General features: G+C 66.7%; 36 protein-coding genes, 1 tRNA gene and 1 pseudogene. 21 read left to right on the plus strand and 17 right to left on the minus strand.

Annotation, left to right across the window (positions count from 1 at the left end; translation table 11 throughout):
- The coding region (locus B3446_RS15635) for an Ldh family oxidoreductase (protein WP_291383178.1) at positions 1–964 on the plus strand (964 nt) is incomplete at its 5' end.
- Positions 965–1,034: 70 nt separating this feature from the next.
- Here B3446_RS15635 and B3446_RS15640 read toward each other — a convergent pair.
- Positions 1,035–1,931: an AEC family transporter gene (locus B3446_RS15640; protein ID WP_291383180.1), complete on the minus strand. Its 897-nt coding sequence runs from the start codon at positions 1,929–1,931 to the stop codon at positions 1,035–1,037.
- Positions 1,932–2,066: 135 nt separating this feature from the next.
- Here B3446_RS15640 and B3446_RS28510 point away from each other — a divergent pair, with 135 nt between their 5' ends.
- The gene (locus B3446_RS28510; RefSeq protein WP_409558271.1) at positions 2,067–2,360 is read left to right on the plus strand and encodes a helix-turn-helix domain-containing protein; all 294 of its coding nucleotides are present in this window, start codon (positions 2,067–2,069) and stop codon (positions 2,358–2,360) included.
- Here B3446_RS28510 and B3446_RS15650 read toward each other — a convergent pair.
- Entirely contained in the window at positions 2,350–2,889 is a 540-nt protein-coding gene (locus tag B3446_RS15650) for a hypothetical protein (protein ID WP_191579239.1), read from the minus strand. The two genes, B3446_RS28510 and B3446_RS15650, sit on opposite strands and share 11 nt — an antisense overlap.
- Before the next feature lie 59 nt (positions 2,890–2,948).
- On the opposite strand from B3446_RS15650, the gene B3446_RS15655 reads away from it, so the two are divergent.
- From B3446_RS15655 to B3446_RS15665, 3 genes are all read left to right on the plus strand, one after another.
- Entirely contained in the window at positions 2,949–3,944 is a 996-nt protein-coding gene (locus B3446_RS15655; RefSeq protein ID WP_291383184.1) for an alpha/beta hydrolase, read from the plus strand.
- Positions 3,945–3,976: 32 nt separating this feature from the next.
- Positions 3,977–5,548: a glutamate--cysteine ligase gene (gshA, locus tag B3446_RS15660; protein WP_191579238.1), complete on the plus strand. Its 1,572-nt coding sequence runs from the start codon at positions 3,977–3,979 to the stop codon at positions 5,546–5,548.
- 82 nt (positions 5,549–5,630) lie between these two features.
- Complete coding sequence (locus tag B3446_RS15665) at positions 5,631–6,152, plus strand: lipocalin family protein (RefSeq protein ID WP_175125135.1); 522 nt, start codon at positions 5,631–5,633, stop codon at positions 6,150–6,152.
- A 54-nt stretch (positions 6,153–6,206) separates the two neighbouring features.
- On the opposite strand, the gene B3446_RS15670 is transcribed toward B3446_RS15665, so the two are convergent.
- The 6 genes and pseudogenes from B3446_RS15670 to B3446_RS15695 all read right to left on the minus strand — a co-directional run bounded on the left by B3446_RS15670 (position 6,207) and on the right by B3446_RS15695 (position 12,168).
- Entirely contained in the window at positions 6,207–7,154 is a 948-nt protein-coding gene (locus B3446_RS15670) for a succinylglutamate desuccinylase/aspartoacylase domain-containing protein (RefSeq protein ID WP_291383187.1), read from the minus strand.
- Between the two features lie 55 nt (positions 7,155–7,209).
- Positions 7,210–8,202, minus strand: coding sequence for a Bug family tripartite tricarboxylate transporter substrate binding protein (locus tag B3446_RS15675; RefSeq protein ID WP_291383189.1), 993 nt, complete (start codon positions 8,200–8,202; stop codon positions 7,210–7,212).
- A gap of 218 nt (positions 8,203–8,420) precedes the next feature.
- Positions 8,421–9,270 (minus strand): annotated as a pseudogene (locus B3446_RS15680) (LysR family transcriptional regulator).
- A gap of 28 nt (positions 9,271–9,298) precedes the next feature.
- Positions 9,299–10,054 carry a GntR family transcriptional regulator gene (locus tag B3446_RS15685; RefSeq protein ID WP_291383191.1) on the minus strand — a complete coding sequence of 252 codons (756 nt, stop codon included), beginning with the start codon at positions 10,052–10,054 and terminating at the stop codon, positions 9,299–9,301.
- A gap of 11 nt (positions 10,055–10,065) precedes the next feature.
- A complete protein-coding gene (locus tag B3446_RS15690) occupies positions 10,066–10,977 on the minus strand; it encodes a fumarylacetoacetate hydrolase family protein (protein ID WP_175125130.1) in 912 nt (303 codons plus the stop codon).
- Positions 10,978–11,043: 66 nt separating this feature from the next.
- Complete coding sequence (locus tag B3446_RS15695) at positions 11,044–12,168, minus strand: cupin domain-containing protein (RefSeq protein ID WP_105237147.1); 1,125 nt, start codon at positions 12,166–12,168, stop codon at positions 11,044–11,046.
- A 217-nt stretch (positions 12,169–12,385) separates the two neighbouring features.
- On the opposite strand from B3446_RS15695, the gene B3446_RS15700 reads away from it, so the two are divergent.
- Positions 12,386–12,631 (plus strand): hypothetical protein, encoded by a 246-nt coding sequence (locus B3446_RS15700; protein WP_056327580.1) that lies wholly within the window; start codon positions 12,386–12,388, stop codon positions 12,629–12,631.
- Positions 12,632–12,755: 124 nt separating this feature from the next.
- On the opposite strand, the gene B3446_RS15705 is transcribed toward B3446_RS15700, so the two are convergent.
- The gene (locus tag B3446_RS15705) at positions 12,756–15,149 is read right to left on the minus strand and encodes an autotransporter outer membrane beta-barrel domain-containing protein (RefSeq protein WP_291383196.1); all 2,394 of its coding nucleotides are present in this window, start codon (positions 15,147–15,149) and stop codon (positions 12,756–12,758) included.
- A 249-nt stretch (positions 15,150–15,398) separates the two neighbouring features.
- Here B3446_RS15705 and B3446_RS15710 point away from each other — a divergent pair, with 249 nt between their 5' ends.
- Positions 15,399–16,226, plus strand: coding sequence for a hypothetical protein (locus B3446_RS15710; protein ID WP_291383198.1), 828 nt, complete (start codon positions 15,399–15,401; stop codon positions 16,224–16,226).
- Positions 16,227–16,493: 267 nt separating this feature from the next.
- On the opposite strand, the gene B3446_RS15715 is transcribed toward B3446_RS15710, so the two are convergent.
- On the minus strand, positions 16,494–19,592 hold the full coding sequence (locus tag B3446_RS15715; protein WP_291383200.1) for an autotransporter outer membrane beta-barrel domain-containing protein: 3,099 nt from the start codon (positions 19,590–19,592) through the stop codon (positions 16,494–16,496).
- A 423-nt stretch (positions 19,593–20,015) separates the two neighbouring features.
- On the opposite strand from B3446_RS15715, the gene B3446_RS15720 reads away from it, so the two are divergent.
- A complete protein-coding gene (locus B3446_RS15720) occupies positions 20,016–20,483 on the plus strand; it encodes a Rid family hydrolase (RefSeq protein WP_291383202.1) in 468 nt (155 codons plus the stop codon).
- Positions 20,484–20,513: 30 nt separating this feature from the next.
- Here the strand turns inward: B3446_RS15720 and B3446_RS15725 are convergent, their stop codons facing one another.
- Complete coding sequence (locus B3446_RS15725) at positions 20,514–21,425, minus strand: LysR family transcriptional regulator (protein ID WP_291383204.1); 912 nt, start codon at positions 21,423–21,425, stop codon at positions 20,514–20,516.
- 291 nt (positions 21,426–21,716) lie between these two features.
- Positions 21,717–21,791 (minus strand) — tRNA-Arg (locus B3446_RS15730).
- Positions 21,792–22,022: 231 nt separating this feature from the next.
- Here B3446_RS15730 and B3446_RS15735 point away from each other — a divergent pair.
- Positions 22,023–22,931, plus strand: a complete 909-nt coding sequence (locus B3446_RS15735) for a c-type cytochrome (RefSeq protein WP_291383206.1) — start codon at positions 22,023–22,025, stop codon at positions 22,929–22,931.
- A gap of 113 nt (positions 22,932–23,044) precedes the next feature.
- Here the strand turns inward: B3446_RS15735 and B3446_RS15740 are convergent, their stop codons facing one another.
- The 4 genes from B3446_RS15740 to B3446_RS15755 form a co-directional block, all read right to left on the minus strand.
- Positions 23,045–24,571, minus strand: a complete 1,527-nt coding sequence (locus tag B3446_RS15740; RefSeq protein WP_291383208.1) for a 3-hydroxyacyl-CoA dehydrogenase — start codon at positions 24,569–24,571, stop codon at positions 23,045–23,047.
- An 89-nt stretch (positions 24,572–24,660) separates the two neighbouring features.
- Positions 24,661–25,890 (minus strand): CaiB/BaiF CoA transferase family protein, encoded by a 1,230-nt coding sequence (locus tag B3446_RS15745; RefSeq protein ID WP_105237142.1) that lies wholly within the window; start codon positions 25,888–25,890, stop codon positions 24,661–24,663.
- Between the two features lie 177 nt (positions 25,891–26,067).
- Positions 26,068–27,216 carry an acyl-CoA dehydrogenase family protein gene (locus B3446_RS15750; protein WP_191579570.1) on the minus strand — a complete coding sequence of 383 codons (1,149 nt, stop codon included), beginning with the start codon at positions 27,214–27,216 and terminating at the stop codon, positions 26,068–26,070.
- Positions 27,217–27,268: 52 nt separating this feature from the next.
- The gene (locus B3446_RS15755; RefSeq protein WP_291383212.1) at positions 27,269–27,892 is read right to left on the minus strand and encodes a TetR/AcrR family transcriptional regulator; all 624 of its coding nucleotides are present in this window, start codon (positions 27,890–27,892) and stop codon (positions 27,269–27,271) included.
- Between the two features lie 155 nt (positions 27,893–28,047).
- Here B3446_RS15755 and B3446_RS15760 point away from each other — a divergent pair, with 155 nt between their 5' ends.
- Together B3446_RS15760 and B3446_RS15765 are read left to right on the plus strand one after the other, a co-directional pair.
- Positions 28,048–29,019, plus strand: coding sequence for an NAD(P)H-dependent flavin oxidoreductase (locus B3446_RS15760; protein WP_291383214.1), 972 nt, complete (start codon positions 28,048–28,050; stop codon positions 29,017–29,019).
- Complete coding sequence (locus B3446_RS15765) at positions 29,016–29,753, plus strand: enoyl-CoA hydratase-related protein (protein ID WP_105237138.1); 738 nt, start codon at positions 29,016–29,018, stop codon at positions 29,751–29,753. Before B3446_RS15760 ends, B3446_RS15765 begins: the two co-directional genes overlap by 4 nt.
- Positions 29,754–29,757: 4 nt before the next feature.
- Here B3446_RS15765 and B3446_RS15770 read toward each other — a convergent pair whose 3' ends face one another.
- Entirely contained in the window at positions 29,758–30,591 is an 834-nt protein-coding gene (locus B3446_RS15770; RefSeq protein ID WP_105237137.1) for an enoyl-CoA hydratase/isomerase family protein, read from the minus strand.
- A gap of 119 nt (positions 30,592–30,710) precedes the next feature.
- Here B3446_RS15770 and B3446_RS15775 point away from each other — a divergent pair, with 119 nt between their 5' ends.
- From B3446_RS15775 to B3446_RS15820, 10 genes are all read left to right on the plus strand, one after another.
- A complete protein-coding gene (locus B3446_RS15775) occupies positions 30,711–31,559 on the plus strand; it encodes an NAD(P)H-hydrate dehydratase (protein ID WP_291383217.1) in 849 nt (282 codons plus the stop codon).
- Between the two features lie 121 nt (positions 31,560–31,680).
- Positions 31,681–31,914 carry a hypothetical protein gene (locus B3446_RS15780; protein WP_008161006.1) on the plus strand — a complete coding sequence of 78 codons (234 nt, stop codon included), beginning with the start codon at positions 31,681–31,683 and terminating at the stop codon, positions 31,912–31,914.
- A 375-nt stretch (positions 31,915–32,289) separates the two neighbouring features.
- Positions 32,290–33,903, plus strand: a complete 1,614-nt coding sequence (locus B3446_RS15785) for an ABC transporter substrate-binding protein (protein WP_175125113.1) — start codon at positions 32,290–32,292, stop codon at positions 33,901–33,903.
- A 133-nt stretch (positions 33,904–34,036) separates the two neighbouring features.
- The gene (locus tag B3446_RS15790; RefSeq protein ID WP_291383221.1) at positions 34,037–35,020 is read left to right on the plus strand and encodes a succinylglutamate desuccinylase/aspartoacylase domain-containing protein; all 984 of its coding nucleotides are present in this window, start codon (positions 34,037–34,039) and stop codon (positions 35,018–35,020) included.
- Positions 35,021–35,080: 60 nt separating this feature from the next.
- Positions 35,081–36,058 carry an ABC transporter permease gene (locus B3446_RS15795; protein WP_175139461.1) on the plus strand — a complete coding sequence of 326 codons (978 nt, stop codon included), beginning with the start codon at positions 35,081–35,083 and terminating at the stop codon, positions 36,056–36,058.
- 6 nt (positions 36,059–36,064) lie between these two features.
- Positions 36,065–36,985: an ABC transporter permease gene (locus tag B3446_RS15800; protein WP_191576470.1), complete on the plus strand. Its 921-nt coding sequence runs from the start codon at positions 36,065–36,067 to the stop codon at positions 36,983–36,985.
- Positions 36,982–37,959: an ABC transporter ATP-binding protein gene (locus B3446_RS15805; protein ID WP_191576469.1), complete on the plus strand. Its 978-nt coding sequence runs from the start codon at positions 36,982–36,984 to the stop codon at positions 37,957–37,959. Before B3446_RS15800 ends, B3446_RS15805 begins: the two co-directional genes overlap by 4 nt.
- A gap of 3 nt (positions 37,960–37,962) precedes the next feature.
- Complete coding sequence (locus B3446_RS15810) at positions 37,963–38,973, plus strand: ABC transporter ATP-binding protein (protein ID WP_175125109.1); 1,011 nt, start codon at positions 37,963–37,965, stop codon at positions 38,971–38,973.
- Positions 38,973–39,878, plus strand: a complete 906-nt coding sequence (locus tag B3446_RS15815) for an alpha/beta hydrolase (protein WP_291383226.1) — start codon at positions 38,973–38,975, stop codon at positions 39,876–39,878. Before B3446_RS15810 ends, B3446_RS15815 begins: the two co-directional genes overlap by 1 nt.
- 34 nt (positions 39,879–39,912) lie before the next feature.
- Positions 39,913–41,043 carry a M20 family metallopeptidase gene (locus B3446_RS15820; RefSeq protein ID WP_291383228.1) on the plus strand — a complete coding sequence of 377 codons (1,131 nt, stop codon included), beginning with the start codon at positions 39,913–39,915 and terminating at the stop codon, positions 41,041–41,043.
- The last annotated feature ends 100 nt before the right edge of the window (positions 41,044–41,143 follow it).

Genomic DNA, 41,143 nt, shown 5'->3' on the forward strand with positions numbered 1-41,143 from the left:
CGGTCTTGCCGCGGCCGGCGCCAACCCGGTCATGGCCGACAGCACCGCCCGCGCGCTGGTCTTCGCGGAAAGCCAGGGACTCAGCTCTCACGGCCTGTCGCGCGTGCCGTTCTACGCCGGCCATCTGCGTACCGGCCGCGCCATCGGTTCGGCCGTGCCGCGCCTTGTGAACGAACGCGGCGGCGCGGCGCTGATCGACGCGGGTTCGGGCCTGGCGTTTCCCGCGTGCGCCATGGCGGTCGAACAGGCCACGGCCCGCGCCCGCGAGCATGGCGTCGCGTTCGTCGGCGTGGCCAACAGCCATCACTTTGGCGAAGCGGCCTACCACCTGGAAGCCCTGGCCGACGCCGGCATGGTGGGGCTGGCGCTTAGCAACTCGCCTGCCGCCATGCCCGCCTGGGGCGGCAAGCGCCCGCTGTTCGGCACCAACCCCATCGCGGCGATCTTCCCCCGCCGTGGCGGCGCACGCCTGGTCATCGACCTGTCGCTGTCGCAGGTGGCGCGCGGCAAGCTCATGATCGCCGCGCGCGACAACCAGCCCATTCCGCTGGGCTGGGCGCTGGACGCCGAGGGCCAGCCCACGACCGATCCCAAGGCGGGACTGGCGGGCAGCATGCTGCCCGCGGGCGGCGTCAAGGGCGCCATGCTGGCGCTCATCGTCGAACTCATGGCCTGCGCGCTGACCGGCGCGCGCTTCGGCTACGAGAACGAGTCGTTCTTTGTGGATGAAGGCGGCCCGGCGCGGCTGGGGCAGGCCTTCATGGCGATCGATCCCAACGCGCTGGCGGGTAACGATGTCTACCTGGAACGCGTGGAAACGCTGGTCGACGCCATGCTCGAAGACGAAGGCGTGCGCCTGCCGGGCGACCGGCGCCGCAAGCTGCGCGACGAGGCGGTCAAGCACGGCCTGGACCTGCCCGATGCGTTGATGACGCAGCTGCGCACGTTGGCGGGTGCTGGCTGAAGCGCGCGGCCTGACTGCGCGATTTGACTGCCGGGCTTGACTGCGGGACTTGACCCCGCCGCCTGGTGCCCTAATGCCCGTGGGAGAACCACAGCATCAGCGGCGCCAGCAGCAAAAACACGACGGTGGACACCAGCACGGCGCCTGCCGCGGTGTCGCCCAGCGGCGTGTAGCGCCGCGCATACATGTAGCTGACCACCGCGCACGGCATGGCCATCTGCAGCGTCAGCGCACCGGCCAGCACCGGCTCCAGATCCATCGCCCACGCCACGGCCAGCCCGGTCAACAGACCCGCCACCAGGCGGATCGCACCGACCTTGGCGCCGTCGCGCATGCCGTTCGACGGAATCAGCGCCAGCGCATGACCCAGGCTCAGCAGCATCAGCGGCACGGTCACCGCGCCCAACATGCGCGCCGTCTCGATGATCCACGCGGGCACCGGCACGTCCAGCAGGCGCAGCGCCACCGCCACCACGGACGCCAGCAGGATCGGGCTCTTCCAGCTTCCCTTGGTGTTGACGCCCGGCAGCATGCGCACCGCGATGGTGTGCATCACGAAGGAACTCACCGCAAAAAAAGCCACCGCCACCGACAGGCCCGCGTCGCCGAACGCCAGTTGCGAAATCGGCAGGCCCAGGTTGCCGGCATTGGGCTGGAACGCCGTGGGTAGAAGGCTCAGCACGGGCAGCTTCCAGGCCTTGAGCAGCGCCGCGCAGATCAGCGCGCACAGCAGCAGGGCGATCAGGGTTGCTGCAGCCACGTCGGCCAGCGCGCGGTTGTCCAGGTGGGTGGTGACGAAGGTATGGAACACCAGCGCGGGCGTGGTGACCGACGTCACCAGCGTGGTGATGAAGTTGCCGCCGAAGGGAAGATCGCGCTTACCCCAATAAAGCCCGATTCCCACGCAGAAAAGCAGGGGCATCATCAGCACAATGGCTGACAGGTAGAACTGCGCGATGGCCAACATGGACTATTCCGTCAGAGATAAAAAGATTGATGCATCACGGCATCATTGCTTGCCCCGGCCGGGGCGGTCGCCGCAGCATGGACGCATTGTTCACAACAGGACCATCCCGTCCTCGCCGCCATGTCCGCCACACCGATGCGCATTCCTGCCCACTCATCGCGTTGCGCCCTTCGCAGCGCCATTCCGCCCGCCGGCCTGCATCTGGCGGACCGGCAGGCAGCTTGTCTGCCGCTATCGGACAGACAGGCCGCGTGCCTGCGGTGGTCGGCCGCAGGCAAAACCAGTTGGGAAACCGCCCGGATATTGGGCGTCAGCGAAAGCACCGTGAATTTCCACCTGCGCAACGCCTGCAGCCGCCTTGGCGTACGGGGCCGCCGCGCGGCCGTGGTGGCGGCGCTGCGGCTGGGCCTGCTCGAGTTCAAGGCTTGATGACGACGGACCGCAGGAATTCGCGCGCGCGCTCGGCGGGCAGGCTTTCCTCGGTGCCGGCGGCCACGGCCTCGATCAGCATCGTGTCCGTCACCCACACCTTCGCCTGCAGCCATCCGGGCTTGCCCACCGCCTTGCCGCGCACCTCGATTTCCTGGCCATAAGGCGGCCATTCGTTGGGCGGCGGGGCCTGCATGTTGGTGTAAAGCGACCGCATCAGCGCCACGCCCAGCGCCTGACGGGCCGCGGGGCTGGCCGCGATCTCCGGCGGCAGGGGCGCCGATCCCACGGCAAACACCGCTTCGCCGACGGTCGCGCTTGCCATCGTGAACTTCAACGCGTGCGTGTCCAGCTTCAGATCGCGGGTTTCCGTCGATACCCGGGCGGGGAACGCGGCGCGGACGTGGCCGTCCGCCACATCCATCTCGCGCCAGTTGTAACTGGGCGAGCAAGCCGCCAACGCCAACGTCAGCGCCAAAAAAACGCCCGCTTTCTTGAACATGAAACGAAACAGCGATGAAATCGTCATTACCCGAGGACTCCAGGGTCCCGTCATTTCGAGGAATCCAGAAATTGTCGCCGATTTCCATGGCACCCGCGCCCGATGGCACGTTGCTCGCCAATTATTGCTGGCCCGCCGCGCCAAATGTCCCGCCTCCGATAGCGGGCGACGGGGTATCCGGTGGCCGGCTATCCGGTGGCCGGCATTCCGGTGGCCGGCACTCCGGTGATGGGCTATCCGATGACGCGCACGCCGCAGACGGGCAGCCGGCAGCCCGGCCCAGCATCTATCTGCTGCACGGCCTGAGCGAGCACGCCGGACGCTATGACCGGCTGGCGCGCTGGCTGACCGCCCGGGGCTGGACGGTGGGCGCGCACGATCACCGCGGTCACGGCCGCTCTGGCGGGCACCCCGCCACCCTGCGCGACCAGGAAGACCTGGTCACGGATGCCGTGGACCGGCTGCAGGACTGGACACAGGCCTGTGGCCGCCCGCCCATCCTGCTGGGCCACAGTCTGGGCGCCCTGGTCGCCGTGCGCATCGCCCAGCGCCGGCTGGCCGACCTGGATGGGCTGGTGCTCAGCTCCCCACCCTTTGCCGTCAACGTCCCGCAATGGGTGCGCCGCACCCTGACCTGGATGTCCCTGCATGCCCCCGACCTGCGCGTCCCGCACGGTCTGGCGCCCGCCCGCATTTCCCACGACCGGGCCGTCGTCAAGGCCTACCGCGCCGATCCCCTGGTGCGGCGCCGCATGACCGGGCGGCTGGCGCGCTTTGTGGACCAAGCCGGCCAGCAGGCGCTGCGCGAAGCCAGCCTGCTGCCCTGCCGCACGCTGCTGATGGTGGCCGGCGACGACTCCATCGTGGCAGCCGAAGGCAGCCGCCAGTTCGCCCAGCGGGCGCCCGCTGAATTGCTCACCCTGCGCTGGTACGACACCGCCTGGCACGAGATCTTCAACGAAACCGCCCCCATCGCCGACCCCGTCTATGCTGACCTGGACGAATGGTTGGCGCGCACCGCGCAGGCATTGTCCCTGTCCCCAGTACTGGTTCCCTCAGCACAGGAGGCCAGCACCCCGTAAAATCCGGCGACAGCCCCCAACGAGAACAATCCGTGACCGATACTGCCGCCAACCGCCTCGCCCGCCTAGAGGCCAACCGCTCGCTGCTGACCGAGACCCTGCGGGGCATCGAGAAAGAAGGCCTGCGCGTGGACGAACAGGGCATCCTGGCCCGCACGCCGCACCCCGCCGGGCTGGGCTCGGCGCTGACCAACGAACACGTCACCACCGATTATTCCGAATCGCTGCTCGAGCTCATCACGGGCACGCACGACAACGTGGACGCCCTGCTGGCCGAACTCGCCGACACGCACCGCCACGTCTACACCGTGCTGGACCATGAACTGATCTGGAATCAGTCCATGCCGGCCACGCTGCCGCCGGAACCGGAAATCCCCATCGCCTGGTACGGCACGTCCAACACGGGCATGCTCAAGCACGTCTACCGCCGCGGTCTGGCCGAACGCTACGGCAAGACGATGCAGTGCATCGCCGGCGTGCACTACAACTTTTCGCTGCCTGAAGCCCTGTGGTCCGTGCTCGACACGCAGCCCGGCTCGGACCAGGATCGCCGCTCGCGCGGGTACATCGGCCTGATCCGCAACTTCACGCGGTATTCGTGGCTGCTGATGTACCTGTTCGGCTCGGCGCCCGCGTTGGCCAGCGGCTTCCTGCAAGGTCAGGACCATGCGCTGGACAAGCTGGGCGACCACACCCTTTACCTGCCCTACGCCACCAGCCTGCGCATGAGCGACCTGGGCTACCAGAACAAGGCGCAGTCGCAGCTCAAGCTCTGCTACAACGACCTGGACACCTTCCTTGGCCGCCTGTACGGCGCCGTGACACAGCCCTGGCCCGACTATCAAAAGATCGGCACCCACCGCGACGGCGAATGGATCCAGCTCAACACCAACGTGCTGCAGATCGAAAACGAGTACTACTCCAGCATCCGCCCCAAGCGCGCCACGGGCCGCTGCGAACGCCCCATCACGGCGCTGGCCGAACGCGGCGTGCAATACGTTGAAGTGCGCTGCCTGGACATCGATCCGTATTCGCCGGTCGGCATCGACGCCACCACCGCCCGTTTCGTCGACGCCTTCCTGCTGTTCTGCACGGCCTCGGACAGCCCGTTCTTCCCCGCCAATGGTTACTGTCAGCGCAGCGCCGACAACTTCTCGGTCGTCGTCAAGGAAGGCCGCAAACCGGGCCTCACGCTGGACCGCGACGGCCAGACCATCGGCCTGACGCAATGGGGCCACGAACTGCTGGACCAGATCGCGCCGTACGCGGCGCTGTACGACAGCGCCATGGGCGGCACCGCCTACGCGGATGCGCTGGCGGCGCAACGCGCCAAGCTTGACCAGCCCGACACCACGCCCTCTGCGCGTCTGCTGGCCGAACTGAAGGACAGCGGCCTGTCGTTCCACGATTACTCGCTGGCGCTGAGCCGCAAGCATGCGGATGCGCTGCGCGCGCAGCCGCTGCCGGCCGACGTGGCCACGGCCTATCAGCAAGCCGCTGCGCAGTCCGCCGCTGAACAGCTACGCCTGGAACAGTCGGACACTGAAGACTTCGATACCTACGTGAGCCGCTATCACGCCGCGCTCAAGGCGCCGCGCAAATAAGGCGTATCGTTAGGGATTGGTCCGCGCCGCGCTCCTGCGGGGCGCGCGCGGGCCTTACCAGTCACATCAGGAGGTTTTATCCATGCGCCGCACCGCAAAATTTCTGCTGGCCCTGGCGGTCAGCGTGGCGGGCATTGCCCACGCCGCGCCGCCGCCCATGCAGACCGTGGAATCCGTTGACCTGAAACGCTACGTGGGGATGTGGTACGAAATCGCCAACTTTCCCATGTTCTTCCAGCGCAATTGCGTGGGAGACACCACGGCCGAATACACCGCGCATCCGGACGGCACCATCGGCGTGAACAACCGCTGCCGCACCAAGGACGGGGATATCGATTCGGCCTCGGGCACCGCCACGGTGGTCGAAGGCAGCAACAACGCCAAGCTCGAAGTCACCTTCTTCAAGCCGTTCAAGGGCGATTATTGGGTGATCGGCCTGGATCCCGAATACCGCTGGTCCGTCGTCGGCACGCCCGACCGCAAGTATCTGTGGATTTTGTCGCGCTCGCCCAAGCTGCCCAAGGAAGAACTGGACAAGGCGCTGGCAGCCGCCACGGCGCAGGGCTATCAGCTCGACGAGCTGCGCTACACGCCGCAGAAGTAAGCGCGGCACAAGGCAGCGCTGCAGAAGTCAGCGCTGCCGAAGTCAATGCAGATCTCAGCCCGCGGCGTAGTCGCGGGCCAGCCTGACCACCGTCACGCCGGGCTTCAACTGCCGCAGCGACGGCATGATCAGCGTGCAGTTGTCGTAGGGCGTCACCACCGGCTGCTCGTCGGCCCAACCGATAAGCGATCCGGCCTTTTCAAACGTTTCCAGCCCCGACCAGGGGCCGGCAAACCGGACGTTCATTGACGGCGCCACCACGGCGTCCGTCACTTCCAACACGCGTTGCGCCGCCGGATCCGGCAGCAGCCAGCCTTCGGGCAGGTCCGGCGCGTCTATCACGCCCGATTCCACCAGCATCCGCGCCACCATGTCGCGCGCCACATCGCGCGACGACAGGTCGCCATGAAAGCCGCATTCGATCAGCAGGGCGCACGCGTCTTCGCAGGCCGGGTCGCCAAAGTGTTCGAAGTCGCGCATGCGCACGCCGTCCTTGTGGCCGGCGTCCACGATGACGTGCTGCGGGGCCTTGAGGCGGCGCGCCAGCGCGATATTGCGCGGCAGCACGCCCGTCAGCAGCAGCGGCGCCCCCGGCTCGTGCATCGAATGCAGATCCAGCAGCCAATCGGCACGCCGCACCCAAGGGCGCAGCGCCGCGCCGCGCTGGCGGTCCGGCGACGTGGGATTGTCCAGCCGCTCGGCGCTCCAGACGCGGTTCATGTCTTCCTGCACGAAACGCGACGCATCGTGGTTCGCGTGATCGAAGCGGTCGAACGCATCCAGGTTGCAGAAGGCCAGGGTCAGGCTGCCGCGGCGCGGGCGCAGACCCGAGGCCAGCAGGTCTTTCAGCGCCCACGCGCCGCACAACTCGTTGCCATGCACCAGCGCGCTCACCATGAGCGCCCGTCCCGGCACGCCCGAATCAAAGTGCCACACGCCCGGCGTGTCGGTATTGCCCGCGCGCTCGGCGGCGATGTCGGGAACGGGGAGCTTGAATTCCATGGTGATATCCGCTTGATGCCTGGTCTTTCGATGTCGTGAGGGTGGGCGCGCAGCCTTATTGCGCCTCGATCTTGGCGGCCTTGACCAGCGCGCCGTACTTCTTGGTTTCTTCGGCCTGGAACGCCACGGGGTCCACGCCCGGCTTGGCCACTTCGCCGCCGGCGTCCTGCATCTTGGCGCGGAACTGGTCCGACTTCAGCGTTTCATCCAGCACGGCGCGCAGCTTGGTCACCACCGGCTCGGGCAGGCCAGCCGGGCCGTACAACGCGAACCACAGGTTGATGTCCACGGACTCGAAACCCTTGGTGGCGGCCAGCGGCGCGATCTCGGGCGCGGCGGGCGAACGCTTGTTCTCGGTCAGGCCCAGCGCGACGATGTTGCCGCTGCGCACCTGCGGCAGCCCGGAGGACAGCACCAGCATGCCGTAGTCCAGCTGACCGCTCATCAGGTCGGTCACCAGCGGCGACACGCCGCGGTAAGGCACGTGCTCAGCGCGCGTGCCGGTGGCCTGGTTGATCATCTCGCCGGCCAGGTGCAGCGTCGTGCCCACGCCCGACGAGCCGTAGTTGAACGTGCCGGGCGCGGCGCCCTTGAGCTTTTCCAGATAGTCGGCGGCGGTCTTCACGCCCGAGTTCTTGCTGGCGGCCAGCAGCATCGGCTGCGAGGCCACGATGCCCAGCGCCGTGAAATCCTTGGCGCTGTCGTATTTGACGGCGGTGTTGATCATGCGGGCGATCACCATTTCATTGGTGGAGCCCAGGAAGATGGTGTAGCCGTCTGGCGCGGCGCGCGCCACGCGTTGCGCGCCGATCGTGCCGCCGGCGCCGCCCACGTTCTCGACCACAACGGTCTGGCCCAGGCGCTTGCCCAGTTCTTCGCCCAAGAGGCGCGCGGTCAGATCCAGGCTGCCGCCGGCGGGGTAACCGACAATCAGCGAAATGCTGCGGGCCGGGTAATCAGCCGCGCTGGCGGCAGGGGCCGCGGCAACCGCCGAGGCGGCACACAACGAGACTAGCGCCGCACGCAGCGGCTTCAAGATGGACTTCATGACTTTCTCCCTGGGGTGCTGTGGGTGGACGGCGGAGCCGTCTCATTTGATTTCGGGGGCTATTTTCGAGCGCTCCCCAGGGACAGTCCGTGCCAAAACGGCACATCGTTGTGCTGATCGGGATTTTGGCAGAGAGATGCGGATGCTGAACTCCAGGTACTGAACGACAGGCGTTGAACTTCAGCCGCTGGAATTCGGACCCGAAGCCAGACCTGGAATCACGCCTTGCGATTCGCCGTCGCTTCCCAGGCAGCTTCGGCCAGGTCGGTCAGCCGCGCGCGCGGGCGGTACAGCCGGACTTCGAATGCGATTTCGTCGCTGCGCCCGCCCAGCTCAGCCAGCGCGCCGCGCCGGCAGTCGGCCGCCACCATGGACCACGGCAGCCAAGCCACCCCCACGCCCTTGGCGACCGCGCCATGCGCCGCGTCCAGGGAATCGCTGCGCACAAACGGCGTCAGCGCATACGGCGTGGCCTCAAGCCGATCCCCCACGATGCGCTCCATCGCCAGCCCGCCGGTGTAGGTGATGAGCGGCACGGGCGCCCCGCCCTCCTGCAGCAGAAACCGCGGCCGGCCCCGGGTATCCATCTGGCTGACCGGCACCAGCTTGTCGGTCGCCAGCGTCATGTACCGGTAGCGCGAAGGGCTGAGCGGCACGGACAGCGCCGCATGCTCGTAGCAGCACAACAGGTCCACCTTGCCTTGTTCCAGCCGCACCACCAGGTCCTGCGCCTTGCCGGTGGACAACTCCACCTGCGTGCCGTCCGTCAGCACGCGCGGCGTGCGGTGCCGGAGCCGCGCGATCCAGTCGGCCACCAGCGTACGCGCCAGGCTGCGGCCCGTGGCGATGCGCAGGACGGCCTCGCCGCCCGCGCCCGAACTGCGGATGCGATGGCGCACCAGCCCCATCTGCTCGACGACCTGCGTCGCCGTCTTGAGCAGCGTCTCGCCTTCGGGCGTCAGCGTCACCGGCAGCCCCCGGGGGGGGGGGGGGGGCGGGGCGGGCCCCCCCCCCCGGCCCCCCGGGCGGGGGCGCGNNCAGGTCTTCGAGGAGTTTCAGGTCTGCCATGGACGACAAGCTTACGGCATCGCGCGTGCTAGGCCGCTGCCTGTCCCTCGGGCAGGGACAGGATGCGCGCGATGACCTGCGCCGTCTCGCGGTAGTGCGCCGCCAGCAGCGCGACCGCGCGATCGGCATCGCGCGACACCGCCGCATCCAGCAGCGCGCGGTGCTCGTCGCCAACATCGCGCTCAGGGCCGTACGCCATGGCTTGCGCGCGCGCCGGCCGGCGGTAACGTTCGGTCTGCGCGTACAACTGCGCGGACAGATCCAGCAGCCAGGGCGAGCGGCAGGCGCCGATCAGCGCCTGATGAAAATCCTGGTGACGCGCTTCCAGTGCGTCCTCGCGGTCCGGGTCCAGTCCCGGCGCGGCGTCCGCCCGCCGCGCGGCCAGCGCCAATGCGTGAAACGCCCCGACCAGCCGCGCCTCCCAGGCATCGTCGGCATTGGCCAGCGACCGGCGCAACGCGTCGCAATCGATCAGGATTCGGGTCTCGCAGGCATCGCGCATTTCATCCACGGACAGCGGCGCGATGCGAAACCCGCGCGACGTCGTGGTGAGCACCATGCGTTCGCTGCGCAACCGGTTCAGCGCCTCGCGGATCGGCGAAAAGCTGCCGCCGTAGCGCTGGCGCAGCAATTCCAGCCGCAGCGATTGGCCCGGCGCAAACGCGCCGCGCATGATGTCGCGGCGCAGTTGCCGGTAGATCTGTTCGGACAGCGTGATGTCTTCGATCTCGGCGCTGCCGTTTGCCGCCGCATCCTCGCGCGGAGCTTTGATTCTGGGTTTCAAGCGCAGCGCTCCTAGACGGCCACCACCGGGTGGCGCAGCGTGCCGATGCCTTCCACGCACGCCACGACCACGTCGCCCGGCCACAGAAATTCCTGCGGCTTGCGGCCGGCGCCCACGCCCTCCGGCGTGCCGGTGGCAATGATGTCGCCCGGTTCCAGCGTGATGCCGGCGCTGATATCGGAGATCAGGAACGGCACCTTGAACAGCATGTGCCGCGTGTTCGAGCCCTGCTTCTTTTCGCCGTTGACCGTCAGCCACAGGTCCAGCACCTGCGGATCGGGAATCTCGTCGGCGGTCACGATGCACGGACCGAACGGCGCATACGTGTCCTGCCCCTTGGAATAAATCCACTGCCCTGCCCGGCGGCAATCGCGCGCGCTCATGTCCAGCATCACGCTGTAGCCGAACACGTAAGACAGCGCATCGGCCTCGGCCACACGCGAGGCGCGCCGTCCGATGATCACCGCCAGCTCGACTTCCCAGTCCAGCTGCTGCGTGATCTTCGCGTTGTGCTCGATGGCGTCGCCCGGTCCGATCACCGTCGTGGGCGGCTTGGAGAAGATGACGGGCTGCTTGGGCAGGTCCGCCGACGTGTCCAGCGTACGGCTGGATTCGGCCACGTGCTCCACGTAGTTCAAGCCGATGCCGAAGATGTTCTTGCGCGGACGCGGGATGGGCGCCAGCAGCTTCACGTTCTCCTGCGGCACCGCGCTGCCCACCGGCCAGTTGCCGCGGAACGTGTCCAAGAGACGCGTCGCCTGCGCGACTGCCACCGGCCCCAGGTCGATGAACTCCAGCATGTCGTCGGGCAGATCCACCCCGCCTTCCTGACCCAGCAGGAACAGGTCGATCACGTAGCCGTCGACAAGCGCGCCCAGGCGGGCGGCGGCGGTGGGATGAGCGCGAAAGGTCACCAGGCGCATCGGGAACTCCAGAAGGTCAAAGGTTGTGGAACCGGCCGCAGCAGCGCGGCGGTTTGCGTTCGGAAACTAGATCAGCTGCTGATGGCCGCCGTTGTCCTGCACCGCTTCCTCGCGGTACAGGGCCAGCGAGCGCATGACGGGCAGGTCGTTGAAACAGAAGAGGCATGCGTCGTCGTTGGACGACAGGTTGGCGTGTTCGTGGATGGCCCAGGACGGCACGCAGAAGATGTCGCGCTCAGTCCAGTCGTAGCGCTTGCCGTCGATGACCGAAAAGCCGCTGCCCTTGGCCACCTGATAGATGAAGCTGCCCGTGTGCCGGTGCGCCTTTGTGTGCTCGCCGGGACGCAGCAGCTGCATGCTGGCGCCAATTGTCGGCATGACGGGGCCGCCCGTCGCCGGATTGACGTATTCCAGCAGGATGCCGTCGTAGGGACTGCCCGCCGTGGTGCGCGCGTAGCGGCGCAACGCCTCGTACGTGGGCTCCCATTCGTACTTGAAGAGCGGGGAATACGGCTTGGTCCATCCGGACACCTGCGGCCGCAGCGCCACGCCGCCCCACGCCCCGCTGGTGTCGTCCACCGGATGCGTGACGGTCTGGTTCAGATCCGGATGCACCGCATAAAAGCCCGCTTCCAGCGCATTGACCAGCGGGATATCCAGGCCGTCCTGCCAGATGCAGGTGGTGCCATCCTCGGCCACGCCGTGCTCGTGCCACGTGCCGTTTGGCGTCAGCACAAAATCATTCGCGCCCAGCGTCATCTTGTGGCCGTCAACCACCGTAAACGCGCCCTGCCCTTCCATGATGAAGCGCAGCGCCGAATGCGTGTGGGCGTGCGCCGAGGCCAGCTCGCCCGGCCGCATCACCTGCAGCCCGGAATACAGCCAACCCACCGCCGCCGCAACATCGCGCCGGCCGGGATTGTTCAGGTAGATGACGCGACGGCCCGCCTCTTCGGGGGACACCAGTTCGGCGGACCGCAGCACGTGACCGCGCAGGTCCTGGTAGCGCCAGACCACGGGCACGGACGCTGACCGCGGCGCCCACGGCTCGATCTTGTTCGCCACCGTCCACAGCGCCCCGGTCTCCAGCCGCGCCAGCTCCTGGTAATAGGCCACCCGCTCTGGCGAGTCGGCCACATTGGCGCGGCCCGCGGTGTCTTCGCGGTAGGCGTCGTAGCGGTTCGCTTCCATTCCGTGCCCCTGGTTTTATAAAACGCTGAGGATTTTCGAAAATACTAAGCGCGGGGCCGGAGGGCGGGCAATGGCGAAACGCTAGGGGTTTTCCTTGAACCGGGAAGCCGCTTCGCAAAAATATCTTGGCGACCGTGGCGAAAATACTGTACAAAAACACAGTGCGACGTGATACATTGCGCTCGCCCGAAAAACTGTCGTCCAGGGGAGAATTCCTGTGTCAGAAGCTGCTCATCTCGTTCAGTACATCGTCGTTCCCTACCGCGCCGCCGCCAATGGCGTCGCCCCCGGGGAAATCCGCCCGGCCAGCAGCGAATTCGGAGCCATCCGCATCGCGAATTCCATGGCCTCCAAATTTGCCGGCGTCGCGGCCTATGAAGTGATGATCGACAAGGAAACCGGCGACATGGAATCGCCGCGCATCCTGATGCAGATCGGCACCGTGCCTTCACTGGACGACTAGCCAACAAAAATCGCCCGCCCCGCATGCGCGCGGGGCGGGCGATTCAATCGCTTGGCGTGCAATGCCAGCACGCGGCCAGTACCTCAGTGGGGTCGGTCATTCGCAGACGCCTGGTCTGCGAACGCTAGAACAGATGCTTGATCCCCACCGAGCCACCCACTGCGCGCAAGCCCGACGCGCCGCCCAATCCCTGCTCGGCGTTCAACTGCACATTGACGAACGTGTTCTTGCCGGCCCGACGGTCGTAGCCCGCCGATAGCCCCACGCGCGATCCGTCCAGCTTGTTGTCAAAGGCGATGTCGCCCTGCGTCAGCGTCTGATACTCGCTGGACGATTCCCCCAACGTGTGCCGGTAGCTCAGCATCACCCAGCCGTGGTTCTGCGCGTCGTCCTGCTCACCCCAGGCTTTGGACAGCTTCACGCTCACGCGCGAATGCAACGCATGCGACTTCGGCAGCGTCACCCGGCCAAGATCGTCATCGCTGTCGCGCAGTTGGAGGTGCTGAACCATCACCTGCGCCTGCGGCTCCAGTCGAAGCCCTTCAGAGGCATCGCCAATGTCGAACGCCTTGCCGGCTTCGGCCGACAGCGCCGCGCCCCATCCCGACGTCCGCATGGACATGCCCTCCGCGCCGCTCGATTGGGTCTTCACGCCGTACCGGCTGATCTGCGTGACGAAGTCGGCATACCCTCCCTTGCCGTCCATCATCGTGTAATAAGCGCCCAAGCCATACATCGTCTGATCGCTGCGACCGGCGTCGATCGTCGAACGGGTGGATGCCTGATAGTGATCCACCTGGGCGCGGGACACCATCGCCGTGCCGAACACGCCCAGGCTGTTGCGGCGGATGCCCTTGTTGGTCACGAACAGGTCCGTGCCCACCTGCAGGCCGCCCAGCGTCGTGCGGCTTCCCACTTGCGACTGCAGGATGCCGCGCGGCGCGCCGTCGCGGTTCTCCCAGGCCCCCAGCGTTCTGGCCCAGGCATACGGATACACCTTACGGGCCAGCGATTCGGTGGCGCCCATGCGTTCGTTGAACGTTCCCACCGCCAGCTCGGACTGCCGCAACGCTTGCCCGCCCAACTGCGAGTAAATGGAGACTTCGGGGCGGACTTCGCTGATCAAATACCAGTTGTTGGCAAAGTCCGGTGAGCCATCCTGCGCGCCATGCGCCAGCACGTAGCGGAACGCGCCGCCTCGCGGAGGCTGGCCGGGCGTTAGCTGAAACGCGCCGTCCGTGCTGGCGCCCGCCTTGACCACCAGAAAGCCGTTGCCGTGAAGCGGATCGCCAAAGCCGCTGTCGGTGTTGAGCGCCAGGTTGGTCAACCCCGTCGCCCCCGCGTTCAAGGTCAGATAATCCACGGTGCCCGCCGTGGTCGGAATCATGTGCAACTGCACTTCGCCGCCGCCACCCACCAGACTGTTGGCGGTGAACGTACGACCGATGGCATCGTTGGTCCATTCAACGGGCGGCGCAAAGGCGACGCTTCCAGCAAGCCGAAGTTCGTTGACGGTGCTGAGGTTGTTTGCTTGCGCGGGGTTGGACGCATCCGTCAGGATGTTCCATTTGCTCGTCGCGTCGATGGATAGATTCGAGCCGTCCACCCAGCCTTCCAATGTGCCGCCGTTGGCCACGCCCAGGCCCGCACTGCTCGCGGCAACCACCCTGGCGATTGCATGATCGGCCTGCCCCAACGAGGTGCCGTCGATGACCAGCATGCCGTTGTCCACCCGCGTGATGCCAGTGTAGGTGAGCGGCCCGGTCAGCGTCGTCGTGCCCGAACCGGCCTGCCACAGCTCGCCCGTACCGGATATGGCGTTGGACAGGATGAGGGCGTTGGCGCGGTCTGTCGCCAGAACGGCGTTGTTCTCGATCACGCCCGCGCCCAACGATCCGGTGGTCTGGCCCGCGCCCAGTTGCAGCACGCCGTCGTCAATCAGCGTTGCGCCGGCGAAAGCATTGTCGCTGTCGATGATCCACGTCCCGGCGCCGGTCTTGGTAAGCGCGCCCGATCCGCTGATCGCACCTTGCATCACGGAGACTGTGCCGTCCACGGTGCGGATGGCGCCGTCGCCCGCAAACTGCATGTCGCGCTGCGACAGACTGTTGGCATCGAGTTGCAGCCCACCGCCGTTGAACGTGAGGGTGCCGGCCGCGTCGCCCAGGCTCGCGTCGTCGGCAATCGCGAGCCACCCGCCCGACAGGGTCCAGGGTGTGAGGGTCTGGCCGGGCGTTCCTGTCAGCGTCCATGTTCCGGCCGACGTTTTTTCGAAAGCATTGAAGCCCAGGTATTGCGCCTGCGCGCCACTTCCGATCTGGCTAACGTCAAAGGCCAGCGCGCCGCCGCCATCCAGAGCCAGCGTATTCTTGCCACCCGACTCCGTGGCGTCGACCAGGCCGATGATCTGGCTGCCCGCTTGCAGAACAAGCGTGGAATCGCGAGCCGTGGCTGAATACTTGATGGCGGTGTTCTGGTTCGCCGGCCCTTGAGATATCGTTCCGGAATTGATGATCATGGTGTTGGCGCCGGTGACATAGACACCGTGACCGCTGTTGCCGCCAGCGCCGCCTGGAGGCCCGCCTGGGAATCCGGTCCCACGCCCGCCGTTGCCGCCAGATCCGCCGGCTGCCCCGCCGCCTCCGCCGCCCCCACCAAATCCTTCCAATCCCGTTCCTGGATTTGCCCGGCCACCGTCTACGCCGGCCTCACCGCCAGCCATACCACCCGATCCGCCTACTCCCGGAGTTTGGCTATGGAATAACCCTTGGCCCGCCGACCCGCCGTTGGTGTAGGTACCGCCGCCACCGCCACCGCCACCTGCATAGGGGGACGTCCCCGGGACGTCGCCGCCACCCGGCATGCCATTTTCACCCCCATTGCCGCCATTTCCACCGAAACCCGTTCCATCGATCCCGTTGGGGTTGATATCCGCGCCGCCTCCTCCGCCCCCGCCAGCGCCACCGCCTTCTCCTCCGGACCCATTACCACCCCGACCGCCGTCGCTGACCGCATCGTCACTGTAGCTACCGCCACCCCCGCCCCCGCCGCCACCGCCTTTGCCGCCGCTGATCGAGTAGGCGGCGTTATGCAGGACCCCGCCGTCGCCGGAGATCACGATGCCGTCCCCGCCGTTCCCGCCCGCACCGCCCCCGCCGCCGGCAAAGTTTCCCGGCCCGCCCCCACCGCCACCGCCACCGCCGCCGCCGGGCGCGCCTTCAATGTCGTCATAGGTCGTGTAAGACGTCGTGAGATCCAGGGCGGCAAATCCATCCCCGCCGTCGCCCCCGTTGCCGCCATTGGCTGCCCCGCCTGCGCCTCCCACCCCCGCTTCGCCAACGATCAACGCACGCGCGGCGGGATGCGGGGACATGCCGAGAGAGATCAGAGACAGGCCAAAACAAAGCTTGAGCGCGATACCGCGCGCCTTGTTGGTTCGATTCGAGATCGAATCTGCATGTCGCGACGCCAAGCAAGAATCCGTATACATCAATGGTTCATCCTGGGTGGTGGATTCACGCGCGGCTTCACGAATTCAATAGCACTGGAGGATCAGGTGACGCTCCAGGCAAAAACTGCTATTTGGGTCTCGTAAGAACGTGGAACACCGGCGTGGCCGGTTGCGCGCTTAAGTAATCCGGTTAATCACATCGAACGACGGATGCACGCAGCAAAGCGTTCAAACCTGTGTCGTCGGTGTCTCAGATTCTCTTTAAGCGCCCAGGCTTCACCCAGAGTAGGTTTACTCCGATGTCGCTCCAGCATTTATAAGAATCAGTTGCCGGGCAAAATCAGACGATCGCTATGGCGAAAATCTAGAGACACTGCCAGTTATCCGACGGCCCCCTGTTTCACGCGATTGCTAGAACAGGTACTTCACCCCGACCGAGCCGCCCACCGCCCGCAACCCTGAGGCGCCGCCCAAGCCCTGTTCGGCCTGCACCTGCACGTTGACGAAAGTGTTCCTGCCCGCGCGCCGGTCGTAGCCCGCCGTGAGGCCCACGCGCGACCCATCCAGATCGTTGTCGAACGCGATGTCGCCCTGCGTGGCGGTGGGGTACGTACTGGAGGATTTTCCCAGCGTGTGCCGATAGCTCAGCATCAGCCAGCCGTGGTGCCGCGTCTCGGGGCTCGCGTCCCAGACTTTGGAAACCTTCAAGCTCACACGCGAGTGCAGCGCGTGCATTCCCGGCAGCGCAACCGGCCCGACGCGGTCTTCGCTGTCGCGCAGCCTGACGTGCTGGACCATCACCTGGGCTTGCGGCTCGATGCGCAGTCCGCTGGCGTCGTTGATGTCGAAGGCTTTGCCGGCTTCGGCGGACAACGCGGCGCCCCATCCGGACGTCCGCAAAGACAAGCCTTGCGCGCCGCGCGAATGGGCCTTCACACCGTACCGGCTGACCTGCGCGACGAAATCGGCGTATCCGCCCTTGCCGTCGATCAACGTGTAGTAGGCGCCCAGGCCATACATGGTCTGATCGCTGCGGCCGGCAGCCACCGTCGATCGCGTGAACGCCTGATAGTGCGCTACGTCGTTGCGGGAAGCCATTGCGGTGCCGAACACGCCCACGCTCCGGCGGCCGGCGCCTCTGCTGGCCACGAACAGATCCGTTCCCATCTGTAGTCCGCCCAGCCGCGAATCCACGGCGACGTTCGCTTGCCGGATCCCCAAGGGCGCGCCATCGCGGCGTTCGAGGACGCCGAGGGATCGCGCCCAGACATACGGATAGACCGTTCGCGCCAGTGTTTCGGTCGCACCCATCCGTTCGTTGAACGAACCTACCGCCACCTCGGACTGCCGCAAGGCCTGATTGCCCAACTGCGAGTAGATGGACACCTCGGGGCGGACATCGCTGAACAGATACCAGTTGTTGGCCAGATCGGCTGCGCCGTTTCGCGCGCCGTGCACCAGCCCGTAGTTGAACGCGCCGGCCAGCGCGGGTTGTCCGGGGGATTGGCGAAACGCATGGTCGGTGCTGGCGCCGGCCTTGACCACCAACAGCCCGTCGCCGGCCATGGGATCTCCAAAGCCGCCAGGCGTGATGATCGTCAGGTAGGTCATCCCCGTGGCGCCCTGGGTCAGCGTCAGATGGTCCGCAGCGCCGTTAGGACTTACGTGCAACTGGACTTGTCCGCCGGCGCCCACCAGGTTGTTGGCGGTGAGCGTTCGGCCGGCCTCGTTGTTGGCCCCGTCGGGCGGTGCGAAGGCGATGCTGCCCGCAAGCTGAAGCGCGTTGACGGTGCTGAGATTGTTTCCCGTCGCGGGAGGGGGGGTATCGGCCAGGACGTTCCATCGGCTCGTCGCATCGATGACGAGATTCGGTCCGTCCATCTGGCCGTCGAGCACTGCACCGTTGGCAAGGTACAAGGCCGCACTGCTGGCGCCGGCGACACTGGCCGCATGATCGGCCCGCCCCAGGCTCGTGCCATGAATGACCAGCATGCCCTCGTCAACACGCGTATCACCGGAATACGTGAGCTGCGCCGCCGGCGGGGAAATGCCCGATCCGGGATCGTTGCGCCCGATGATCCATGTTCCGGACCCGGTCTTGGTGAGGTTGCCGGCGCCGCTGATCGTTCCGTGCATCACGGACACGGTGCCGCCAGCAGTGTGGACCGCGCCATCACCGCGCAGCTGAAAATCGCGCTGCGATGTGATGCTGGCGTTCAGCTGCAATCCGCCGCCCTCGAAAATGAGGCCGCCCGCCGTGTCTCCCAGCGCCGCGTCGTCCGTGATCGCAAGCCATCCCCCGGAAAGCGTCCAAGGCGTAAGCGCCAGCGCGGGCGAACCCGTCAGCGCCCACGTGCCGTGAGACGCTTTCTCGAATGCGTCGAAGCCCAGATACTGACCCTGCGCGCCGGGGCCGATCTTGCCCACGTCAAACGCCTGCGCAGCGCCGCCATCCAGGACAAGCGTGTTTGTGCCGCTTGATTCGGTGGCATCGACGAGCCCCTGAATCACGCTGCCTTCACGGAGCATCAAGGTCGAATTGCTGGCGGTCGCCGCGTACTTGATGGCGGTGTCCTGGTTGACCGGCCCCGCCACAATGGATCCCGCATTGATGATGACGGAGCCGGCCCCCGTGACGTAGACGCCGTGATTGCTGCTGCCGGCCGCGCCACCCCCGTTCGTATCGAAACGCGAGTACTGCCCGCCGCGGCCGCCATCGCCGCCTGGCGCGCCGCCACCGCCACCGCCTGCGGCGAAACCTTCATACGGTTTGGCATCGCCACCGTTGACGCCGGACGCCCCGCCAGCAATGCCGCCTGCCCCCCCGATCCCCTCGATCAGGATCGGCCACACGTCTGTGCCCGGAGCCCCCCCGTTGACGGAGGAACCTCCGCCCCCGCCCCCGCCGCCAGCCCAGGAGATGCCTGGAGGGCCCCCGCCCGCAGTCAGGCCATTTTCTCCCCCGTTGCCGCCGTCTCCACCGAAGGCCGCCCGGACGTGTGCGCCGCCTCCGCCGCCCCCGCCGGCAGCGCCGTCAACGCCAGTCGAGCCGTCACCGCCGCGACCGCCGTCCGGCTCCACGGAGGGGTGGAAGGTGGAGCCGCCTCCCCCTCCGCCGCCGCCGCCCTTGCCGCCGCGGATCGACCAGCCATCGTTGTGCAATACCACCGCGTCGCCTGAGATGACGACGCCGACTCCGCCGTTCCCGCCGTCGCCACCCGCTCCCCCCACGGCGTTACCCTGCCCGCCGCCACCGCCTCCCCCGCCGCCGCCGCCGGCCCCGCCCTCGACGTCGCCGACCGTCGTGTATGAGGTCGTCAGGTCCAGGGCGGCATCTCCGTTGCCACCATCGCCGCCGCGGCCTCCATTGGATGCGCCGCCGACACCGCCGGCCCCCGACATACCCACGATCGCGCCCCAGGCATCGGGTTGGTGCGACATGTTCACGGATAACAGCAGCAGACCAAAGCAGAGCTTGGTGGCGGTTGTTCTGGCATTGGGAAACAGCATTGAATCTGCGCGGCGCAGCGCCGCGCGGGAATCCACGAGCATCAATCGATCATCCTGGGTGTTGGATTCATGCGTGGCTTCTTTTCGTTCAGCTCGGCTGATCGTCAAAGCCCATCGCGTCGGTGTGATCGATTGTGTTCAAGGTCCGCGGCCGCACCCAGAGTACGTTTACTCCGATGGCGCGCCCCGCTTATCAGGATCAACGTCCGCTTGGGAATCCGACGAGTCTCGGTTGCGCTGGATTCGATAACGTGCCAGCCCGCTGGGACGTTATCGGCGGCAAGGGCGAATTCATGGCGGCGGCAATCAAAGTGCAAATTTGCATCTTGAAAGCGCAGTAATGCGCTCCCGGAATTTCGTGCCGCGGTTACGCTGGAGCCTTCTGATCACACACCTTCTTTGCCCCATCCCAAGGAGAAAACCATGACGACGCAAACGAACCCGCTCGAAAAGAAAACCGCCTACTGGGGCGTGCCGTGGGAAGACGCCTATGGTTATGCGCAGGCGGTGCAGGTGGGCAACGAGATCTATGTGTCGGGCCAGCTCAACCACGACCAGGACGGCAACCTTATCGCGCCGGCCGAATTGAACGACCAAGGCAAGCCGCGCGACTTCTCCACCATGGAAGCGCAGATGCGCGCCACCTACGAAAACCTCGCGACATTGCTCGGCAAGTTCGGCGCCACGCTGGATAGCGTCGTCGAAGAAACGCTGTATGTGCTGGACGTGGATGCCGCCTTTGCGGCGGCTGGCAAGGTGCGCAAGGCCGCGTACGGCACCGACCGTCCGCAAGTGGCCAGCAACCTGATCGGCGTGTCGCGTCTGGCGATGCCTGCGCAGCTGATCGAGATCGCTTGCAAGGCCATCCTGCGTCCCAAGGATGCCGGCTGACCGGACCCTGCGGCTTGGCGGGAGTAGGGCCTAGCGGCCCTCGATCAACGCCTTCTGCTTGGCCACGGCCGCTGCGCAAAAGCGCATGAAAGCCTGGACGCGCCGGGCCCCGCGGATGTCAGGATGGGTGAGCAGCCAAAGCTCATCCTGAAGCTCGGGCACGACGGGACCGACGCGCACCACATCGGCCATCGCGTCGCCCAGCATGCAGGGCAGGTAGCCCATGCCCAGGCCGGCCGAGATACCCGCGCTGACTGCGGCAACCGAGTCCGACCGGTATGCAATGCGGGATGGCGCGACACGGCTTTCAAGATAGTGCGCGGCCTTGAGCCCGGACAGCCCGCCCGCGTACGACACCCAATCCAGCTCGTAAAGGCGTTCCGCGGCGGGTGTCTTGCGGCGAAATTGCCGCGCAGCGCCGTAAGGCGCCCACGCGATGCCTGCCAGCCTGCGTCCCACCCAGCTCTCGGGCGGGCGCCGCGTCGCCCTGAGGGCGACGTCGGATTCGTCGCGCGCCAGATCCAGTGTGCTGTTGCCGACCAGCACCTCGACGGTCAATGAGGGATGCGCGGCTCTGAATTCAGCAATGATGGGGGTTAGGAAATACAGCAGGAGCGAATCGCTGGTGGCCACGCGCAGCGTGCCCTGCGGATCGTGCGCGGCGCCGGAAATGCGTCGGGCCACGCTGACGACATCGAGTTCGACGCGCTCGCTCAGTGCGCGCAGCTCCGTGCCCTCAGGCGTCAGCTTGTAGCCCGCCTGCCGCCGGTCGAACAACGCGACGCCCAGCGCGGCTTCAGCGTGCGCCACGCGGCGCGAGACGGTCGAGGCATTGATGCCGAGCTTCTCGGCCGCGATCGACCGATTGCCGCAGTCGCTCAGCGTCTTGATGATGCGCAGGTCATCCCATGACAACTGTTGCGCCGCGTCGCGCTGTCCCATGGAAGGGCGATCGGCATGCGTCTGAGTTTTGGCGGGTTTGGACGGCACGATGATTGGCGGAGGTTCTTTCGCGGCGGATTATGGGGAATCGTCGGTGATCCTGCCCTCGCGATTGTGCCCTCGCGATGGTGTATCGCGATGGTTCCTTGCGATGGTGTATCGCGATGGTTCCTTGCGATTGTCTGCGCGATGGCGCCCGCGCGATTTTGTCCACGGGCCTTCGCCCACAGTATTGGCGAAAACAAAAAAGGGCCCATGAAGGGCCCGGAACAACGCACTGCTTTAATCAGTTGGCGCGCCCGACAGGAATCGAACCTGTATCAAGAGCTTCGGAAACTCTCATTCTATCCATTGAACTACGGGCGCAGCGCAAGGAGGCGGTATTGTACCCAGTTTTACGCGTTCTGCATGAACTGGATCAAATCCTCCGGCAAACTCATCGAAAACCCGTCCTTTCTCATTGGACGATCGTCCATGACACCGTTATATAATCCAGCGTTTGCTTGCAGGCGGGCATGAGTTGCCGCCGACTTGTGCAGTTCTGATTTTCTGTTGCCGCCGCCAGGCGCCCCCGGTACCCGTTAGCAGGATTAGGTCATGAGCAACGAGCAGGAACACATAGAAGAGCACTCCTCCCCCATCAAGACCCCGAAGCAACTGATCGTCACGATCGTCCTGGCTTTCGTGGTTCCCATCGCCATCATCATCCTTCTGGTGAACATGGTGGTCACCGGCACCAAGACCGGCGCCGGCTCGGACGCCCTGTCTGGCGAAGCCGTCGCCCGGCGGATCGCGCCCGTGGCGGGCTTCGAACTCGTTGACGCCAACGCGCCCAAGGTCTTCAAGACCGGCGAACAGGTCTTCGCCAGCGTCTGTACGGCCTGTCACACCGCCGGCGTGGCGGGCGCACCCAAGCTGGGCGACAACGCCGCGTGGGCGCCGTTCATCAAGGCTGGCTACGACGAGATGATGAAGGTCGCGCTGCACGGCAAGGGCGGCATGCCCGCCAAGGGCGGCAACCCGGCCCTGTCCGACTACGAAGTCGCGCGCGCCGTGGTCTACATGGCCAACAAGTCCGGCGCCTCGCTGCCGGAACCGGCAGCCCCCGCTGAAGACGGCGCCAAGAAGGAAGGCGAAGCCGCACCGGCCGCGCAAGCCGCTGCACCGGCGGCTCCTGCTGCTGCCGCCCCCGCTGCTGCCGCGCCCGCCGCCGCAGCACCGGCTGCCGCCGCTCCTGCCCCCGAGCAAAAGGCCGCCGCCGTCAACCCGGCGGGCGAACAGCTCTACAAGACGGCCTGTTTCGCGTGCCACGCCACGGGCGTCGCCAACGCACCCAAGTTCGGCGACAAGGCCGCCTGGGAGCCCTACATCAAGACCGGCATGGACGCCATGGTCAAGGTCGCGATGACGGGCAAGGGCGCAATGCCTCCCAAGGGCGGCGCCGCCAACGCCTCGGAAGACGACATCCGTGCCGCCGTGGAGTTCATGGTGAACGCCGCCAAGTAATACCCCGCCCGCATCGCAGGCAATAAAAAGCCCCTTGAATCATCAAGGGGCTTTTTTTATCCGGTGACCCGGCTTCGCGTGGCAAAGGTGTCAGACACCTCGCCACCCAGCAATCAGTCCGCCGCCGACGTCTTCACCAGCGACATGCCCAACTGCACGCGGCGCTGCAGCCACAGGCTGGGACGGTAACGGGTGTCGCCCGTCACGCGCTGCATGCTCTTCAGGATTTCCAGAATGCGGTCGGCGCCCAGCTTGTCGCCCAAAGCCAGCGGGCCCACCGGGTAACCCAGGCCCAGCGTCACGGCCAGGTCGATGTCCTCGGGCGTGGCGATCTTCTGCTGCGCGATGTCGCAGGCGATGTTCACGATGTGCGCCACGATGCGTTGCGCGATGAAGCCGGGCGAATCCTCGATCACCGTGACGGGCACGCCGTCGGCAGCCAGCAGCGCATGGGCGGCGTCGCGCCACTTGTCCTCGGTGGCGGGCGAGACCATGATCGTGCGGCGCTTTGCGTTATCGAACGCATACAGCGTGTCCAGGCCAACCGTGCGGCCCGCGTTCAGGCCTTGCGCGGAGACGCTGGTGGACACGTCTTCACCGAACGGCGTGACGATAATCAGCGCATCAGCATCCGGCGTCGATCCCGTGACCAGCGTGCCGCCCAGCTTTTCAACCAGCGCGGACGCGCGGGCGTAGCCTTCGCCGTGCTTGGGGCTGACCCAGACCTTCAGGCCTTCGGGCAGCGCGGGCGCAGCCGCTTCGGCCGGCACCTGCTTCTGGCCGTCGGCGTAGACGTAAAAGCCTTCACCGGCCTTGCGGCCGATCAGGCCACCGGCCAGGCGCACGGTCGTGATCGGCGACGGGCGAAAGCGCGGCTCGTCGAAGAACTGGCGGTAGATGGATTCCATCACCGGATGCGAGACGTCAAGCGCGGTCAGGTCCAGCAGTTCGAACGGTCCCATGCGAAAGCCCGCCTGCTCGCGCATCACGGCGTCGACCTGGGCGAAGGTGGCCACAGCCTCCTGCGCCACGCGCAGGCCTTCGGTATTCATGCCGCGGCCGGCGTGGTTGACGATGAAGCCCGGCATGTCCTTGGCGCGCACGGGCGTGTGACCCATGCGGCGGGCCAGCTCGGCCAGGGCGTCGCCTACTTCCGGCGCGCTGCGCAGGCCGTCGATGACCTCGACCACCTTCATCAGCGCAACAGGGTTGAAGAAGTGATAGCCGGCCACGCGTTGCGGACGCTTGCAGGCGGCCGCGATGGCGGTGATGGACAGGGACGAGGTGTTGGACGCCAGAATGCAGTCGTCGGACACCACGCCTTCCAGCGCGGCGAAAAGATCACGCTTGACGTCCAACCGCTCGACGATGGCCTCGACCACGAGCTGGCAGTTCGACATGTCGGTCAGCGCGGTGGCCGATTCGACGCGTTCGAGCGCAGCCTGCGCATCGGCAGCGGTCAACTTGCCCTTCTGGGCCAGCTTCTCCCAGGTCTGGCGCAGCGACTCGCGCGCGGCTGCAATAGCGTCGGTGCTGGTGTCGTACAGACGCACGCGCAGGCCGGCCTGTGCCGCGATCTGCGCGATGCCGCGCCCCATGGCCCCGGCGCCCACGACGCCGATGGTTTGAATCTCCGTCATCAACTCTCTCCTGCCTGTATTGGAATGGATCGTGCGCCTGGCGCGGCGCGGCGTGCGCGACAGGCGGCCTGGCCGCCTTCGCGCACGCATCAGGCCCGGCTTTGCGCCAGCGCCTGGATTTCTTCGGCCGACAGTCCCAGCTTTTCGGACAGAACCTGCTCGGTGTGCTCGCCCAGCATGGGCGGCGCGCGGCGGTACTCGACCGGGCTGCCGGAAAACTTCAGCGGGCTGGCGGCCACGGGCACGGTGCCGGCGGCCGGATGCGGCAGCTCGCGCTTCATGTTGCGGGCCAGGACGTGCGGGTCTTCGTAGACCTGGTCCAGCGTGTTGATGGGACCGGCCGGCACGCCCACGCCTTCCAGCGCGGCGAGCCAGTGGTCGCGCTCGCCGGTGGCCATGCGCTCGGCCAGCAGCGGCACGAGTTCCTCGCGGTTCTTCACGCGCTGCGGGTTGGTGGCGAAACGCGGGTCGGCCGACAGCTCGGGCAGGCCGATCGCGCCGCAGTAGTTGCGGAACTGGCTGTCGTTGCCCACGGCCACGATGAGGTGACCATCGCTGGCCGCGAACACCTGGTAGGGAACCAGGTTCTGGTGCGCGTTGCCGGCGCGGCGCGGGGCCACGCCGGAGGTCATGAAGTTCAGGTTCTGATTGGCCATCATGGCGACCTGGCAATCCAGCAGCGCCATGTCGATGTGCTGGCCCAGGCCGCTACGGGCGCGCTCGTGCAGCGCGGCCAGGATGCCCACGGTGGAATACATGCCCGTCATCAGGTCGGCCACGGCCACGCCGGCCTTCTGCGGACCGCCGCCGGGCAGGTCGTCGCGTTCGCCCGTGATGCTCATCAGGCCGCCCATGCCCTGGATCATGAAGTCATAGCCAGGACGGCTGGCGTACGGGCCGGTCTGGCCGAAGCCCGTGATCGAGCAATAGATCAGGCGCGGGTTCAGCTCCTTCAGGCTCTCGTAGTCCAGGCCGTATTTGGAAAGCCCGCCGACCTTGAAGTTTTCCACCAGGATGTCGCTTTGCAGCGCCAGCTCGCGCACCAGCTCCGCGCCGCGCGGCGACGCGATGTCCAGCGCCACCGACATCTTGTTGCGGTTGGCCGACAGGTAGTACGCGGCCTCCGTGGTGTCGTGGCCCGCCTCATCCTTCAGGTACGGAGGCCCCCAGGCGCGCGTGTCGTCGCCCGAGCCGGGCCGTTCGATCTTGATCACCTCGGCGCCGAGGTCGGCCAGGTTCTGGGTGCACCAGGGGCCCGCCAGCACGCGGGTCAGATCCAGCACGCGTATGCCGGTGAGGGGAGCGGGACGTTGCGACATCGGTAATCTTTTCGCTAGAAGGGAAATGAGAACTTCCGGCCCCGCGGAGAAGCGCCGGGCGGACTGGGATTCCGTCATGCCAGAAGGCGGCCCGCGGGGGCCGCCTTCCGATCAACATTCGTCAGACTGGATATTAGCCTCTGGAACGCGTTGGCCGGACCTCTGGCGGCGGAAAGATCAGGAATGGGCCTTGATGGTCTCGCGCGCGATCACAAGCTGCTGGATCTGCGAGGTGCCTTCAAAGATGCGGAACAGGCGCACGTCGCGGTAGAAGCGCTCGACCGCGTACTCGGACATGTAGCCCGCGCCGCCATGGATCTGCACCGCGCGGTCGGCCACGCGGCCCACCATTTCGGTGGAAAAGAGCTTGCAGCAGGCGGCCTGCATGGTGGTGTTCTCGCCGCGGTCGCGCATGCGGGCGGCGTCCAGCACCATGCAGCGCGCCGCATACAGTTCAGCCTGGCTGTCGGCGATCATCGCCTGGATGAGCTGGAATTCGGCGATGGGCTGGCCGAACTGCTTGCGTTCGGTGGCGTATTGCACGGCGTCGCGCAGCAGGCGGTCGGCGATGCCGACGCACAGTGCCGAAATATGCAGGCGGCCCTTGTCCAGCACACGCATGGAGGTCCGGAAGCCATTGCCTTCCTCGCCGCCCAGCAGCGCGCTGGCCGGCACGCGGCAATTGTCGAACACGACGTCGCTGGTCAGCGCGCCGGCCTGGCCCATCTTCTTGTCCGGCTTGCCGATGATGAGGCCCGGCGTGCCCGCTTCGACCAGAAAGCACGAGATCGAATTGGCGCGGCGTTCGGGCGCAGTGCGCGCCATCACGGAGAACAGGCCGGCGATGGGCGCGTTGGTGATGTAGCGCTTGGTGCCGTTCAACACGTAGAAGTCGCCGTCACGCTCGGCGGACACACGCAGCGACATGGCGTCGGACCCCGCATCGGGCTCGGTCAGCGCGAAGGAGCCGATGAGCTCGCCGCTCGCAAGCTTGGGCAGATAGTTGGCGCGCTGCTCGTCGGTGCCGGCCAGGACGATGGCCTGCGAGCCGATGCCGATGTTGGTGCCGGCCAGCGAGCGGAAGGCGGGCGAGGTCTGGCCCAGTTCGAACACAACGCGGACCTCTTCTTCCATCGTCAGACCCAGGCCGCCGAAGTCCGGCGAGATCGACAGGCCGAACAGGCCCAGGTCGCGCATTTCGTTGACGATGTCCGGCGGCACCTCGCCGCTGGCGGCCAGTTCGTCCTCGGCGGGAATCAGGCGTTCGTGGACGAAGCGGCGAACGGCGTCGATCAGGAGATTCAGGGTTTCGGTGTCGAGGGCCATGATGGAGGTCTCTTTAAGCGGATATGGGTCAAGAATGGGGGTGGCCGCCGGTTCAGGCGCGCATGCCGCCCACCAGCAGATCGAAATAGCCGTCGGCAATGGACTCGGCGCTGTCGCCCTGGCCTGGCTTGTACCAGCGCACCATCCAGTTCAGCATCGACAGCACGGCGCGACCGGTGGCGGCCACGTCCAGCGCGCGGAATGCGCCTTCGGCGACGCCCTGCGCAATCACGTCGCGCAGCTGCTTCTCGTAGCTGTCGCGCAGGCGGGCGGCATCTTCGCGTTCGGACAGCGCCATGCCGGAATACCCGATCAGCATCGTCACGAACTGGGCGTGGTGCTGCTCGAAGTAGCGGGCATGTCCCACCATGAAAGCGCGCAGGCGGGCCACGCCGTCCTCGGCGCCGGCCACGTCACGGCCGACGATGTGCGTCAGGCCCTCCAGCACCTCGAGGATGATGGCGTCGTAGATGTCCTGCTTGGTGGGGTAGTAGTGATAGATGGCCGCCTTGGACACGCCGATCGCGCCGGCCAGGTCGGCAATGGAGCTGCCGTCGTAACCGCTGCGCGCGAACAGCTTGGCGGCTTCTTCCAGAATGCGTTCGCGCGGGGCGGCCAGGGTGGGCGGCCGGCCCGCGCGGGCACGTTTCTGAACGGGTTGGGGGGTGATGCCCATGGACGCCTTTGGCAGGGGCCGCGCGAGGCCGGAGGGTTCTGGCGAACCGCAATTGACAGCCATTCCGCGCATGCCGTTAAATAAAGATTAATTAATTACCGGACGGTCGGTAGGTAATTAATATACTCCAAAACCTACAACGAGACGACGCTCCCATGCCCCATCCCCTCGTGACTAATTTGTATGGCCAGATGTCCCTGCCGGTCATCAGTGCCCCGATGTTCATCGTGTCCAATCCCAAGCTGGTCATCGCGCAGTGCACGAGCGGCATCGTGGGGTCGTTTCCCGCGTTGAATGCGCGCCCGCAGACGCTCCTGACCGACTGGCTGGACGAAGTCCAGGCCGGCCTGGCGTCCTACCGCGAGGCCAATCCCGGCGCCCGCGTTGCGCCGTTTGCCGTCAATCAGATCATCCACCAGTCCAACGACCGCCTGGAACAGGACCTGGCGGTCTGCGCCAGCCACCGGGTGCCGCTCATCATCACCAGCCTGCGCGCCCCCGGCGACCTCGTGAAGGGCGTCCACGACTGGGGCGGCAAGGTCTTCCATGACGTGACCACCATCCGGCACGCGGAAAAGGCGCTGGAAGCGGGCGTGGACGGGCTGATCCTGGTGTGCGCGGGCGCGGGCGGCCATGCCGGCACGCTCAGCCCCTTCGCGCTGATCTCTGAAGTGCGCCGCTTCTACGACGGCCCACTGATCCTGTCGGGCGCCATCACCTCGGGCGCGCACGTCCTGGCCGCGCAGGCCATGGGCGCGGACTTCGCCTACATGGGCACGCGCTTCATCGCCAGCGAGGAAGCCAACGCCAGCGACGGCTACAAGGCCGCGATCGTCGAGGCCAGCGCGTCGGACATCCTGTACACGCCGTTCTTCACCGGCATTCCGGGCAACTACCTGAAGGCCAGCATCGCCGCCGCCGGCCTGGATCCGGCCAACCTGCCCGCGCCGGACACCGGCGCCTCCAATTTCGGCACGACCCGCGTCAAGCCCTGGAAGGACATCTGGGGCGCCGGCCAGGGCGTGGGCGGCATCGCCAGCGTCGAGCCGACGCGCAAGATCGTCGACACGCTGCGGCATGAATACGCCGAGGCAAAGGCCCGCCTGGCTGCGGGACCGCACGCATGAGCGCCGGCCTGAAGGTGGCGCGCGACGGCGCCGTCCTCACGCTGACGATCGATCGCCAGGACCGCCGCAACGCGCTGGACACCGCCACCTATGCCGCCCTGACCGAGCAGATTTCGCTGGCCAGCGCGGACGTGGCGGTCTCCGCGGTCATCCTGACGGGCGCGGGCGAACATTTCACGGCGGGCAACGACCTGCGCGACTTCCAGGCAGAACGCGGGGCGGGCGACAGCGCGGGGCTGACGTTCCTGCGCGCGCTGACCACGGCTGACGTGCCGGTGATCGCCGCGGTCGAGGGCTACGCGATCGGCATCGGCGTGACGCTGCTGCAGCATTGCGATTTTGTGCACATCGGGGAAGGCGCGACACTGCGCATGCCGTTTGTCGCCCTGGGGCTGTGCCCGGAAGGCGCGTCCAGCCTGCTGATGCCGCGCCTGGTGGGACGGCGGGCAGCGCAGTGGCTGATGCAGGGCAAGGCGTTTTCCGCACAGGAGGCGGTGGACGCGGGCCTGGCCACGTCCGTCACGCCCAAGGGCGAGGCGCTGGCTGCGGCCCAAGCCACCGCAGCGGACCTGGCGCGCCAGCCGCCGGCCGCGCTGCGCCTGACCAAGGCGATGATGAAGCGGGCGGACCGCCAGGCCATCCAGGAAACCCTGGACTACGAAGCCCAGCAGTTCCGCGCCCGCCTGCAAACCGAAGAGGCGCAGGCGGCGTTCGCCAAGTTCTTCAAGAAATAACGCGTCAGAAGGGCGAATCGGGCCGGAAGTTCGGCGCCCGGCGTTCACGCAGGGAATTGATGCCCTCGCGCACGTCCGGGCCGCCAAAGCCCATGAATTCCAGAGCCAGCGACGTGTCGAAGGTCGGTCCGGCCATGCGCAGCCAGTTGTTCAGCGAATATTTGGTCCAGCGGATCGCCGTCTGCGACCCGGCCGCCAGCTTGTTGGCCACCTCGAACGCCTTGCCGATCAGCTCGGCCTCGTCCACGCAGAGCGACACGAGGCCGATGCGTTCGGCTTCCTCGCCAGACACGGTCTCGCACAACATGAGGTAGTACTTGGCCTTGGCCATGCCGCACAGCAGCGGCCAGACGATGGCGGCGTGGTCGCCCGCCGTGACGCCCAGCCGGGTGTGGCCGTCGATGATGCGGGCGTCGCGCGCCGCGATCGAGATGTCGGCCAAGAGGCCGGCCACCAGCCCCGCCCCCACCGCCGCGCCGTGCATGGCCGACACGATCGGCTTGCTGCAATTGATGATGTTGTAGACCAGGTCGCGCGCCTCGCGCCAGACGCGGGTGCGCACGTCGAAGTCGTCCGCCATCTGCTGCACCAGATCCAGGTCGCCGCCCCCCGAGAAGCCCTTGCCCTCGCCGCGGATCACCACGACCCGCGTGTCCGGATCGGTGTCGATGTCGCGCCAGATGTCGGCCAGCTCCCGGTGCATCCGGTCGTCGGCCGTGGACAGCTTGCCCGCCGCGCCGCCCTTGGCGCCCATGATCAGTTCCAGCACGCCGCCGGGATGGCGGCGCAGCTTCAGGGATTCGTAGGCCGAATAGTGTTCCAGCGTGATGTCGGTCATTGTCTGCTCCGGGTCTGGTCTTTGGTTGTTCGCACCCCGCCCCAAGGCGGCCGCGTTTTTGCGCACTATAGTGGATACGGCCGCCCCGCCAAGACGATTTCCCTCCGGAGCCTCACCCCATGAACACCCCCGCCGTCCCCATTGACCGCGCCGCGTTGCCCGCCCTGTTCGCCCCCCGCGCGGACGACTCGCACAAAGGCAGCTTCGGCACCGTGGGCGTGGTGGGCGGCGGTCCCGGCATGACCGGCGCGGCCCTGCTCGCCGCCCGCGCCGCCCTGAAGACCGGCGCCGGCAAGGTGCTGGTGGGTTTCGTGCAGGAAACGCTGCCGCTGCCCTGCGACCCGCTGCAACCTGAACTGATGCTGCGCGATTTCCGCTCGCTGCTGGAAGAAGACTGGGGCGTGACCGCCTGGGTCGCCGGCTGCGGGATCGGCACCGGCGCGCTGGCCGCCAACGCCCTGTCGGAACTGTTCGTCCTGCGGCGGCACGCGCCGCTGGTCCTGGACGCCGACGGCCTGAACCTGCTCGCCCGCGGCGAAATCCGGCCGACCTGGGGCGCGGGCCCCGTCGTGCTGACCCCGCACCCGGCGGAAGCCGCCCGTTTGCTGGGCGTCGGCACCGACACCATCCAGCGCGACCGCCCCGCCGCCGCCCGGCAGCTGGCGCGGCGTTTTCAGTCGTGGGTGGTGCTCAAGGGCGCCGGCACCGTGGTGTGCGCCCCGGACGGCGGCTTACACGTCAACACCACCGGCAACCCGGGCCTGGCCACCGCCGGAACCGGGGACGTATTGGCCGGCATGCTGGGCGCCCTGATTGCCCAGAAGCTGCCGATTGACCAGGCCGTGCTCGGCGCCGTCTGGCTGCATGGCGCGGCCGCCGATGCACTCGTCGCCCAGGGCGTAGGCCCCATTGGCCTGACGGCCGGCGAGCTGGCGGACGCCGCCCGGGCCCTGCGCAACGCGCGCTAAGTCCAAGCCCGCCAAAACATTTTTACAACATACTAGGGTTTCCCCTAAAATGAGATTGCTATTGGCCTAGGGTTATCCCTATAATGGTTTACCCCATGACGAAACGGACTGGAGCCAAACCATGAGCGAACTGACCCTGAACAACACTGCCCGCCTGACCGACGCGCTGGAGCGTGACCTGCTCCGCGGCGCTCTCGAAAACCAACCGAATTCTCACCCGCTGACCAGCCTGAAGAAGGCTGGCCAATCCGTAGCAGCCGCTGTTGCCGCCGTCTTTGCCTTCATCGACGAAGTGAACGAATCGATGAACAAGGCTCGCGCCGCCAGCTCGCGCTTCTCCGGATCGCAGTGGTAATAACAGCCGCGCCAGGCTGAATCGCGACCAATCTCCCGCGACTCAGCCTGGCGCGCTGCCGTTGCCGCGCCCGCCTGGCCCTCCCCAGGCGCCCGCCGCAACGTTTCGGCGCCCGTCCCCTCACCGGCGCCATCGCGCCGCGCAGGTCCCAAGAGGGACCGCGCGACGCCCTCTCTCCCTTCCCCTCTCGGCGTTTTCCCTAGCGCCCCGATTGCCGCTGCGCATTGACAGCGCGCGAACCCCCTACCGATAATCGGCCCCTTGCCGTCGTGCCCTGGCGACAATTCCCCGCAAGCCCCCTGGCCGACGCAGTCGTCCCCTGGCGCGCGTGGCCGCCTGCACGATCCGGTTCGTTCCCCATCCGGAGTTGTCACCATGAAGTTGCGCACCACCCTGGCCCTTGTGGCCGCCGCCATTCCCCTGGCAGCCGCCCAAGCCCAGACGCTGAAGATCGGCCTGTCGGCCGAACCGACCTCGGCGGATCCCCACTATCACAAGATGACGCAGAACGACGCGTTCTCCGCGCACGTCTACAACTCGCTGGTGGGCCGCAGCGCCGACATGAAGCTGGTTCCCCAGCTTGCGACTTCCTGGAAGAACCTGGACGACCTGACCTGGGAATTCAAGCTGCGCGACGACGTCAAGTTCTCGAACGGCAAGCCGTTCACGTCCGAAGACGTGCTGTTCACGATCTGCCGGACGCTGAACAACGAAACCAACGTGTCGCAGTCCTACATGGACATGACCAAGCGCATCACCGATGTCCAGACGCCGGACGCGCACACCGTCATCATCAAGACGGGCGAACCCTTCCCCCTGATGCCGGCCGAACTGGCCCGCTCGCTGCCGATCATCTGGAACGGCATCGTCGAACACGGCAAGCTCACGTACGACCCCAAGAAGGGTTGCGGCGTGACGGGCGCCTGGCCCACGGTCGTGGACTTCAACAACGGCAAGGACGCCATCGGCACCGGCCCCTACATGCTGAAGTCCTACGTCAAGGGCACCGGCATCGAGCTGGTCCGCAACGAGAACTACTGGGGCGAGAAGCCGCACTGGAAGGAAGTGAAGTTCGTGCCGGTGCCGTCCGCCGGCCCGCGCCTGACCGGCCTGCTCTCCGGCGACTTCGACATGATCGAAAACCCCGCCGCGCGTGACCTGCCGCGCCTGAAGGACAACCCGAAGTTCGCCTTTGTGGCCACGCCGTCCACCCGACTGGTGTTCTTCCAGCCGGACGTGGGCCGCAACCCCAGCCCGTTCGTCAAGAGCGCCGACGGCAAGAACCCGCTGCAGGACCTGCGCGTGCGCAAGGCCATCAACATGGCCATCGACCGCAAGACCATCACCGCCCGCATCATGGACGGCATGGCGACTCCGGCCTTCCAGTTCATGCCCGACGGCATGTTCGGCGCGCTGCCCAAGGCCCCGGAAATCAAGTACGACCCGGAAGGCGCCAAGAAGCTGCTGGCCGAAGCCGGCTACCCGAACGGCTTTGAACTGACGCTGTCGTCCACCAACGACCGTTACGTCAACGACGGCCAGGTTGCCCAGGCAGTCGCCCAGTACCTGTCGCGCGTCGGCATCAAGACCAACGTAGACGCGATGACCGCCTCCATCTACTTCCCCAAGCGCGCCAAGCGCGAGTTCAGCTTCTCGATGGGCGGCTGGCCGGCGGAAACGGGTGAAGCGTCGGCGCTGTTCCAGCTGTGGGTCGCCACGCTGGATTCCCCCGTCAGCCTGGGCACCAGCAACTACGGCGGCTTCTCAAACGCCGACTTCGACAAGGTCTACAAGCAGGCCATCGTGACGGTTGACCCCGCCAAGCGCGAAAAGCTGTTGCAGGAATCCACCCAGATCGCCCTGGACAACGTGCCGCTGATCCCGCTGCACTTCGAAAGCAGCATCTGGGCGTACCGCAAGGGCATCTCGTACGAAGGCCGCCGCGACCAGTACACCCTGGCCACCTCGGTCAAGCCCGACGCCAAGTGAGCCGGCAGGGCTGAGTAAAGAAGAAACGGCTGCCTCGTGCAGCCGTTTTGCCTTGTAGCGGCGCAAATGCGCCCCGCTTTGCCCGAGCCCCCCGCCCCATCCCCTACAATCGTCTCGCTTCATCGGAACCGCCATGCCCACGTCTTTGCCCCCGTCTTCGTCCGCCCCTGCCCCCCGTCCTTTCCTGTTGGCCTGTCCGGACCTGTCGGCCGAGCGCGTGGGCAACACCGACACGCCCGGCGTCTGGCATTTCGATTCCGGCGCGCCTGGCAAACGGGTGATGCTGAGCGCGCTGATCCACGGCAACGAGCTGTGCGGCGCCTGGGCGCTGAAGGACCTGCTTGCCGCCGGCCTGCGCCCGCGCCGCGGCACGCTGACGCTGGCGTTCTGTAACCTGGCGGCCTTCGACCGCTTCGACGCCCGCAATTACGCCCCCGCGCGCTTCGTGGACGAAGACATGAACCGCGTCTGGAGCGAGGACAAGCTGTCCGCGCCCATCACGCAAGAGCGCCGCCGCGCCGCCGAGCTCCGGCCGTGGGTGGAACAGGCGGACTGGCTGCTCGACTTCCATTCGATGAGCAATTCCGACGTGCCGCTGCAACTGACCGGCCTGGAACAGCGCAACATCGATCTGGCGCTGGCATTGGGCAATCCCGCCACCATCATTGCCGACGCGGGCCACGCTGCCGGCGTGCGCATGCGCGATTTTGGCCATTTCGGCGAAGCCGGCGACAACGGCTCGCGGTCCCTGCTGATTGAATGCGGTTTCCATGGCGCCCCCGAGGCGCGCGGCGTGGCCGCCGACCAGATGGCGCGCTTTCTGGTGCAGGCCGGCACGGTCGACCGCAGCGACATCCCCGCCGCCTGGTTCGCGCCCGGCGCGCCGCTGCAGCGCGCGCTGCGCGTCACGCACGCTGTCGCCGCCAAGAGCGCCGACTTCCGTTTCGCCGAGGCCTGGAAGGGCCTGGAGATGCTGCCCAAGGCGGGCACCGTCATCGGCTGGTCGGAAGGCGAGCCCGTCACCACCCCGTACGACAACTGCGTGCTCATCATGCCGTCCACCGCCAACCTGCGGCCCGGCGTCACCGTCGTGCGCCTGGCGCAGCCGATTGCCTGACGAACCGCCTGTAACCCCCCGGCTTTTCCCCAACCCTGAGCCCACCAAGGAAATCATCTCGTGGCCTTGTTCATCCTACGCAGACTGATACAGAGTCTGTTCGTGCTGCTGGCCGTGTCGGTCGTGGTCTTCTTCGCGGTGTATGCCGTGGGCGACCCGATCGAACTGCTGGTCAGCCCCGAAGCCAGCCAGGCCGCGCGCGAGGCGATGATCGCCCGCCTGGGCCTGGATCTGCCCGTGTGGCAGCAGTACACAGGCTTCCTGTGGCGCGCGCTGCACGGCGATCTGGGCACCTCGTTCGTGCACGGCATTCCCGCGATCGAGCTGATCGTGCAGCGCATTCCGGCCACGTTCGAGCTCGTGATCGTCGCAATCATGCTGACCTGTGTGATCGGCATTCCGCTCGGCCTGATCGCCGGTCTGTACCGCGATGAGTACGTGGGCCGGGGCATCATGGCCTCGTCCGTGCTGGGCTTTTCGCTGCCGAACTTCTGGCAGGGCATGATGCTGATCCTGCTGTTCGCCGTCTGGCTGGGCTGGCTGCCCGCCACCGGCCGCGGCGACACGGTGACCGTGCTGGGCGTGCGCCTGTCCATTCTCACCGCCGACGGCTGGTCGCACCTGATCATGCCCGCCATCAACCTGGCGCTGGCCAACATCGCCCTGGTGCTGCGCCTGACGGCCTCCGGCGTGGTGGAAGCCCGCAGCCAGGACTACGTGAAGTTCGCGCGCGCCAAGGGCGTCAAGCCCGGCCGCATCGTGCGCCGCCATATCCTGCGCAACATCCTGATCCCGGTCGTCACGGTGATCGGCATGGAGTTCGGCACGCTGATCGCCTACTCGACCATCACCGAGACCGTGTTCGCGTGGCCCGGCATGGGCAAGCTGCTGATCGACAGCGTCTACCAGCTCGACCGCCCCGTCGTCGTCGCGTACGTGATGCTGGTCACGCTGATCTTCGTCATCATCAACCTGGTTGTCGACATCCTGTACGCCGCGCTCGACCCGCGCGTGCAGCTCGTGGCCCCCGCTCATTGAACCGCCATGGCTAACTCTCCCAATTCCGGCCGCACCCGCACCGTCCAGCCTCTGGCCGAGACGCCCCGGCGCGCCGCCATTCTGAAAAAACTGCATGCGCGCCCCACGGTGCGCGGCTCGGTCATCGCGCTGGCCGTCCTGATCATCCTGGTGGTCTTCGCGCCGTTCTTCGCGCCGCAGAATCCGTATGACCTGGCCAACCTGTCGCTCATGGACGGACGCCTGGCCCCGCGCCAGGCGCTGATGGACGGCAGCATCGCCTGGCTGGGCACCGACGACCAGGGCCGCGACATGCTCAGCGCCATCCTGTATGGCCTGCGCATCAGCCTCATGGTGGGCCTGTCCGCCGTCGTGCTGGCAACCGCCATCGGCGGCGCGATTGGCCTGGTGGCCGCCTACATCGGCGGCTGGGTCGACACCGTGCTGATGCGCATCGTCGACTTCATCCTGGGCTTTCCGACCATTCTGGTGGCGCTGGTGCTGCTGGTGGTGCTGGGCCGGGGGGTCGACAAGGTGATCCTGGCGCTGGTCCTGGTGCAATGGGGCCACTACGCGCGCATCATGCGCAGCCGCGCCCTGCAGGAACGCCGTAAGGAATACGTGGAGGCCGCGGCCAATCTGGGTTTTCCGGCGTGGCGCATCATGCTCTATCACCTGTTGCCCAACTGCCTGGGTCCGGTGATGGTGTTCGCCACCATCCAGATCGCCACCGCCATCGCGCTGGAAGCGACGCTGTCGTTCCTGGGCGTGGGCGTGCCGATCACTGAACCGTCGCTGGGCCTGCTGATCTCCAACGGCTTCCAGTACCTGCTGTCGGGCGACTACTGGATCAGCCTGTTCCCGGGCATTGCGCTCCTGGTGCTGATCCTCTCCATCAACATCGTGGGCGACCGCCTGCGTGAAGCCCTGGACCCCCGCCGAGCATGAGCGACATTCTTCTTGATGTGCGCGGCCTGCGCACTGCATTCCATACCGAGGCCGGCGCGTGGCTGGCGGTCGACGGTGTCGACCTGACCGTGCGCCGTGGCGAGATCGTGGGCCTGGTGGGCGAGTCCGGTTCGGGCAAGTCGGTCACGGGCTTTTCGCTGCTGGGCCTCATCGACCCGCCGGGCGAAGTCGTCGACGGCGAAGTGAAGTTCAAGGGCACGGACCTGCGCAAGCTGTCCGAAGAACAGATGCGCCAGTTGCGCGGCAACCGCATCGCCATGATCTTCCAGGACCCGCTGATGACGCTTAATCCGGTGCTGCGCATCGGCGAGCAGATGATGGAAGCCATCCTGACGCACGAGGACGTGCCGCGCGCCCAGGCCGAGGAACGCTGCCGCGAGGCGCTGGCCATGGTCGGCATTCCGTCGCCGGAAAAGCGCCTGAAGAGCTATCCGCACGAATTCTCGGGCGGCATGCGTCAGCGCGTGGCGATCGCCATTGCGATGCTGAACAAACCCGACCTGATCATCTGCGACGAACCCACGACCGCGCTGGACGTCACCATCCAGGGCCAGATCCTGTACCGCATGCAGCAGATCTGCCGCGAGCACAATACGGCGCTGATCTGGATTACCCACGACCTGGGCGTGGTGGCCGAACTAGCGGACCGCGTGGCTGTGATGTATGCCGGCCGTATCGTGGAAAGCGGTCCGGTCGAACAGGTGCTGGATGCGCCGCGCCACCCCTATACCAAGGGCCTTCTGGACTCGATGCCCGGCGCCACGCAGCCGGGCGCGCGCCTGCACCAGATCAACGGCATGGCGCCCAGTCTGGCGGGCCGTCCGTCGGGCTGTGCGTTCCGGCCGCGCTGCATCAACGCGGTCACGCGCTGCACCGAGCAGGCCCCCTCCGTCACCACCGAAGGTTCGCGCAGCTATCGCTGTTACGTGCCGATTGCCCGCGAGGCACAGTAAGCAATGAGCCAAGCCGATACCCCCGTCATCGAGCTCAAGAACGTCCACAAGCGCTTCGAGCAGCGGCCTGACCTGGCCCAACGCATCCTCGCCCTGACCGGCCGCCCCATCGACCGCCGCACCGTGTATGCAGTGAACGGCGTGGACCTGTCCATCAAGCGCGGCGAAGTCGTGGGCCTGGTGGGCGAGTCCGGTTGCGGCAAGTCCACGCTGGGACGCGTCGTCGCCGGCCTGCATCGGCAGACCGAAGGCGAGCTGCTGTACCAGGGCCTGGACGCCAACCGCCTGCGCGGCGCCGACAAGCTGGCGTACACGCTGGGCGTGCAGATGATCTTCCAGGATCCGCAGGCCTCGCTGAACCCGCGCCAGCGCCTGCGGCAGATCCTGGGCGAATCGCTGAAGGTTCACAAACTGGCGCCCCCGGCGGAGATCCCCGCCCGCGTCGACCAGGCGCTCACGGAAGTGGGTCTGGCCACCGAATACCGCGACCGCTTCCCGCACCAGATCTCGGGCGGCCAGCGCCAGCGCATCGGCATCGCCCGCGCGCTGATGGTGGCGCCCAAGTTCCTGGTCTGTGATGAACCGGTGGCGGCGCTGGACGTGTCGATCCAGGCGCAGGTGATCAACCTGTTCATGGACCTGCGCGAACAGCACGGTTTCACGTACCTGTTCATCAGCCATGACCTGGGTGTGGTCAAGCACATCTCTGACCGCGTCGCGATCATGTATCTGGGTAAGATCGTGGAGATCTCGACGTCGGCCGAAATCTTTGCCCGCGCCAATCACCCGTACACGCAGGCGCTGATGGCCGAAGTGCCGGACGTGGCGCGCCGTGGCCGCAAGTTCACGCCGATCAAGGGCGAGATTCCGTCGCCGCTGAATCCGCCGTCCGGCTGCACGTTCAATCCCCGCTGTCCCCACGCGATGCCGCGCTGCCGTGAAGTGGCGCCGGCCCTGAAAGAAATCTCGGCGGGCCACTGGTCGGCCTGCCACCTGAACGAAGCGAGCGCCTGATGAAACCTTCCGATATGTCCAACGTGGACCGCATCGCCATCGAAATGGGCCATGCGGGCCGCAACGCGATCCTGTACGTGGACGAGGACCGCAACTACGACCGTCCGTTCAAGCTGCAGACCTATCGCCCCTACGGCTACACGCCGGACCGCCCGGTGGTGATCGTGCAGCACGGCGTGCTGCGCAACGGCGACGAATACCGCGATTTCTGGGTCGAGGCCGCCGACAAGCACAAGCTGCTGATCGTGGCGCTGACGTTCTCGAACGAGATCTGGCCGGGCGTTGAGAGCTACAACAACGGCCGCGTGTTTTCGGCCGGCGGCAACCCGCGTCACATCGACGGCTGGACGTATGCGCTGGTGGGCAACGTCATCAAGGACATGATCGCCGGCGAGATCACCGACGGGCAGAACGTGCACCTGTTCGGCCACAGCGCGGGCGGCCAGTTCGTCCACCGCCTGATGAGCAGCCAGCCGCACGCGCCCTTCAAGGCGGTGACGGCGGGCAATCCGGGCTGGTACACGCTGCCGACGTTCGACTATCCCTATCCCGAGGGCATGGACGGCGTGGGGCTGACCGAGGACCATCTGGTGAAGCTGCTGGCCTATCCGATGACGATCCTGGCAGGCGACAAGGACATCGAGACCAACGACCCCAACCTGCCGTCCGAACCCGCGGCAATGCGCCAGGGCCCGCACCGCTTTGCCCGCGCGCAAAATTACTTCGAATTCGGCCGCAAGGAAGCCGAGCGCCGCGGCGTGCCGTTTGGCTGGAAGCTGCAGGTGGTGCCGGGCATCGGCCATGACGGCCGCGCGATGTCGGCCGTCTGCGCGAGCCTGTGGTTCGATGGCAAGATGCCCGACGACGCCGAACTCGCCCGCCTGGCCGGCCAGCAGGTCGCCTGAACCCCTTTACCCATCGCTGAAACCCGATACCGCCATGTCCAACACCCAGAGCACTGAACAGATCGTCGCCGGCATTCAAAGCTGGCTGCAATGCGAGTCGCCGTCGAACTTCCCAGAAGGCATCGCCGCGATGGCGCGCATCATCGCCGACTACGCGGCTGCGGCCGGCCTGACCGTTGAGCTGTCGTCGCTGGGCCCCACGACGGGGCCGCTGCTGTACGCGACCAACCGCGCGCCGGGCGATACGCGTCCGGGCATCCTGATCCTGGCGCACATGGATACGGTGCACCCGGTGGGCACGCTGCTGGAAAATCCGGTGCGCATCGACGGCGACCGTCTCTACGGCCCGGGCAGCTATGACATGAAGGCGGGCATCTACCTGGCGCTGACGGCGTTGGCCGGCGTGGCGCGTCCGGGTGCGACGCAACTGCCGGTGGACTTCCTGGTGGTGCCCGACGAAGAAACGGGCAGCCACGCGTCGCGCGCGCACATCGAACGCTTCGCCGCCAATGCCAAGTACGCGCTGGTCTGCGAACCGGCCCGCCCCAACGGCGGCAAGTGCGTGACGGCACGCAAGGGCACGGGCATGCTGAACCTGAACGTGAAGGGCCGCCCGGCCCACGCTGGCATGCAACACGAGAAGGGCCGCAGCGCGATCCGCGAAATGGCGCACCAGGTGCTGGCGCTGGAAGCAATGACGGACTACGACCGTGGCATCACGGTCAGCGTGGGGACTATCGCGGGCGGCACGGTCACCAACACGGTTCCGGCGCTGTGCCGCTGCGTGGTGGATTTCCGGGTGCCTGACATGGGCGCCGCGGAAGACGTGCTGCGCCGGATGCGTGAACTGTGTGCAGTGGGTCCGGACGTTGAACTGGACATCGACGTGGAACTGAACCGTCCGCCGATGGTGAAGACGGAGGCGGCGACTGCGTTGCTGGCCTTGGTGCAGGGGTTTGCGGATCGCGCGGGCTTCTTGCTTGAAGATGCGCCGATGACGGGTGGCGGCAGCGATGCCAACTTCACGTCGGCAATGGGCATTCCGACGCTGGATGGGTTGGGAGCTGATGGAGATGGCGCACATACGTTGAATGAGTATGTGCTGGTGTCTACGTTGGAGCAGCGGTTGAAGTTTTGGGAATTGCTGCTGCGGGATCTGGCTTAAGGGTTTGGTTTTTCGCGTTTTTGTTGCGCGAAGAGTTGAGTTCTTGAGGCGTCCGGCACGGTGGCGGCCGGGTGGTTGAGTTCTTAAGACGTCCGGCACG

Source organism: Achromobacter sp. UBA5777, from assembly GCF_002418565.1.
Classification (GTDB): Bacteria; Pseudomonadota; Gammaproteobacteria; order Burkholderiales; family Burkholderiaceae_B; genus Achromobacter; species Achromobacter animicus.

Excerpts from the sequence above, each read along its gene's own strand:
- B3446_RS15800 (WP_191576470.1), top strand. The coding sequence starts at position 36,065 with ATGGCTAACTCTCCCAATTCCGGCCGCACCCGCACCGTCCAGCCTCTG.
- B3446_RS15785 (WP_175125113.1), top strand. The coding sequence starts at position 32,290 with ATGAAGTTGCGCACCACCCTGGCCCTTGTGGCCGCCGCCATTCCCCTG.
- B3446_RS15755 (WP_291383212.1), bottom strand. The coding sequence starts at position 27,892 with ATGGGCATCACCCCCCAACCCGTTCAGAAACGTGCCCGCGCGGGCCGG.
- B3446_RS15655 (WP_291383184.1), top strand. The coding sequence starts at position 2,949 with ATGGCACCCGCGCCCGATGGCACGTTGCTCGCCAATTATTGCTGGCCC.
- B3446_RS15665 (WP_175125135.1), top strand. The coding sequence starts at position 5,631 with ATGCGCCGCACCGCAAAATTTCTGCTGGCCCTGGCGGTCAGCGTGGCG.
- B3446_RS15805 (WP_191576469.1), top strand. The coding sequence starts at position 36,982 with ATGAGCGACATTCTTCTTGATGTGCGCGGCCTGCGCACTGCATTCCAT.
- B3446_RS15650 (WP_191579239.1), bottom strand. The coding sequence starts at position 2,889 with ATGACGATTTCATCGCTGTTTCGTTTCATGTTCAAGAAAGCGGGCGTT.
- B3446_RS15750 (WP_191579570.1), bottom strand. The coding sequence starts at position 27,216 with ATGGCCCTCGACACCGAAACCCTGAATCTCCTGATCGACGCCGTTCGC.
- B3446_RS15670 (WP_291383187.1), bottom strand. The coding sequence starts at position 7,154 with ATGGAATTCAAGCTCCCCGTTCCCGACATCGCCGCCGAGCGCGCGGGC.
- B3446_RS15720 (WP_291383202.1), top strand. The coding sequence starts at position 20,016 with ATGACGACGCAAACGAACCCGCTCGAAAAGAAAACCGCCTACTGGGGC.
- B3446_RS15780 (WP_008161006.1), top strand. The coding sequence starts at position 31,681 with ATGAGCGAACTGACCCTGAACAACACTGCCCGCCTGACCGACGCGCTG.
- B3446_RS15690 (WP_175125130.1), bottom strand. The coding sequence starts at position 10,977 with ATGCGCCTGGTGACCTTTCGCGCTCATCCCACCGCCGCCGCCCGCCTG.
- B3446_RS15810 (WP_175125109.1), top strand. The coding sequence starts at position 37,963 with ATGAGCCAAGCCGATACCCCCGTCATCGAGCTCAAGAACGTCCACAAG.
- B3446_RS15820 (WP_291383228.1), top strand. The coding sequence starts at position 39,913 with ATGTCCAACACCCAGAGCACTGAACAGATCGTCGCCGGCATTCAAAGC.
- B3446_RS15695 (WP_105237147.1), bottom strand. The coding sequence starts at position 12,168 with ATGGAAGCGAACCGCTACGACGCCTACCGCGAAGACACCGCGGGCCGC.
- B3446_RS15775 (WP_291383217.1), top strand. The coding sequence starts at position 30,711 with ATGAACACCCCCGCCGTCCCCATTGACCGCGCCGCGTTGCCCGCCCTG.
- B3446_RS15675 (WP_291383189.1), bottom strand. The coding sequence starts at position 8,202 with ATGAAGTCCATCTTGAAGCCGCTGCGTGCGGCGCTAGTCTCGTTGTGT.
- B3446_RS15740 (WP_291383208.1), bottom strand. The coding sequence starts at position 24,571 with ATGACGGAGATTCAAACCATCGGCGTCGTGGGCGCCGGGGCCATGGGG.
- B3446_RS15705 (WP_291383196.1), bottom strand. The coding sequence starts at position 15,149 with ATGATCATCAATTCCGGAACGATATCTCAAGGGCCGGCGAACCAGAAC.
- B3446_RS15745 (WP_105237142.1), bottom strand. The coding sequence starts at position 25,890 with ATGTCGCAACGTCCCGCTCCCCTCACCGGCATACGCGTGCTGGATCTG.
- B3446_RS15715 (WP_291383200.1), bottom strand. The coding sequence starts at position 19,592 with ATGCTGTTTCCCAATGCCAGAACAACCGCCACCAAGCTCTGCTTTGGT.
- B3446_RS15815 (WP_291383226.1), top strand. The coding sequence starts at position 38,973 with ATGAAACCTTCCGATATGTCCAACGTGGACCGCATCGCCATCGAAATG.
- B3446_RS15760 (WP_291383214.1), top strand. The coding sequence starts at position 28,048 with ATGCCCCATCCCCTCGTGACTAATTTGTATGGCCAGATGTCCCTGCCG.
- B3446_RS15725 (WP_291383204.1), bottom strand. The coding sequence starts at position 21,425 with ATGGGACAGCGCGACGCGGCGCAACAGTTGTCATGGGATGACCTGCGC.
- B3446_RS15770 (WP_105237137.1), bottom strand. The coding sequence starts at position 30,591 with ATGACCGACATCACGCTGGAACACTATTCGGCCTACGAATCCCTGAAG.
- B3446_RS15790 (WP_291383221.1), top strand. The coding sequence starts at position 34,037 with ATGCCCACGTCTTTGCCCCCGTCTTCGTCCGCCCCTGCCCCCCGTCCT.
- B3446_RS28510 (WP_409558271.1), top strand. The coding sequence starts at position 2,067 with ATGCGCATTCCTGCCCACTCATCGCGTTGCGCCCTTCGCAGCGCCATT.
- B3446_RS15735 (WP_291383206.1), top strand. The coding sequence starts at position 22,023 with ATGAGCAACGAGCAGGAACACATAGAAGAGCACTCCTCCCCCATCAAG.
- B3446_RS15765 (WP_105237138.1), top strand. The coding sequence starts at position 29,016 with ATGAGCGCCGGCCTGAAGGTGGCGCGCGACGGCGCCGTCCTCACGCTG.
- B3446_RS15640 (WP_291383180.1), bottom strand. The coding sequence starts at position 1,931 with ATGTTGGCCATCGCGCAGTTCTACCTGTCAGCCATTGTGCTGATGATG.